This window comes from Pediococcus parvulus, assembly GCF_007990205.1.
GTDB classification, from domain to species: domain Bacteria; phylum Bacillota; class Bacilli; order Lactobacillales; family Lactobacillaceae; genus Pediococcus; species Pediococcus parvulus.
The window spans coordinates 1-41,375 of the sequence record NZ_BJWE01000013.1; the positions used below are offsets into that span (position 1 = coordinate 1).

Consider the following 41,375-nt stretch of genomic DNA (forward strand, 5'->3'; position numbering starts at 1 on the left):
CCTAAAATAATATTGATTTGCATTGAAAAGATAGAAACGCTATTCTAATGTGGATTGGTATTATTTTTTATGTATCAAAATACGTTAAATGATGAGGTTATTTCGTGCAAATTCAAATTAAACCAGGAGTCACTTTAACAGTGATTCCTGTTTCACAGTTCAAAAATACGCAAGTTTCCGTTCATTTTTTAGAAAACGCATCAAAAAAAGAAACAAGCTATCGGTCATTATTAGCCAATATTTTAGAAACAAGTTCGCAAAAATATAGAAATCAAATTTTAGTTTCACAAAAATTGTCGCAGTTATATGGCGCAGGTTTTGGCACCAGTTTGATGCGTAAACAAAATGTGCATGATCTTATGTTTTCACTCGCGTTACCCAATGATCACTATTTGGCTAGCTCCGAACATGTGCTGGATCAAGGACTGGCCTTTTTACAAGAGATGATTTTTAATCCACTGACAGAAAATCGTCAGTTTTATGGGCAAACTTACCAACGTCAGCAAAGAAATTTAGTGGCTTACATTAATGCTTTAAAAGATGATAAGCAATCATATGCGGCATTGCAACTGCAACAATTATATTTTGGGGCGGAGGATATTCAGAGTGTGCCAACATTTGGAGATGCAAAACAAATTGCTGAAATTCCAAATCAGGCTCTTTTTGAGTATTATCAAAAAGTATTAGCCCAGGATCGAGTAGAAATTTTTGTGGTTGGCGATGTGGTTGCCACTCAAGTTCAAGAAATCATTCAAAAGTGGCCTTTAAGTGAACGTACCAATAATCATACTGACATTACACGGTTAAATTTAGCAAGAAAAGAAATTCAGCAAAAAACTGAAGAACAAATGATTGTACAATCAAAATTAGATTTGGCGTATCAATTTCCAACGAATTTTCGGGATGAAACTTACTATGCTGGGATTGTTTTCAACGCTCTTTTTGGCGGGTCACCGCTGTCCAAATTATTTTTAAATGTGCGTGAAAAGGCTAGTTTGGCCTACTATGCAACAAGCAATGTGGATGTTTTTAATGGTCTAATGGTGGTGCAAACTGGGATTAATGCACAAGATAAGGATCGTGTCTTAACCATTATCGATCAGCAATTAAAGGACATTCAAAATAATGATTTTTCAGATGATCATCTCGCCCAGATTAAAACGGGATTAATCTCAAATTATATTGGGTCCTTAGATGCTGAAAGATCATACACGAGCCGCGCACTGACTAATCGATTAGTTGGTAGCCAGACAACGACTAACGAATGGGTTAAAGCAATTCAAAATGTTTCACGTTTGGAAATCGTTACGGTGGCCAATCAAGTTCAGTTACAAGCCATTTATTTTTTGAGTTCGGGGGCCAAAAAACATGCATAAACGACTATATCAACAATTTAACGAAACATTATATTCAGAAACTTTAACAAACGGGTTACAAGTTAATATTTTGCCAAAAAAAGATTTCCACAAAACTTATGCTACTTTTTCAACCAATTTTGGTTCGATCGATCGGACTTTTATTCCGCAAGGACAAAGAGAGTATGTGGCTCAGCCGGCCGGGATTGCCCATTTCTTAGAACATAAAATGTTTGATAAAAAAGGATATGATGCTTTTGATTTGTTTGGTGAATACGGTGCAGATTCTAATGCTTTTACCAGTTTTACTAAGACCAGCTATTTATTTTCTGCCACCCAAAATATTCACGAAAATATAGATATTCTTCTTGATTTTGTTCAAGAACCTTATTTCACAGAGGCATCTGTTGAAAAAGAAAAAGGCATTATTGGACAAGAAATTCAAATGTATAATGATGATCCTGATTGGAAACTCTATATGGGTATTTTAGGAAATTTATATCCCCATCATCCCGTGCATTTGGATATTGCGGGCACTGTTAATTCAATTTCCCAAATTACTGCCGATGACTTGTATGCGGCCTACAATACTTTTTATAATCCAGCCAATATGGACCTCTTTGTGGTTGGTAATGTTGACCCGGATAAGACGCTAGGCTGGATTAAAGAAAATCAAAATAAAAAGAATTTCGAAAAGTTTACTGAACCCCAAGTAAAATTACCTAATCAAGAAGCCGATTTTGACGATATAATAAAACATCAGGTTGTGAGCATGGATATTAATCGGCCAAAAAGTGTTGTGGGACTAAAAGGGTTAGATGATGTTCCGGTGGGACGAGCAGGATTAGCCTATCGTTTGAAAGCTAATTTATTGCTCTACTTATTGTTTGGTGAATCTTCTGAGCAATATCTGAAACTGTATGATCAGGGTGTGATTGATGATACGTTTTCATATGACTTTGATATGGAACGGTCTTTCCATTATGCAAGCTTTAGTGGTGATACTGATCAACCAGAAAAGTTCCAGGAGGCGATTAAAGCCGTTTTGAGCCATACCGAACAGATACTACCTCAACTGGGATCTCAATTTCAACTGGCCAAAAAAGAAATGATGGGTCGCTTACTACAGAGGATGGATTCGGTAGAAGCAATTGCCAACAGTTATGAGGCCCAATTTGATCAAGCAACTGTATTTGATCAGGCGGCAATTTATGAAACGATGACTTTAGATGATTTGCTGTTGCTTTCCCATAACTTTCTTGACTTAAAAGGCTTTAGCACCTTTCAAATTCAACCATCGAAAGGGACTCAATTATGAAGCATGCATTAATTCTTGGCGCATCAGGTGATATTGGTAGTGCGATTGCTAAACAATTGGCTGCAAAGGGGTGGTCACTATATTTACACTACAATCAAAATAAAGTCGTTGTTCAGCAACTAATTCACCAGTTTATTAAGGCATACCCTCATCAAGAATTTTTTGGCGTTGCGTTTGATATGCAGACAAAAGAAAACTTGCCTGTTTTTTTGCAATCTATTTTTGAACTAGATGCTTTGATTTTTGCACAGGGCACCACCGACTATCATCTATTAACTGAAACTTCGGTGGAAGACCTTCAGAAAATGTGGATGATGCAAGTTGCGTTACCTATTGAAATGATAAAAGCTTTCCAATCTAAATTAGCCCATTCAAATAACGGCAGAATTATTTTTATCGGTTCCGTTTATGGTGGCTTCGGAAGCGCAATGGAAGTTGCATACAGCACGGTGAAGGGAGCTCAAACAGCTTTTGCTAATGCCTATGCAAAAGAAGTTGGAACTCTGGGTATCACAGTTAATGTTGTGGCTCCGGGTGCTGTAGATACCCAAATGAATCGTGTTTTTTCTAAAGAGGATCATCAAAAGATTGCAGCTGAGATTCCTGTTGGCAGATTTGCTAAAGCTGATGAAATTGCTTATTGGGCAGTTCAGTTGGCAGACGACCAGGCTGGCTATATGACGGGTCAAACAATTTATGTTGATGGTGGCTGGTTAAAATAATTTGTGATACCGGAAAACGATTCTTAATATGCTATACTAGTAGCGGACTAATTTAATAGTGGGTGAAAAGCGATGAGTGAAAGACAAAATAAGGAGATTGGTAAGCAACTCCAAGATGCACGATTAGATCAAGGCTTAACGATCGATTATATTCAAGAAAAAACAAAAATTCAAAAGCGATATTTAATGGCAATTGAAGCGGGACAAATGAATGATTTGCCCGGTGACTACTATGTAAAATCGTTTGTGAGTCAATATGCGGCGGTGGTTGGTCTAGATGCTCATAAGCTATTAGCAGGTGGTTTGCAAGCATCTAAAGAAGCTGAAACACGTGCCAAAAGCTTTGCAACCGGTCCGTTACCTTCTAGAACAACGCAACATAAACAAGTGGAAAAAGAAAGTGAATTTTCTAGACGATATGGTAAGTACATGGCATATGTGCCAACCGTTGTGGTCGTTGTGATTGTGGTTGTTGTTCTTGGCACTATTTGGGGAATGAGCCACGCAAATAATTCTAGTCAGCCCCATTTAAATAGCAGTAGAGTTAGTGTGACGAATGAGGCAAGTAGTACAAAGAAGAAAAAAGATTCCAGTTCAAGCGAATCTTCAAGCTCCTCTTCCAAGGCTGAATCACAAAAGATTAGTCAAGTTGGCAGTTCAACTACAGAATACACCCTTAAAAATGCACCTAAAAGTGGTTCCAAGTTAACCTTCAAGGCAGGCACAAGTAATGCTTGGATTTCAGTATCAAGTGATGGGACACAGAGCTGGTCTTCCACCTTACAAACAGGAACTTCACATACTGAAAAGATTGCTAAAGGAGTATCAAAAGTGACTATCACAATGGGAAATGCACCTCAAACAACGATTACTGTAAATGGTAAGAGTTTTGATTTTAACCCTCAAAAAGATACGACCCAAACAAAGACAATCACTTTAACTATTGATGACTAATTAGGAGGGAAATCCTTGAACTTACCAAATAAATTAACGGTATTCCGCATTATTTTGATTCCAATTTTTATTATTATTATGGTCATTCCTTATACGTGGGGAACGGTGACCTGGTTAGGCACCTCGATTGCTGTCACTAAAGTTTTGGCAGCAATTATCTTTGCTATCGCTTCCCTTACGGATTTGGCGGATGGAAAAATTGCCCGTCATAATCATTTAGTGACCAATTTTGGTAAATTTGCTGATCCACTGGCCGATAAAATGTTAGTTATGTCGGCTTTCATTATTTTGGTTTCATTAGGCAAGGCCCCAGCTTGGGTCATTGCAATTATTGTTTGTCGTGAACTGGCAGTTACAGGATTACGGTTACTAATTGTGGAGAACAATGGTCAGGTTATGGCGGCGGCAATGCCTGGAAAAATAAAGACAACATCACAGATGCTAGCCATTATTTTATTAATTTTAAACAATGTATTGTTTGCAGCTATCCATATTCCAATGGCTGCCATCATGTTATATATTTGCCTGTTCTTTACAATTTATTCAGGAATTGATTATTTTGTTCAAAATAGGGATGTTTTTGCAGATGGATTTAAGTAGGAAAGCGAAGTGAGTTTGGTTCTTATACTAACCAAGCTCTTTTTTAATTTAAAAAAATATTTTGAAAGAAAAGCGTATTTGAAAGTGGGAGGTAAACTTTGAAAGCAGAATTAATTGCAGTTGGAACAGAAATTTTACTTGGTGAAATTACGGACACAAATACACCATTTATAGCACGTGAGTTGGCGAATCTTGGCATTGATGTGTATTTTCAATCCACAGTTGGCGATAATCCTGAACGGTTAAAAGAAACGCTAAAACTGGCTGCCAGACGAAGTGATTTAATTATTCTGTCAGGTGGCTTGGGACCTACAGAAGATGATCTTACCAAACAAACAGTTGCTAAGTTTTTGAATCGTGAACTGATTTTTGACAAATCTGCGATGACAAAAATTGAACAGTACTTTGCTGAAACAAAACGAACAATGACAGAAAACAATCGTTTACAGGCGATGTATCTCAAGGGGGCACTACCATTAAGTAATCGAACCGGTTTTGCGGTCGGTATTTTTGATCAAGAAAAAACGGGACCAGACTTTTTATTGTTGCCAGGTCCACCAAGTGAGTTAGAGCCCATGGTATCGGAACAAGTCATCCCGCTCCTTAAAGAAACATACCTTAGTGACCATGTTCTCCGATCACGAATGTTGCGATTCTTTGGTATCGGTGAATCTCAGTTAACAACTCAGTTAGCAAATCTAATCGCAACTCAATCCAATCCCACAATTGCCCCCTATGCAAAGCAAAATGAAGTGACTTTACGTTTAACTGCTTGGTCTAAAACGAATTCTGAGGCTCAGCAGGCTCTTGATGAATGTGAGAAACAGATTCAAGCACAGGTTGGTGAGTATTTTTATGGATATGGGGAGCATAACTCTTTAGCCCAAGTTTTGGCAACCAAATTAAGTTCAATGAACCAAAATATTGCGATCGTTGAAGGCTACACTGGTGGTTTATTTTTATCAACTCTTAATGCGGTCAAGGCCGATCACAACATAGTGAGTGGTGGAATTGTACTTGGTACTAACGAACGTCAAATCCAACAATTTGTTGATATAAAAGGCGATTTTAAATCACGAGTGGTCACGGAACAATTGGCTACTCAAGTCAAGCATGAAACTGGCAGTGATCTTGGCATCGCAATTTCGCAGCCACATATCGAATCGACATCAACTGATGACCACAAGGGTAACGTTTGGATAGTGATTGTTGATCGCACCAACACGATAACAACAAAAAGGTATGAATTTTCAACAATTCGTCCGTTCGTTAAACAAAGAGTTGTGATGAGCGCTTTGCAAGCCATTAATAAAATTTTAAAATAATGCGAACTTTTGTTCGTTTTTGCTTGCTTTTTTAGAAAATAATCAGTATCATTATGACTGTTAGATATTCCCGTTAAGGAGGAAACAATTTGGCTGATGAACAACGAAAAGCAGCTTTAAATGCTGCATTAAAAAAAATTGAGAAAAATTTTGGAAAAGGTTCCATTATGCGAATGGGTGATGCTGCCCAAACTCAAATTTCAACGATTTCTACTGGATCCTTAGCACTAGATGATGCATTGGGTGTTGGTGGTTATCCGCGTGGACGAATCGTAGAAGTTTATGGACCTGAAAGCTCTGGTAAAACTACGGTTGCGCTTCACGCTGTTGCTCAAGTTCAAAAAGAAGGCGGCACAGCAGCTTATATTGATGCAGAAAATGCATTAGACCCTGTCTATGCAGAACACCTAGGGGTTAACATTGATGATTTATTGCTATCTCAACCAGATACTGGTGAAGAAGGTTTGGAAATTACAGATGCATTAGTTTCTAGTGGTGCAGTTGATTTAGTGGTTGTTGACTCAGTTGCGGCTTTGGTTCCTCGTGCCGAAATTGAAGGCGAGATGGGGGATGCCCACGTTGGATTGCAGGCGCGTTTGATGTCACAAGCATTACGTAAACTATCCGGATCAATTAATAAAACCAAAACGATTGCAATTTTTATTAATCAAATTCGGGAAAAAGTTGGAGTTATGTTTGGTAATCCTGAAACAACACCTGGTGGTCGTGCATTGAAGTTTTATGCAACTATTCGATTAGAAGTACGACGGGCGGAACAGATTAAGGATGGTACCGATATTATTGGGAACCGTGTTCGAATTAAAGTAGTCAAGAACAAGGTAGCACCACCATTTAAACGTGCAGAAGTTGATATTATGTATGGACATGGTATTTCTCAGACTGGTGAAATTATTGATATGGCTGTCGAGAAAGACATTGTTAATAAGAGTGGTTCTTGGTATTCATACGGTGATGAACGCATTGGTCAGGGCCGTGAGAATGCAAAGCAATATTTGGAAGACAATCCAGAAAAACGCGAAGAAATTTACAAGAAGGTTCGTGCAGCCTACAATATGGATCCAGAAGCAGAGGCTGTAAAGGATAAGGATAAAGAAAAAAAGGATCCTTCCGAGTTGGATTTGGAAGTTTCAGATAAAAAATAGAGATGATGGCTGGAAAGATAACTTTTCCGGCTATTTTTCTGTCCACTGTTATGACACAGAAAAAGATAAGGAGAAATTAGTTTTAAAAAATGCGGTTAATGAATGGTCTAGCACTAAAAGTGTGCGTTATTCTAAATTGTGTGTGGAATTTAAACATTTTTTTTGCCTTTTCAACTTAAAAATTTCTTAAATTTCAATAAACTCTCTAGCAATATGAAAATATAAATTTTGAGATAGCTTGATTAAACAGTATTGAGAATGCTAAACTAGGTATTGTGTGAATAATCAAAATAACATCATAAAAATCGGTTAGAAATTAACCAACTATTGATGATTCGGAGGTGGAAACATGCCTGTTTTCAATATAATCCTCGCAATCATCGCTATTGTTGTTGGCTATATCATTGGGTATTACGCGCATAAACTCATTCAGGAGAAAAATGTACGTGATGCTAAAGATACAGCTAGTGGTATTTTAGAAAATGCTAAGAAACAAGCGGCAACCGAAAAAAGGGAAGCTCTTTTAGAGGCTAAAGACGAAAGTCATCGCTACCGAACTCAAGTAGAAAACGAGCTTAAGCAAAGAAGAGCTGAGGCTCAAAAGCAAGAAGAACGTTTGCTACAACGAGAAGAAGCATTGGACCACAAAGATAATGCTTTCGAAAAACGTGAAGATAGTTTAGAACGCAAAGAAGAAAAGTTAAGTTCTGAACAAAAACGGATTGACGAACAACAACAAGAGGCATCCTCATTAGTTACAAAACGAACGGAAGAATTAGAACGAGTTGCGGCTATGTCGCAAGAAGACGCACAGACTTTGATTTTGAACGAGGTTCGGGATGGTTTGGCAGATGAACGTGCTAAAATGATTCGCGAAAGTGAAGAAAAAGCACAAGTTGATGCCAATAAAGTTGCTAAGGATTTAATTGCCCAAGCAATTGAACGAAGTGCTGCAGATGTGGCTACGGAGTCAACAGTGACCGTTGTGAACTTACCGAGTGACGACATGAAGGGTCGAATTATTGGCCGTGAAGGAAGAAATATTCGAACCTTGGAAACACTGACTGGTATTGATTTAATTATCGATGATACACCAGAGGCAGTTGTTCTAAGTGGATTTGATCCGATTCGTCGTGAAATTGCCAAAATGGCATTAGAGCGATTGATACAAGACGGTCGAATCCATCCGGCTCGCATTGAAGAAATGGTTGAAAAGGCTCGCAAGGACATGGATGATAAGATCCGTGAAGTTGGTGAGCAAACTATTTTTGATCTTGGAATTCATTCCATGAATCCTGAATTGATTAAATTAGTCGGTAGATTGAAGTTCAGAACAAGTTATGGGCAGAATGTTTTGGATCATTCCGTTGAGGTTGCTAAATTAACTGGTATATTAGCGGCTGAATTAGGTGAGGATGTTACGTTAGCTAAACGCGCAGGATTATTACACGATATTGGTAAAGCGGTTGATCATGAGGTTGAGGGTTCTCATGTGGCAATCGGTGTTGAATTTGCAAAGAAGTATAAAGAGAGCCCAGTAGTTATCAACGCAATTGCTTCTCATCATGGTGATGTGGGAGCAGAATACGTAACTTCAGTATTGGTTGCAGCTGCAGATTCTATTTCCGCAGCACGACCAGGTGCACGAAGTGATTCTCTTGAGAATTATATTCATCGACTTGAAAAATTGGAAAATCTGGCTAATAGTTTTAAAGGGGTCAAGAAGAGTTATGCAATTCAAGCAGGTCGAGAGATTCGCGTGATTGTAAAGCCTTCTAAGGTTTCTGACTTACAAGCAACTACTTTGACACATGATATTCGCAGTGCCATTGAAAAACAGCTAGAATATTCAGGAAAAGTTAAGGTCACCGTAATTCGAGAAGTACGCGCAGTGAACTATGCAAAATAAATTTAATTTTAAAAAGTTTGGAACGCAAAAGTTTCCAGACTTTTTTGTTTTCGTTTTCAAAAATTAATCACCTGAACTTGCGAGAATGAGAAAAGTCCGTTTTGAAGAGTAGGAACTCTAAAATTAAAATGTTAAAATGGAACATAAAGTTTTCTAATTTAAATGTGAAATGATCGTGAAGTAGAAAGTAGGAGAGAGTTTGCCACAAAAAACTAGTGATACGCCAATGATGCAACAATATATGGCGATTAAAAAAGATTATCCGGATGCCTTTCTGTTTTACAGGATTGGCGATTTTTATGAACTCTTCTATGATGATGCGATTAAAGGGGCCCAAATTTTGGAACTCACGCTGACTTCGAGAAGTCATAATGCTACTGATCCCATTCCGATGTGTGGAATGCCACACCATGCTGTTCAAAATTACGTGGATATTTTAATTGAAAAGGGCTATAAGGTTGCTATTTGCGAGCAGATGGAAGATCCTCGTTTAGCAAAAGGTATGGTCAAGCGAGAAGTGATTCAATTGATCACACCTGGAACAGTTACGGACTCCAATGTGAACGAAGCCAAATCCAATAACTATTTGACCGCTCTGACCACTGATGATACCAAACTGTTTGGTTTTGCTTATACTGATTTATCGACGGGTGAATTAAAAACAAGTCATTTGGATTCCCTCGAAGCAGTTATAAATGAAGTGGTAAATCTGCAATCTAAAGAAATTGTGGTAGACCAGTCAATTGATGAACGTATTCAAGATTCATTTAAAAAACTGAATATTATGGTATCGCATCAAAATAAAATTGAAGTTAAAGCTGAACTTAGTTATTTGACGCAAAGTCTGACTGAAAAGCTTGAGAAAAGTACCGTTGAAACGTTGCTCACGTATATTACAGTGACGCAGAAGCGGAGTCTGGCGCATTTACAAAAGGCGGTCGCCTATGAGCCTTCTTATTATTTGAGAATGGATCACTATTCTAAATATAATTTGGAATTGACCCGTTCAATTCGTTCCGGTAAAAAACAAGGTACGCTTTTATGGCTACTGGATGAAACACGAACGGCGATGGGAGGTAGGCTTTTAAAGCAGTGGCTTGATCGACCTTTGATTCAAAAAAAGCAAATTGAGGATCGTCAAATCAAAGTGGCTGAATTGTTAGACCATTATTTTGAAAGAAGCAACCTTCAAGATGAATTGGTTAAGGTCTATGATTTAGAACGACTTGCTGGTCGGGTGGCGTTTGGCAGTGTTAATGGTCGGGATTTAATTCAGTTGAAGACGTCGTTGCGACAAATCCCTAAAATTCAACATGTATTATCCGACTTAGATGACAAAGTATTTGGAGAAATGCTTGCTAAATTAGATCCAGTGGATGACATTGCCGATTTGATTGAACGCTCAATTGTGGACGAACCGCCCATTTCAGTTACTGAAGGCAACGTCATTAAAGATGGTTATAACGCGCAATTGGACAAGTATCGAGATGCCATGACCAATGGTAAAAAGTGGATGGCTGAATTAGAAGCTTCCGAACGAAAAGCCACAGGAATCCGAAATCTGAAAGTCGGGTATAACAAGGTATTCGGCTATTATATTGAAATCACAAAGACTAATTTAGGTAACGTTCCAGAGGGGCGCTATGAACGCAAACAGACTTTAACAAATGCCGAACGGTTTATCACCCCAGCGCTAAAAGAAAAAGAAAGTCTAATTCTAGAAGCAGAAGACAAATCAACAACGCTTGAATATGAATTGTTTACCAAAATTCGTGAACAAATTAAACAAGTGATTGACCGGCTACAAAAATTGGCCAAACAGGTTGCCACATTGGATGTGCTCCAGAGTTTTGCGGTGGTTAGTGAAAACTATCACTTTATTAAACCAACCTTAACCAAAAACCATAGTATTGATATTGTTGGCGGTCGGCATCCTGTTGTTGAAAAAGTAATGGGTCGGCAAAGTTATGTGCCTAATGATGTTAAAATGGCAGACAATGTTGATATTTTATTGATTACAGGACCAAATATGTCCGGGAAAAGTACGTATATGCGTCAATTAGCTTTGACAGTTGTTTTAGCACAAATGGGATGTTTTGTTCCAGCAGAAACAGCGACGTTACCAATTTTCGATCAAATCTTTACGCGAATCGGGGCTGCTGATGACTTAATTGCGGGTCAAAGTACCTTTATGGTGGAAATGCAAGAGGCTAATCGAGCCATCCAAAACGCAACTCCACAGAGTTTGATTTTGTTTGATGAAATTGGCCGTGGAACAGCGACCTATGATGGAATGGCGTTGGCACAGGCTATTATTGAATTTGTGCATAATCATGTGCATGCTAAAACACTTTTTTCAACGCATTATCATGAACTAACCGTTTTGGATCAGACTTTAACCAAGCTCAAAAATGTCCATGTTGGCGCTGTTGAAAAGGACGGGGACTTAGTTTTTTTGCATAAAATGGAAGACGGTCCTGCCGACAAGTCTTACGGAATCCATGTGGCTAAACTGGCAGGGATGCCTGAGGAATTGTTAGGACGCGCCGATAAGATTTTGAAACGCTTAGAGATTAAAAATAAAGATACGGATCAAACACTTGTTAATGCAGAAATTAAGTCAAAAAAAGTAGAAGAACCTGCAGAAGATGTTCAAGAAAAGCAGAATCATAAGACTAGTGAAGTCGATGAACAGTTAGCATTATTTCAAACGGAACCAGCTGATCCGCAAGGTGAGGAAGTTCTCGCCCAAATTCGAAATTCTAATTTGATGTCTATGACACCAATGGATGTAATGAACCAGTTATATAAATGGCAAAAGAAATTAGGTAACAAATAGAAAGCTGAGATAAAATGGCAAAAATTCATGAACTTTCTGATGTTCTTGCTGATCAAATCGCCGCTGGAGAGGTAGTTGAACGTCCTGCTTCAGTAGTTAAAGAATTAGTTGAAAATGCAATTGATGCAAACAGTACCCAGATCGATATACTTGTAGAGCAAGCTGGATTAAAATCAATTGAAATTGTGGATAATGGGGATGGCATTGCATCTGATGACGTGTCGATGGCGTTTGAACGACATGCTACCAGTAAAATTAGTACCCGTGAGGATCTATTCAAAGTGCGTTCACTCGGATTTCGGGGCGAAGCCTTACCTAGTATCGCTTCAGTTGCTGATGTCATTTTACAGACGTCAACCGGGCACGATACTGGTACCCAGATTCATATTAAAGGTGGCAAGCTCGTTGATAAGACATTGTCGGCATTGAGGAAAGGAACTGATATTAGTGTTCAGGACTTGTTTTTCAATACACCGGCGCGCTTGAAGTATATGAAGTCTCCTCAAACTGAGCTTGCAAACATTACTGATATCGTGAATCGTTTAGCGTTAAGTTATCCACAAATCGCTTTTACCTTAAACCATGATGGTCGAGAATTATTACGGACATCAGGGCGGGGTAATTTACAGCAAGTCATTGCCGGAATTTATGGTGTCCAAAATGCCCGCAAAATGGTGAAATTTAGTGCGGAAGATGTGGACTTTGAGATTTCAGGGTATACAAGTTTGCCTGAGTTTACACGGGCCTCTCGGCAATATATATCCGTGCTGATTAACGGGCGCTATGTGAAAAATTTTCAGGTAAATAAAGCAATAATTGAGGGTTACGGATCTAAATTGATGGTTGGCAGGTATCCAGTTGCTGTGTTAAACATTAAAATGGATCCATTGTTGGTTGATGTGAATGTGCATCCAGCAAAACAAGAAGTACGGATTAGTGAAGAAAAGCAGCTCCAAAAACTAATCTCCAAAACGATCTATGGTGTGCTTGCAAAGGAAAATTTGATTCCTTCAGCAGTTCAAAATTTAAAAACCAAACAAAAAATTAACACGGATCAGTTGCAGTTTAATTTGAACGAAGCATCGGTAAGCTATATAGACAATTCTAAACCTGCTTTAAATTCTGATAATTTAAAACAAGCTCAATCGAGTTCAAGTGACAAATTATTTACTGCGCTTCCTGAAAATGGAAAAAAACCAATTGTGATAAAACACGAGACGGAATTGCATACACCATCTTTGCAACAGTTTCAAAAAAAATATGGCGAAGAACCACAACCATTGCCATTCGGACAGCCTAAAAATGCAGATAAAAGCGACCCAACGATGGGAATGGATAAACCACAAAAAGAAGCTAAGCGGTTTCCGGCACTTCGATACGTGGGACAAATGCACGGCACATTTTTATTTGCTGAATCTGAGGACGGACTTTATATTTTGGATCAGCATGCTGCCCAGGAACGTATCAATTATGAATACTATCGTCAACAAATTGGAGAAGTTTCGGACGATGCGCAAAACTTACTGGTGCCGATTGTTTTAGATTATTCCACAAGTGACATGTTGAGAATTCAACAAAAAGAAGATGTGCTTGCTAGTTGTGGCATCCATTTGGAATCATTTGGGCCAAATAGTTTTGTTGTCCATCAACATCCAACGTGGTTTAAAGAAGGACAGGAAGAAGATACTATCCGAGAAATGATTGATTATGTTCTTAATGACAGTCGGATGACAGTTGCCAAGTTTCGTGAGAAAACAGCTATCATGATGAGCTGTAAACGAGCAATTAAAGCAAATCACCATTTAGATGATCAACAAGCTCGCCAATTATTGAAAGATTTATCAAAGGCTGAAAATCCATTTAATTGCCCGCACGGTCGCCCAGTTTTAGTACATTTTTCCAATGAAGATATGAAAAAAATGTTTAAACGCATTCAAGATCCACATCAACCATTAGAAGAACAAGAATAAAGTTGATTTATGGTACAATGATTAAAAAGCAAACATATGTTTAGTTTGGATAATGGGGAGAATTTGAATGTATGAATATTTGATTGGCTATGTGACTGAAGTGACACCTGAATTTGTGGTTTTGGAAGTTCAAGGCGTTGGATATAAACTTTTTGTTGGCAACCCTTATCGTTATGAAGTTAGTCACGAAAAACAAGTGAAAATCTATGTGCATGAAGCCGTTTCGGATACAGGAATTAGCCTTTATGGTTTATTTGACGCAGAAGATAAAGAACTTTTTGAAAAATTATTGTTAGTGAAGGGCATTGGTCCTAAAAGCGCCTTAGCGATTTTGGCAAATGAAGATCATTCTGGATTAGTTGCTGCAATTAATAATGATGATGTGGCCTATCTTAAGAAGTTTCCTAAGATCGGACCTAAAGCAGCACAACAAATTATTTTAGATTTAAAGGGCAAGATGACATTAAATTCAGTCGATCCTGTGCAAACTGTAGCTAAGCCTATTGGTAATCATCAATTGGCAGATGCGTTAGATGCGTTGACGGCTTTAGGATATGCAACAAGAGATATTGCAAAAATTAAACCTGATTTAGAAGCAGATCCAGCGATGACAACGGATCAATATTTAAGTAGTGGACTTAAGTTACTGATGAAAAAATAATGGAGGAAGGTGAATTGGATGAGTGATGCAGATGACGACCGTCTTGTTTCTGGAGAAAATGAGAATTCAGAAGAAGCCTCAATTGAAAAATCGTTACGTCCAGCAACTTTAGATCAGTATATTGGTCAAGACCGAATCAAACATGAATTATCAGTTTACATCCAGGCCACTAAACAACGTGAAGAGTCGCTTGACCATGTGTTGCTATATGGACCACCCGGTTTAGGGAAAACGACACTTGCTATGGTCATCGCCAACGAAATGGCTGTACACATTCGAACGACAAGTGGTCCGGCAATTGAAAAACCCGGAGATCTAGTGGCATTACTGAACGAATTACAGCCTGGTGATATTTTATTTATTGATGAAATTCATCGGTTACCCAAGATTGTTGAAGAAATGCTGTATTCTGCAATGGAAGATTTTTTTGTCGATATTGTGGTGGGCCAGGGTCCAACGGCTCATCCAATTCATTTTCCATTGCCACCGTTTACGTTAATTGGGGCAACTACGCGTGCTGGGTTGTTGTCGGCACCTTTGCGTGATCGGTTTGGTATTGTTGCTCACATGAATTACTACACAGTAGAGGATTTAACTGAAATTGTGAAACGCTCTGCTGACATTTTTAACACTAAAATTACGGACCAAGGTTCACATGAAATTGCGAGTCGTTCACGAGGGACGCCAAGAATTGCGAATCGCCTTTTGAAACGAGTGCGAGATTTTATGGAAGTTTCTGATAAAACGGCAATTGATGAGCAAATTGTCACGAAATCGTTGCAGTTTTTGCGAGTAGACGAAGAAGGCCTTGATGAAATTGACAATAAGATATTAAAAACAATGATTGACTTTTATCATGGCGGTCCAGTTGGCCTTGGCACCATTGCAGCAAACATTGGTGAAGAAGCGGATACAATTGCCGAAATGTATGAACCTTATCTTATGCAAATTGGTTATTTGAATCGGACGCCGCGTGGTCGTGTAGTGACAGAAAAGGGTTATGCACACTTGGGAATAGCTCAAAATAAAACTAATTAAGGAGAATCACCATGACATTAACAGTTGATGATTTTGATTATAATTTACCACACGAATTAATTGCCCAAACGCCAATTAAGGAGCGGGATGAGTCGCGCTTATTAGTGTTAGACCACAAAACAGGTATCTTAGAAGATAAACATTTTTATGATATTTTAGATCAACTACATGCTGGGGATGCTGTTGTCATGAATGATTCGCGGGTGATGCCTGCACGAATTTATGGTATAAAGCCAGAGACAGGTGCCCACATGGAAGTGTTGCTTCTACACAATGATGTAGGAGACCAGTGGGAAACTTTGGTTAAACCGGCTAAACGCGCTAAAGTTGGTACAATTATTGAATTTGGTGATGGGTTGCTGAAGGCAACGGTAGTAAAAGAGCTGGAACATGGTGGCCGTGAAATTGAATTTCATTATGATGGTATTTTTATGGAGATTTTGGAAAAGCTTGGAGAAACACCATTGCCACCTTATATTAAGGAAAAACTAGATGATCCAGAGCGTTATCAAACCGTTTATGCACGTGAAAGTGGTAGTGCCGCAGCACCAACTGCTGGCTTACATTGGACCAAAGAATTACTCAAAAAAGTTGAGGATAAAGGGGTTAAATTAGTTTATTTAACCTTACACGTTGGGTTGGGAACTTTTCGTCCGGTTGATGAAGCTAACATTGAAGATCACAAAATGCATAGTGAATTTTATCGGTTGAGTGAAGAGTCAGCTGCAACTTTAAATGAAGTCCGTAAAAATGGAGGTCGAATTGTTGCGACAGGGACAACTTCGATTCGAACTTTAGAAACAATTGGAACCAAATTTAATGGCGAGATTAAAGCAGATAGTGGCTGGACAGACATTTTTATAAAACCTGGGTACAAGTGGCAAGTTGTGGATGCCTTCATCACAAATTTTCATTTGCCAAAATCTACATTAGTTATGTTAGTGGCGGCCTTTACAGGTCGTGACATGATTTTAAATGCTTATCAACACGCCATTGAAGAAAAATATCGGTTCTTTAGTTTCGGGGATGCGATGTTTATCAAATAAAGAGAAGAATGGAGAATTTCTGTGGAACCTGCAATTAAGTATCATTTGATAAAAACTGAGAAACATACTGGCGCGCGGTTAGGCGAAATTGAGACCCCCCATGGGACTTTTCCGACGCCGATTTTTATGCCAGTCGGCACACAGGCGACAGTTAAGGCCATGTCTCCAGAAGAATTGGAAGACATCGGTGCTGATATTATTCTTTCTAATACCTACCATCTTTGGGTGCGTCCTGGTGAAGATATTGTCAAAGAAGCTGGTGGCCTGCATAAGTTTATGAATTGGAAAAAAGGAATTTTAACAGATTCTGGTGGTTTCCAAGTGTTTTCATTAGCTAAACTGCGTGATATCTCTGAAGAAGGGGTGCATTTTCGGAATGAAATTAGTGGCGCAAAAATGTTTTTAAGTCCCGAAAAAGCGATTCAAATCGAGAATGATTTGGGACCAGACATTATGATGAGTTTTGATGAATGTCCGCCATTTTTTGAAAGTTACGAGTATGTTAAACATTCAGTTGAAAGAACGAGTCGGTGGGCAGAACGGGGCTTGAAAGCTCACCAGAATCCGGATTGGCAAGCGTTGTTCGGAATTGTGCAGGGAGCTGGATTTAAGGCTTTGCGTGAACAAAGTGCCAAAGATCTCGTTAGTTTAGATTTCCCTGGTTATTCAATTGGTGGATTATCAGTTGGAGAATCAAAAGATGAAATGAACCGAGTTTTAGAGTTCACGACGCCAATGCTTCCAGAAAACAAACCACGTTACCTCATGGGCGTCGGTTCACCGGATTCACTGATTGATGGTGTAATGCGGGGGATTGACATGTTTGATTGTGTTTTGCCAACGCGAATTGCGCGAAACGGAACCTGCATGACATCGCACGGGCGCTTGGTTGTGAAGAACGCGAAGTATGCGCGTGACTTTACACCAATTGATGATAATTGCCAATGTTATACTTGTCGCAATTTTACTAGAGCATATGTCCGTCATTTGATGAAAACAGAAGAAACATTTGGCTTGCGATTAACTAGTATTCATAATACGTATTTTTTAGTTCATCTGATGAAACAAGTCCGTCAGGCTATTCAGGATGATAATTTATTGGAATTTAAAGAAGCGTTTTTTGAAGAATATGGGTATAATCAAGCGCATCCAAAGAATTTCTAAAATTACTGGAACTAAAGGGTATTTTTTGATACAGTTAGGATAAAGAAAATGAGGTGTTTATATTGTTATTAGGAGCAAATTCAGGTTTTAGTGGTATGGGAAGCATTATTTTCATTGTTTTAATTTTTGGATTAATGTATTTCATGATGATTCGGCCACAAAAGAAGCAACAACAAAAGCATCAAGAAATGATGAGTAAACTTCAAGTTGGCGATAAAGTTGTGACAATTGGTCGTTTACATGGTGTTGTGGATAAGGTTGATACTGATGCTAAAACGGTGACATTAGATTGTGACGGTATTTACTTAGTATTTGATCGTACTGCAATTATGCGTGTCGACCATGTTGAAGCTGTTCAACCAGCAGCAACTGCAGATACAGATGTTGCTTCAGCAACAGATGACAAAACTGCTGATGTTGAAAAGCCAAAGGAACCAACTGATGATTCAGTTAAAGATGACTCAGATAAATAATTAGATATTTTATAAAAATTTGAAACTTTTTTAGTTTCAAATTTTTTTTGGAGTTTTATAAGTTGTGTATTTTGTACAAAAGTTTCATAATTAAAAAGAATAGATATTGTGAAAGTGGGGCAAATAGAATGACACAGCAAGCGTTATTTATTATTTTTGGAGGAACAGGCGATTTAGCGTATCGAAAATTGTATCCTTCATTATTTCGTTTGTATGAAAAAGGGTATTTAAAAGACAATTTCGCTGTTATTGGAACGGCTCGACGGCCATGGACGGATGATCACTACCATGAAGTTGTGATGAATGCTGTCGCAGATGATGGTCATGAGTCAGATCGGACGAACAGTGAATTGGCCCGAAAATTTGCCAGTCATTTTTATTATCAATCACACAATGTGAATGATACAGGGCATTATGTGGCTTTGAGAAATTTGGCCGATAAGTTAGATGAAAAATATGATTTACAAGGAAATAGAATTTATTATTTGGCAATGGCACCTCGGTTCTTTGGGACAATTGCTGCACATCTTAAGTCCGAAAAGCTAATAACTGATCATGGTTATAATCGCCTAATCATTGAAAAGCCCTTTGGCCGAGATCTTAAAACGGCAAAAGAGCTTAATGACGATATTTCAGCGGCGTTTTCTGAGGATCAGATTTACCGAATTGATCACTATTTAGGAAAAGAAGCCATTCAAAGTATTGCTGCGCTTCGTTTTGGTAATCAAATCGTTTCATCACTTTGGAATAAAGAACATATCGATAATATTCAAATTACTTTAGCTGAATCCTTAGGAGTTGAAGAACGGACTGGCTATTATGAAACGGCCGGAGCGTTACGGGATATGGTGCAAAATCATATTTTGCAAATTATTTCTTTGTTAACGATGCAAAAACCAAGTAAATACACAGCTTCTGAATTACGTGATCGAAAAGTAGAGGCACTTCAAAATATCAAGGTTTATTCGAAAGAAGAGGCTTTGCAAAACTTTGTCCGAGGGCAATATGGTGAGGATGCGGATCACACACAATCAGATTATCGCCATGAAGAGGGTACTGATGAACAGTCACAAATCGAAACCTTTGTTTCCGGGAAACTAGAAACAGAAAATAAGACTTTAGCTGGTGTACCAATTTATGTTCGAACTGGGAAACGGCTCGCACGTAAATCGACACAAATCAATGTGGTATTTAAAAATGTGGATACCAATATTTTTGACTCAACAGATGCGGATAGCAATTTGCTAGATCAAAACGTTTTGACGCTGTATATTGAACCGGATCAAGGGTATCGGCTTGATTTGAATGTCAAAGATGGTGGGCAAACGTATGGTATTATGCCAATTCATCTTGACTATCATAAAACAGCAGCTGAAAAGGCTAAGATTCCAGAGGCTTATGAGAAACTGATCCATGATGCACTTGATGGCAATCGGACCAACTTTGCGCACTGGCATGAAGTTGCACAGGCTTGGCGAATTGTGGATGTCATCCGTGAAGCATGGGATAGTGAAAAAGCAGATTTTCCAAATTATGTAAGTGGGTCAATGGGACCTCAAGCTTCGCAAGATTTGTTGAAACGTGATCACAGAAATTGGATTTTTGATGCGACAAACTAATCTTAGATTGTTTATATTTTCTGAATATTATTTCTAAAACCTGAAGAAAAGGCAGGTGCTTCCGCTTAGCTACGATTAACAAACGATCCAAAGTACGGATCGTTCGGTAGTTTAGCTATGCGAAGCAGCTGCCTTTTTTGTACTCTCTTTTTATAACTTGATTTCAAACGTACGTTCGGATACACTGAATTTGGGTGATAGAAATGGATACAAATATTGACAGGGTTCCAATTCATGTGGATACCTCTAGAAAAATCATTCATGTAGATATGGATGCTTTTTATGCTTCGATTGAGGAACGAGAAAATTCCAAATTACGAAAAAAACCACTCGTGATTGCACGAGATCCACGACAGACTGGTGGAAAGGGCGTTGTGGCCACGGCTAACTACCTTGCTCGCCAATCAGGTGTCCATTCGGCAATGAGTGCACAGAAGGCGTTAGAGCTCTGCCCTGAGGCTGTATTTAAAACACCAGATTTCACTTTATATCGTGCAGTTTCCGATCAAATTCATGAAATCTTTGGAGAATATACAGAAAAAATTGAACCAGTTGCGTTTGATGAAGCTTATTTGGATGTGACGGATAATAAAAAGCAAATTGAAAGTGCAGTAGAAGTGGCGCATCAAATTCAAAGCGAAATTTACGCAAAAACCCATTTAACCTGTTCTACTGGAATTTCTTACAATAAATTTTTAGCGAAATTAGCTTCAGAATATCAAAAACCAATTGGAGTTGCAGTGGTATTATCAGAAGATGTCCGTGAATTTTTGGATAAACTGCCAATTGAAAAGTTTCGTGGCGTTGGGAAGAAGACAGTTCCCAAGATGCATGATATTCAGATTTTTAAAGGGCGCGATCTTTATAAAAAAAGTGAAATGGAGTTAATTCATCATTTTGGTCGTTTTGGAGATGTTTTGTATCATCATGTGCGGGGGGCTGATGATCGACCTGTTGAGTATCAACGAGAGCGGAAATCAATTGGAAAAGAAAGCACCTATAACCCCAATTTAGTATCTGATTCGGAAGTGGAAGAGGCTTTGAAAGATTTGGCCCAAAAGGTTGCTGAAACTATGAAACAAAAGCAAAAGCATGGCAAAACTTTAGTCTTAAAAGTACGTTTTTCTGATTTCGAGACCATTACGAAGCGCCAAACACTTACTGAGTTTTTAGATAATAGCCAAGAAACCTATCTTTTCTATGCGCAACAACTATTTGATGAGTTCGGAGAAAGTCAACGGGGAGTCCGTCTTTTGGGAATTACGCTTACAAATTTAGCAAGTATTAATTTCGAAAACATGTCGCTTCCTTTATTTAGGCAAGATTAGATTCTTGTTTTGTATTTGATTGAAAAACCTAGTATACTGGGATGAAGTGAAAACTCGCGATCCTTTTAAAATTAGTTTGAAACAGAAAGAAGAAATTATGACACTGCAGCAAGAAATCTTTGAACAAATTAAAAAACACCAACGAATTATTATTCATCGCCACCAACGGCCAGATCCTGATGCAATTGGCTCTCAAATTGGTTTGGCAGAAATTATTCATGCCTCTTTCCCGATGAAAACTGTTTTGTCAGTCGGCAAACAAATTAGTGGTTTGTCTTGGATTGGTGAAATGGATGTTGCTGATGATGATGATTACGATGATGCCCTAGTCATTGTGACCGATACCGCTAATCCGCCCCGGGTGGACGATAATCGTTACACAAATGGACAAGAGTTAATCAAAATTGATCATCATCCAAATGATGATCCATATGGTGATTTAATCTGGGTAGTGCCAAACGCTTCTAGTAGTGCTGAGATGGTTTATGATTTTTATCATCAATTTAAAAAGGAACTCACATTAACACCAAAGGCAGCCAGAGCGCTGTATGCTGGAATTGTTGCTGATACTGGTCGATTCTTATATTCAGCGACAACACCGCATACATTGCGGGTTGCAGCTTCATTAATGGCAACTGGTTTTGATGTGACCGCAGTTAACCAAAAATTGGATAGTATTGCGTTACCAGTTGCAAAACTATCAGCTTATGTGTATGAAAATTTAGAAATTACCGATGCGGGAGCAGCCACTGTTTGTTTAACCGCTGAAGTGTTAGATAAGTTTGATTTAAAGGATGCAGGAACTGCTGGTGTTGTGCCGATTCCTGGAAAAATTGATTCCGTTGTTTGCTGGGCAATCTTTGTGATTCAACGCGACGGAACTTATCGAGTTCGCCTACGGTCAAAGGGACCAACAATTAATGAACTTGCTAAAAAACATGATGGTGGCGGTCATGCTTTGGCAAGTGGGGCAAAAGCAAAAGATTTGGATGAAGTCGCAGTCATAAAAAAAGAATTGGCTGAGATTGCCACTGCCTATCAGAAGAGCCAGAAGGAGTAATTAATGAAAAACGGTTTTACAGAGTTTAATTTGCAACCATTTTTGATCACTGCACTAAAAGAAATTAATTTTATTCAGCCAACCCCGGTTCAAGAAAAATTAATTCCGGTGATTGAGGCTGGGAAAAGTGTGATTGGCCAATCGCAAACGGGTAGTGGAAAAACACATACCTTTTTACTACCGATTTTGAATAACATTGACCCGAATAAGCAGCAAGTTCAAGTCGTCATTACGACACCAAGCCGTGAGCTGGCCTACCAGATTCATACAGCGGCGCGCCAATTAGTTCAGTTCTCAGATAATGAAATTGAAATTGGTAATTATGTGGGTGGAACTGATAAAAAACGGCAAATCGAAAAATTGAAGCGACGTCAACCACAAGTTGTGATTGGAACCCCAGGACGTGTTTGGGACTTGATTAGTAGCCAAGCTTTGGACGTCCATCTGGCGGCTCAGTTTGTTGTGGATGAAGCTGATATGACGCTTGATATGGGTTTCTTAAATGAAGTGGACAAGATTGCGGCAAGTTTGCCAAAAAAACTACAAATGATGGTTTTTTCCGCAACAATTCCGCATTCGTTAAACATCTTTTTGAAAAAATATATGGTGAATCCTGTTATCGAAGAGATTCCTGTGCAGAGTATTATTAGCCCGACTATTGAAAATTGGTTGATTTCAACCAAAAGTAAGGGTAAAAATAGTGTGATTCATCGATTATTGACCATTGGCGAACCTTATTTAGTTTTGATTTTTTGTAATACTAAAGAACGGGTTGATGAGCTAACTTATTACCTGAAGAATCAGGGCCTAAAAGTTGCCAAGGTTCATGGTGGGGTCCCGCCTCGTGAACGGAAACGGGTTATGAAAGAAATTCATAACCTTGACTTTCAATTTGTCGTTGCTACCGATTTAGCAGCACGAGGGATTGATATTGAGGGTGTTTCGATGGTCATTAACGACGGTATTCCAGATGATTTAGATTTCTTTATTCATCGTGTTGGGCGAACTGGCCGGAATGGCATGTCTGGAATTGCAATCACCTTATATGAACCTGGCGAAGAAGCTAAAGTTTCTGAAATCGAAAAATTGGGTGTTAAGTTCCAGCCTAAAGCTATTAAAAATGGTGAGGTTGTGGATTCTTATGATCGGAATCGCCGAACTACGCGGGTAAAGGATCATCATAAGTTGGATCCAACTATGGTAGGAATGGTTAAGAAGAGTAAGCGTAAAGTTAAGCCAGGATATAAACGTCGAATTAAGAAGGCTATTGAGATTCAAGATCAGCGTGATCGAAGAGTGGCCAAGCATCAAGAATTTCTTAGAACTAAGCGGCAAAAGATCAAGCAGAATCGGGCAAAACGAAATCCCGGTGAGCATTGACAATCAGCTATTTTCTGCAATATAATGGTTTTTGGCTAAGGACATATTAAAGCTAATAAATTTTCAGAAACGTTTTGGTTAATGAGAAAAACGAATTTATGGTTTTAAGGCTACCTTACAAATGATAAGTATTTCGCGACTCTGCGTTAAAGAGTTTAAGAGGTAAACGATTAAGATCGTTGCAAGTAAAGTGGTACCGCGCTAAGGCGTCTTTACTAGCAACGGTCTTTTTATGCGATTAGAAAGGGAAAAGTTATGGAAAACAAATCAAGTAGTGAAATTAGACAGATGTTTTTGGACTTCTTTCAGTCAAAAGGTCATATCATTGAACCCAGTGCATCTTTAGTACCGCACGATGATCCAACTTTATTGTGGATTAATTCTGGAGTTGCCACAATGAAAAAGTATTTTGATGGTAGTGTCGTTCCAGAGGTTCCCCGGTTAACGAGTTCGCAGAAAAGTATCAGAACTAATGATATTGAAAACGTGGGTCATACTGCGCGGCACCACACCTTGTTTGAAATGTTAGGGAATTTCTCAGTGGGTGATTATTTTAAAGAAGAAGCGATTACCTGGGCTTGGGAACTACTAACAAGTCCTAAGTGGTTCGCAATGGATCCTGAAAAGTTATTTATTACTGTTTATCCAAAAGATACTGATGCGAAGAAGTATTGGGAATCTGTTGGGGTTCCAGCAGATCATATTATTGCCGTTGAAGATAATTTTTGGGATATTGGCGAGGGCCCTAGTGGTCCAGATTCTGAAATCTTTTATGATCGTGGTGAATCCTTCAATAATTTAGCCGATGATGATCCTGAAAATTATCCTGGTGGCGAAAATGAGCGCTATCTAGAGATTTGGAACATTGTCTTTTCACAGTTTAACCACAAGCCTGATGGTTCATATGAACCTCTTCCCCATAAAAACATTGATACGGGAATGGGGCTTGAACGGGTGGTTTCTATTTTCCAAAACGCACCGACTAACTTTGAAACCGATCTATTTTTACCATTAATTCGAAAAACAGAAACTTTCAGCGGTAAAACATACAATGATGATAAAGAACAGGATGTAGCATTTAAAGTTATTGCCGATCACGCTCGTGCCATTACATTTGCAATCGGGGATGGGGCGCTACCTTCAAACGAAGGGCGGGGTTATGTTATTCGACGCTTGATTCGAAGAGCTGTGATGTACGGACAAAAGTTAGGTATTGAAAAGAGTTTCTTGTATAAATTAGTTCCGGTCGTCGGCGAGATTATGAAATCTTATTACCCAGAAGTTCTTGAACAAAAAGACTACATTGCCAAAGTTGTGGAATCTGAGGAAAGTCGATTCAATGAGACTCTAAATGATGGGGTTCATCTTTTAGATCAGATCATTGCTAAAACAAAGGCAGCCAATGAAACTAAAATTTCAGGTGCTAATGCGTTTAAGTTGTTTGATACCTATGGCTTCCCATTGGACTTAACCATGGAATATGCTCACGATGAGGGCTTAGAGGTCGATCAAGATGGTTTCAAGACAGAAATGCAACAACAAAAGCAACGAGCTCGTGCCGCTCGTGGTAACCGGGTATCAATGGGTGTTCAATCTGATCTTTTGACCAATATTAAAACGCCAAGTCGTTATGTTGGTTATTCAGAATTGAATGTTGAACACAGTGTTTTAAAAGATATTATTCAAAACGAAAAGATTGTCAGTGCCGCTGAAAAGGGTGAAGCTCAACTTATTTTTGATATTACACCATTTTATGCGGAAATGGGTGGTCAAGTGGCCGATAAGGGAACCATTACGGATGAGCATGGCAATGTGGTTGCTGAAGTTAAAGATGTGCAACATGCACCCAATGGCCAAAATCTCCATACAGTTAAAGTGTTGCGGCCATTAGAAACTGAAAAAACTTATGCTTTAAAGGTCGATCCTCATTTTCACAGTAAGGTTGAAAAAAATCATACGGCTACTCATTTGTTGGATCAAGCTTTAAGAGATGTATTTGGCTCGCATACAAAGCAAGCGGGCTCATTAGTTGAACCAGATTACCTTCGATTTGATTTTACCCATTTTGGTCAGGTAACATCAGCTGATTTGCAAAAAGTTGAAGGTATTGTTAATCAAAAGATTTTTGCCGAGATTCCAGTTAAAACTGTTGAAACTGATATTGAATCTGCTAAAAAGCTCGGTGCCATCGCCTTATTTAGTGAAAAGTATGGTAAAAAGGTTCGTGTGGTTAGTGTTGGTGATTACTCAGTTGAATTTTGTGGTGGCGATCATGTGAAGAACACCAATGAATTAGGTCTGTTTAAGATCGTTTCTGAATCCGGCGTGGGTGCCGGTGTCCGCCGAATAGAGGCCGTTACCTCTGCTGAGGCTTACGAGTATTTGGTTAGCCATGACAAGCTTCTACGAGAAACTGCTCAAAAGGTTAAGGCAATTCAAGTCAAAGATACGCCAAACAAGGTGGCTCAACTTCAGGATAGTTTGAAAGCAATGACACAAAAAGTTGAAAATCTTGAAACAAAAATGGCTAAACAAGCAGCAGCAAATGTGTTTGACAATGTTAAACAAGCCGGTCAGTATTCAGTAATTGCTGATGTCATCAAAGTTTCTGGAATGGCACAGCTTCGTGATTTAGCGGATGATTGGAAGCAACGTGCAATTTCAGATGTTTTGATTTTGGGAACAACTGTTGGTGAAAAGGCTAACTTGTTGGTTGCTGTTTCTGATGAAAAAGTTAAGGCTGGGTTAAAAGCCGGTGATCTGATTAAAGCCATTGCCAAACAAATCAATGGTGGTGGTGGCGGTCGTCCCAACTTAGCACAGGCCGGTGGTAGTAATCCTGCTGGACTCAAACAGGCCTTGGTGGATGGCATTGACTGGCTAGCAGAAAAATAAGGAATGTTGCGAGTTGACTAAAGCAGTGTTACGAGTTGATTACATTAGACTTCTATGTTTGTACTTTTTTAAGTGATCGGGTAGAATTATCTTGATGACAGTACAGGAGGTGCTTTCGATGAGTAAATTGGATAAGACAATGTTTTTTGATTTTAGCAATGATGCTCCTAAGGATCTACATGAAACCTTAAAGACGGTTTATGATGCTTTGGAGGAGAAGGGATATAATCCGATTGACCAAATTGTCGGATACTTACTCTCGGGAGACCCAGCCTATATTCCTAGATTAAACGATGCTCGTAACTTGATTCGCAAGCATGAGCGTGATGAGATTATCGAAGAGTTGGTTCGTAACTATCTTTCGAAAGATAATAATAATTTGGACAAATCTGGACAATCGGCAGGTCATATTAAATGAGATTAATGGGTTTAGATGTTGGTTCCAGAACAGTTGGGGTGGCAGTCAGTGATGAATTAGGCTGGACGGCCCAAGGTGTTGAAATTGTCAAAATTAATGAAGATCAAAAAGAGTTTGGTTTAGATCGAATTAGTGAATTGGTTAAGCAATACGATGTGACTGGCTTTGTGGTTGGTTTGCCAAAGAATATGAATAATACTTCTGGTCCTCGGGTAGATGCCGCCAAGGCTTACGGTCAACTTATGATTGAAACCTTTGATTTACCTGTAGATTATCAGGACGAAAGATTAACTACAGTAGAAGCACAGAGAATGTTAATTGAACAGGCTGATACATCGCGAAAAAAGCGAAAAAAAGTTATTGATAAATTGGCGGCTAGCTTGATTCTAGAAAACTATTTGGATCGACATGGCAAACTACTAAATAATTTAAAGTGAGGTTTCCTAATGAGCGAAGAGGAACAACAAATTACACTCGTTGACGAACACGGAAATGAAGAGCTTTACAACGTTTTATTTACATTTGATTCTGAAGATTATGGTAAGTCATATATGTTTTTGTATCCTTCTGATGCAGAAAATGATGAGCAGGTTGATATTCAGGCTTACTCATATACACCGGATGCTGATGGTAATGCGGATGCAGGACAATTAACTGAAATTGAATCAGACGATGAATGGAAGATGGTCGAGGAAGTGTTGAACACTTTCTTAGGCGATAACGACGAAGAATAGATTTCCATTTAAGCGTAGTAAAAACGATCAAATCTGAGTTGAGAATATTCAGATTTGATCGTTTTTGTTTGATCAAACATAACCGAGGACTGTTTAATATCCAAGCTTGATAAAATGCGCTAAAATACGGATAAATAACTAAAAGGATAATAAAATGAATAAGAAGATTTTTGAAACATTAGAGTATGAAAAAGTAAAAGATAAACTAAAGCCGTACCTAGCTTCACAAAGTGGTCGGCAAGAACTAGATAATTTAGGACCAATGGTAGACGGTGACCAAATTCAATTGGCACTGACAGAAACCTTAGATGGTGCAGATGCTTATCGATTGAAGGGTGGCATTCCAATCGCTAAGCTTGATAATATTGGTCCACAAATGAAACGACTTGAAATTGGCGCTACGTTAAGCGGATTGGAATTATCTCAAATTACTAAAATGCTCCGCACGACACAGGACATCATTAGTTTTTTCCAAAAAGTACGTGAAGAAAAAATTGATTTTAGGACCTTGTATGAAACTGTCGCTAAATTACAAGCTTTGCCAGAGATTTCCAAGCGATTAATTAAGTCGATTGAGGGAGACGGCCATATTACCAATGAAGCCTCAGACAAGTTATTTGGCATTCGAAGCCGGATTTCCACCACAGAGAGTTCTATTCGAGCAAAGATGGATGGTTATACCCGTGGAAAAGATTCTAAATATTTAAGTGATTCAATTATTACGATGCGGGATGGCCGTTATGTGATTCCAGTTATGGCACAGTATCGCAGTCATTTTGGTGGTGTGGTTCATGATCAAAGTGCTTCTGGGCAAACAATGTATATTGAACCGGCGGCAGTAATGGATCTAAATAATCAGTTGCGCCAAAATCAAGTGGAAGAAAAAACTGAAGAAGAAAGAATTTTAACGGAACTTTCTGAACTGTTGGCGCCTTACCGAGAAGAACTGTTGAATAATGCGGCAGTTTTAGGTCATTTAGATTTTATTAATGCGAAAGCACGATACGCTGCAGAGATTAAGGGAACAGAACCTTCAATTTCGCTAGAAAATCATGTGCATTTTCGCCAGGCACGACATCCGTTAATTGATCCTAAGAAAATGGTTGCCAATGATATTAATTTGGGTGACGACTATAAAGCCTTGATTATCACCGGGCCTAATACTGGTGGGAAGACAATCACTTTGAAAACGTTTGGGTTACTACAATTAATGGCCCAATCAGGGTTATTTATTCCCGTTGCAGAGAATAGTCAGATGGGAATTTTCGATGAAATTTTTGCTGATATTGGTGATGAACAATCTATTGAACAGAACTTAAGTACTTTCTCATCACATATGGATAATATTGTGAAAATTTTAGCCCAGATTGATGATCGGAGTTTGGTCCTGTTTGATGAGCTTGGTGGCGGGACGGATCCTAAAGAAGGGGCCGCATTGGCGATTGCAATTTTAGATCGAGTTGGCAGTGCCGGTAGCTACGTGATGGCTACGACTCACTATCCAGAATTGAAGGCTTATGGTTATAATCGGCCAGAGACGATGAATGCTAGCATGGAATTTGATACGGAGTCTCTAAAACCGACATATAAACTATTGGTTGGAATTCCAGGAAGCAGTAATGCGTTTGATATTGCCACGCGCTTGGGGATTGAACCAGGTGTGATTATGCAGGCGCGGTCGTTAATGGACCAGGATAGTCAAGACTTAAGTGCTATGATTAAAGACCTATCTGAACGTCAAAAGGAAGCAGCCGATCGGGCAGATAAGCTGAAGGTCGAAGTGGATGAAGCCGAAAACTTGCATAAAGATTTAACGAATGAGTATCAAAAATTAGTGAATTCCAAAGATCAGTATTTGGAAAAAGCTAAACAACAGGCTAATGAATTAGTTGATAATGCGGAAGAAAAAGCAGATAAAATTATCAAAAGACTTCGAAAAATGGAGATGCAAGGTGGCGCTGGAATTAAAGAAAATCAGTTAATTGATTCTAAGAGTGGTTTAAATGCTTTGCATCAAGCACCAAGTTTGAAGAAAAACAGGGTACTACAACGGGTTAAAGCTAAACAAGAGTTAAAAGTAAACGATGATGTCATGGTTACGAGCTATGGTCAACGAGGTTCATTGTTACGGCAGATGGATAAAAAGCATTGGGAAGTCCAAATGGGAATCCTAAAGATGAAAGTACCAACTGACGAGCTGGAGAAGGTTGCTCCTGATAAAAATGAATCTGCTGGGAGACGAACTACAATTAGACGGACCAGTTCGGCAGTCAAAACAACTTTAGATTTGCGCGGTAAACGTTATGAAGAAGCAATGACTGAGGTAGATCGATATATTGACTCTGCTTTATTGGCGGGTTATCCAATGGTGACAATTGTTCATGGAAAAGGGACAGGTGCGCTTCGAAAGGGGATTACACAGTATCTTCAAGGTAATCGGCAAGTTAAACATTTTGAATATGCAGCACCGAATGCTGGAGGAAACGGCGCCACGGTCGTTCATTTCAAATAACTGATTTTTTGTAAGCAAAATTTTTGGTGTTTAATCTAATCTTTGATAAACTATTGATAGTAAATTAGAAAGAGGGCTAATTGAGATGGTAGAAGCAATTACAGATGATAACTTTAATGACAAAACCAGCGAAGGTGTCACATTAACTGATTTTTGGGCAACATGGTGTGGTCCTTGTCGGATGCAGTCTCCTGTTGTTGAACAACTCGAGGGTGAAATGAATGATCAAGTTACATTCACCAAAATGGATGTGGATGCTAATCCAAAGACAGCACAAAACTTTGGCATTATGAGTATTCCAACTTTAATGGTCAAAAAAGATGGCGCCGTTGTTGATACGTTGGTTGGTTACCACTCAAAAGAACAAATCCAAAAGGTTTTAGCACAGTACGCATAATTGAAGTATGAGAGAAAAAAAGATCAAAACGACTTTTTCAGGAGTCGTTTTGATCTTTTTTTTTAAGCCTTTTTTAAGCTAAGTAAAGAATTAGTTAACAGTTGCGTTAATAGATTGTTACAGGAGGATTAAGTGATTATACTGAAACATATTTACAGGTCCAGTAATTCATGAGATACTGTGAAAGGAAAAACGTGTATTCAGGGGGGATAACGTGAAAAATTTTTTTAAAACAATATGGCAGCGGGAATGGGTGAAATTTCTGGGGCAGATGTTTTTTTATTTTGTCGTTTTTTTAATTCTTGTTTACCTATATGGTTACAGTGGTATTCAGGGGGGCACATTTATCTACAATGAGTTTTAAGTTACGGGGGGATTAACATGAAAATTACCAATGTGATTCAAGTAATTGATCAGGTAGCTCAAACAGCACCGGATCGCGTCGCTTATGATTATTTGGGAGAAACGCATACATACCAAGAGCTGAAGAGTTATTCGGATGCGTTGGCAAATCAAATCGCTCAAATGAAATTAGAACCACAGGCACCAATCATGGTTTATGGCGAACAGACTTTTGAAATGATTGCTAGTTTTTTAGGATGTGTTAAAAGTGGGCATGCCTATATTCCAATTGACGAACACTCACCAAATGATCGGTTGACTATGATTCAAGAAATTGCGAAGCCAGCAGCTTGTATTGCAATTGAACAGCTGCCAATTGAAATTAATAAAATTCCGGTAATTAGATCAGAAAAACTAGCTCAAATATTTAGAAGAACCGAATTAAAAGAAACTTGGACGCCTGTTGTCGGTAATCAAAACTTTTACATTATTTTTACATCTGGGACGACAGGAAAACCAAAAGGGGTCCAAATTAGTCATCAAAATCTGCTTAGTTTTGTAAACTGGATGTTAAGTGATTTCAACTTACAAAATAAACCTGCTTTTTTGGCTCAAGCGCCTTACTCATTTGATTTGTCGGTGATGAGTTTATATCCAACACTTGTCAGTGGCGGTACTCTTAAAGTATTACCTAAGAAGATCACAGATGATTTTAAACGGCTTTTCAGTTATTTACCAAAAATGAAGTTGAATGTATGGGTATCCACGCCATCATTTGTAGATATTTGTTTATTGGAACCTTCGTTTGATGCCAAACATTTACCTGATTTAAGCCACTTTTTGTTTTGCGGTGAGGAACTTACGCATAAAACAGCCGCACAGTTAAATCAACGTTTCCCAGAGGCTCGCGTCTTTAATACGTATGGGCCCACAGAAACAACCGTGGCAGTTACAGCAGTCCAAATTACGCCAAAGATTTTGACCAATTATGACCGGTTACCAATTGGTCAAGCCAAGGTAGATACGAAAATTGAAATTATGAGTTCCAATGGAAAAGTTTTACCAAACGGTGAAGAAGGGGAAATTGTGATTTCTGGTCCGGGAGTTTCTAAGGGATATTTGAATAATCCGCGTAAAACAGTTAATGCCTTTCACTGTGAAGGAAATTTGAACACCTATCATTCTGGTGATCTGGGAAAAAAGGATAAGTCAGGAATGATTCGTTATCTGGGACGCTTAGATTTTCAAATCAAACTCCATGGCTATCGGATCGAACTAGAGGAAGTCAACCATTTCTTGAACGCACAAAAGTTAATCAAACAAGCAGTGGTAGTTCCAAAATATGATTTAAATCATAAAGTTTCACAACTGGTGGCCTATGTGACTCTTCAGAAAAAAAGCCTTGAAGAAACAAACATGGCCCTGACCATGGCAATTAAAAAGGATCTTCAAAAAACGATGATGCCTTACATGGTGCCAAATCGATTTGTTTTCAAAGACAAATTACCGCTGACGGCGAACGGTAAAGTTGACATCAAATCCATTATGAGTGAGGTTAATTCTTAATGTTATCATTTACACCATATGAAAACCCCATGTATTTTGGTATTTTAGGTCTTGCGCTGTTGCCGATTGTGATTGGAATTTTATGCGGAAAAAGATTTCACTGGTATGAGACACTGATTTCTGTTTTCTTTTTGGTTCTGACTTTTGGTGGTCCAAAAATTACACAGGGATTGGCCTTAATTACGTATTTAGTTTATGAAGTGTTGTTAGTATGGGTATATACCAGTTATCGCAAGAAAAACAATCAAACGTGGATATTTGTGGCGACTGTTATTTTGGCAATCATCCCGCTTGTGATTGTCAAATTAACTCCGGCAATTCAAGAAGGCAAACAAGCCATTATTGGTTTCTTAGGAATAAGTTATTTAACTTTTAAAGCAGTTCAGACAATTATGGAGTCTCGTGATGGTGTTTTGAAAGACTTTAGTCCCTGGTTTTTCTTACAATTCTTGGTTTTCTTTCCAACAATCTCATCAGGTCCCATTGATCGTTACCGGAGATTTAAGCGGGATTATGATCATGTGCCAAAACAAGAGAAATATTTCCAGTTACTACAAAAAGGGTTACACAATATATTTATGGGATTTGTATACAAATATATGTTGGCTTATGTTTTTGGCACAATGTGGTTGCCAAAATTGGAGCACTACGCTCTGATGGCGCATGGCTTATCCTGGTCACTAGTTGGTGTCATGTATGTATACAGCATGTATCTTTTCTTTGATTTTGCGGGTTATAGTTTATTTGCAATTGGAACCAGCTATTTTATGGGAATTGAAACACCAATTAATTTTAATGCACCATTCAAATCGCATAATATCAAGGAATTTTGGAATCGATGGCACATGACCCTATCTTTCTGGTTCCGAGATTACATTTATATGCGTTTGGTTTTCTTTTTCATGAAACACAAAGTTTTTAAAAGCCCTAAAACAACGGCTAATGTCACCTATATTATCAATATGACGATTATGGGTTTCTGGCATGGGGTGACGTGGTATTACATTACTTATGGCATTTTACACGGGGTCGCGCTCGTTGTGAACGATTGGTGGCTTAGATATAAGAAGGGTCATCCGGGGAAAATACCGCATAATAAATTTACGGAAGTTTTTGCAACTTTCGTCACATTTAATTTTGTATGTTTTACATTTTTACTGTTTTCAGGTTTTTTGAATACAATGTTGATAGCGAAGTAAATTAGTTTTAAAGGGGAGTAAATAAAATGGATACAAAAGAAACAGTTTTAAACGTTTTACAAGATTTAACAGGCACAGATTTGAGCGGGGATTTAGATAATAATTTGTTTGATTCGGGATTGCTAGATTCAATGGGTACCGTTCAGTTACTTTTACAATTACAAAGTGAGCTAGGAATTGAAGTAGCAGTGTCTGAGTTTGAGCGTAGTGAATGGGATACGCCCAATAAAATTATTGCGAATGCTGAGGAAATGCAGAACTAGTGGCAAAAAAACTTTTTCTGATATTTGGTCCGGTTCTTTTGGCTGCATTATTGTTGATTGCACTATTGTTTTCCCCATTTAAAATGAATCATATGTCAACTAAAACTGAAGATAAAGCGGCAGTTGCTTTGTCTCCAAATGTGCTTAAAGGCCAAATAATTAAAGAATCAGCCCTATCACACAAACAATTTGTGCCATTCTTTGGATCCTCAGAATTTTCCAGATTCGACATGGCGCATCCGTCTGTATTGGCTACAAAGTATCAACGAAGGTACACTCCGTTTTTGATGGGTGGGCCTGGAACTCAGTCACTTACTCATTATTTTCAGATGCAATTAGTTACGTCACAATTAAAGAATCGTAAGGCCGTTTTTGTGATTTCACCACAGTGGTTTGTCAAAAAGGGCGCCCGCAAAGATGCTTTCGGATTTTACTATTCACCGATGCAATCGGCAACTTGGCTCTTGAGCCGAAAAGCTAGCAGTGCCGAAGATCGCTATGCTGCCAAACGATTGCTGAATATGCCCTCTGGAAAAGCCAATCACACCATTATGATGGCGCTAAAGCGTGTTGCTGATGGCAAACAAATTACGAAACACGAACGAACTTATTTAGTTTATGAGATGAGATTGTTGCAACATGAAGATCAACTTTTTTCTGATTTGAAAATGAAAAATAATCAGGGTAAAATTGATCGGATTGCAAAGCAGTTACCTGATCATTATCAATTAAAAGATTTAGATCAGTTAGCTGTTGCGCAAGGAAAGCAGAATACGACAAATAATCGATTTGACATCTATAATCAGTTTTATGTTCGGCGATTACACGACAAGGCAAAGAAATTTAAGAATTTTGAACAAAATTGGAGTTATGTGCAATCGCCTGAGTTTAGCGATTTCGAACTAGTTTTGAATCAATTCGCTTCTTTAAACATGAATGTTGAGTTTATTATTCCACCCGTTAATCAAAAGTGGAGTGCATACACTGGGTTATCGCAAACAATGCTCAAGGAATTTGATCGAAAAATTCGATATCAACTGCAATCACAAGGGTTCAACAATATTTGTGATTTAAGTGATAAAGGAAATGTGCCGTATTTTATGCAAGATACCATCCATTTAGGTTGGCGTGGTTGGTTGGCTGCTGACCAGTCAATTGATCCGTTCTTGACAAAAAAGCAAAAAGCACCTCATTACCAAATGAATAGTAAGTTCTATTCAACGGCATGGCAACATCAAATAAGTATAAAAAAATAATTGTTTTTATGGCAGGAGACTATTAGAAAAGCAAGGCAACTAATCTAGTTGCTTTGCTTTTTTAGATGAGGAAACTTGCTTTTCAGTTTTTAAAAAGAGATAATATAGTTTCAGATTACGTGAAGAGGATGAAAAGAAATGGATAATCGTGCAATCGGATTTATGGATTCTGGTGTGGGTGGTTTGACTGTTGTGCGTGAAGCACTTCGACAGTTGCCTCTTGAATCTGTCTACTTTATTGGGGATCAGGCCAGGCTCCCATATGGCCCGCGTTCAAGCCATGAAGTACGGCATTTTTCTGAGCAAATGGCTGCATTTTTGATGAAAAAGAATATCAAAATGTTAGTTATTGCTTGTAATACGGCAACTTCAGCGGCTCTAGAAGACTTGAAAGAAAAGTTTCCCATTCCAGTTATTGGAGTAATTTCACCGGGAAGTCGGGCCGCCTTAAAAGTATCGCGCAATCGTCGTATTGGTGTCATTGGGACAGAAGGCACGATTAAAAGTGGGGCATATGAACGAGCAATTTTATCTAAGGATAATTCGGTTGAAGTTTTCAGTTTAGCTTGTCCTAAATTTGTACCTTTAGTTGAAAGTAACGAATATGATTCATCAATTGCCAAAAAAGTTGTGGCAGAAACTTTACAGTATTTCGACAATAAGGATGTGGATACCCTTGTTTTGGGATGTACACACTATCCACTACTGAGGCCTATTATCCAAGATGTGATGGGTCCTCAGGTTCGACTGATTGATTCGGGTGCTGAAACAATTGGCACCGTATCTGCATTATTGGATTATTTTGATATCGCAAAAGATTCAGCAGGTGATCAGATTGAAGATCACTACTATACAACGGCATCGCCAAAAAGTTTCAATCAGATTGCTAGTCAGTGGTTGGAGATTAATGTTAAAGCTGATAAAACAGAAATTGACCGGTTAAGTTTGGAGGACAAGTAATGGCTCAGAAAGAACAAATTATTATTGCAACTAATAATGCTGGGAAACTGTGTGAGTTTCAAAAATTATTTGCTCCAAAACATATTAAGGTCACTTCGTTAAAGGACTATCCACAACTCGGAAAAATTGCGGAAACTGGGATGACTTTTGAAGAAAATGCGACTTTAAAGGCTTCTGCAGTTTCTAAACAGACCAATATACCAGTTTTGGCAGATGATTCTGGATTAGAAGTGGACGCTTTGAATGGCCGTCCAGGAATCTTTTCCGCACGTTATGCGGGCGATCACGACGACGCGGCAAATAATGCTAAATTGTTAAGTGAGTTAGCTGGGATTCCGTTAGAAAAAAGGACGGCAACTTTTTATACGACATTAGTGTTGATGAAACCTGATGAAAGTAAGTTAGTGGTTAATGGGGAACTTAGAGGCCAAATCTTGGCTGTTCCGCGTGGCAATAATGGATTTGGATATGATCCGTTATTTTGGGTACCAGAAAAACAAAAATCTTTGGCCGAAATGACCTCAGAAGAGAAAAACGAAATTAGCCATCGGGGACGAGCTAGTCAAAAACTCCTCAAAGTTTTTGATGAATGGTGGTAAACGAGGAGCAAAATAAATAAGAGTCGGGGAAAAGTTCGTTTTCTCAGGCTCTTATTCAGTTACAAACTTTATTATTTTTTAGTTTGTAATAGTTGGTTATTAATAATCCTTAGTTTGTTCTCAGTCAAGATTGTTAGATAATTTTGGAGAAAAGTTCTTTGAATTTGATCAACAGTGCCGTTTTCGACATACATTTTAACGCGTAAACCGATGTTGCCATTTACATCTTGGATCGGACTAGTTACAGTAGGATCAGTGGTGACTTCATTTAGTTTGTTGGCCAATTCAGAAGTTGTTTTTGTGACAAGATCTTTGGCAGAGGCTAAATCGGTCAAACTTTCAAAGGCCAAAAAAATGGAAACCACTTGATCATTGCGAGAATGGTTGGCAATGGCCGTGATGGACCGGTTGGGGATGTAGTTTGTTGTCCCATCGTCAGAAAGGACTTGAGTGGACCGCAAACCTATTTCAGTTACTTTTCCATTGATATTTTGAATGGTAACTTGATCACCAACATCTAATTGGCCATCAAGAAGAATGAATAGGCCGTTCACAATGTCACTTACCAATCCTTGTGCACCAAGACCAACAGCGATACTGATGATTCCTGCTCCAGCAACTAGTGTACCTACCGGAACACCAATAATTGAAAGTAGGGCGTAGAGATAAAAGAATAAAACGACATAATGGAAAATGTTAACTACCAATGCCAGTAAGGTTACAGCTCGACTTGGAATGGCGTCGTTTAAATGGTGATACTTATGCAAACCGTTGGTCAACAGCCGTTTACCAATAAAGTTGACCAGCCAAAAGAAAATAGAAATTAGGATAATTTCAAGAATGTGGTTGATTAACGATTCGGCAAGTTTTTGCCAATTAAACGCCGTAAAGTAGTTTTGAAAAGCCTTAATTAGGGAACTGGGCGAATTAGTAACGCCAATTAGAAAGTGAATGATGCTCATCTCCTTGTATATTGATTTTAACAGACTAGGTTTTCTTTGTAATCAGTTTCATAAAAAATATTTTACTTCTTTTTTAATTGCAGTGCTTAATCTCTAATGATATGCTTAAGACAATTAAATTAACAGGAGGATAAATTATGACAGGTGGCGGAATCGCAGCAATCATTGCAGCAGTAGCTTTACTGATTTTAGTACTATTTATCGGGCTTGTATTGGTACGAGGATCAAAAACTTTGGTGGAAATCAATCGAAGTCTTGCCGTAGTAACTAAGGATGTTGATTTACTTTCTAAAGAAGCTGAAGATATTATGGCAAACGCCAACGATTTATTGGAAGATGTAAATGGCAAAGTAGCCACTATTGATCCAGTATTTCAAGCGATGGCTGATTTAGGCCAGAGTACTTCAGACTTAAATGAAGCAACCCGTAATTTGACTACCAAACTTACAAGTCCAGGTAAAAAAGCAGGAACTGTTTCGACTGCGTTGAAGGCTGGTAAGGGTGCAGTTCATATGTATCGTGAACATAAAAATAAACAAACGAAAGACTAGGAGGATTTTATAATGGCAAAAGGTAAATTTTTATTAGGCGCGTTAATTGGTGGCGCGGCCGCTGTGTATGGCACATTAAAATTAACAGGCACAACCAAAGAAGAATTAATTCAAGCAGCACAAAATAAAGTCAATCGATTTAGAGAACAAAATGATTTAGAGGGTGCTGATTGGGAAGACGAGTTGAAAGACCGTGTTTTTGATTCAGCGGTTGAACTGAAAAATAAGGTTCTTGAAGGAAAAGACGAGTTTTTAGGTGCTGCTCAGGACAGTTTTCAAGCATCTACTGATGAATTAAAAGATGAATTAGATGAAGAAAATGACGTCTTTGTTGATGGCACAGATAGTTACGATGAACCAACTGAAGTTTTTATGCCACATACACATGATGAAAAACCAAAAGTTGACTAACTTCGGATAATCAAAAAGGCCTCCTGCAAATTGCAGGAGACCTTATTTTTTTACAATTAGCCAACATAAGTGAGTTCTTTTGAAGTATGGGTAAATGGTTCACAACCATTTTTTGTAATGTGTACACAATCCTCAATACGAACACCAGCAACGCCGGGAATATAAATACCGGGTTCAATTGAAAAACACATTCCTTCTTCAAGAGACATCTTATTGCCCTCCATGATTGAAGGAAATTCGTGTTCACCCATTCCCATTCCATGACCAAGGCGATGAATAAAGTAATCTCCATAGCCGGCTTTTGTGATGATGTCACGGGCAATCTTATCTAAATCTTCTGCAATCATACCAGGTTTAGCCTGAGATTGAGCAGTTAACTGAGCATCTAAACAAACTTTATAAATATCCAAAGCCTTATCACTTGGTTGACCGACAGCAACTGTTCTTGAGGAGTCGCTGATGTAGCCTTGGTGAATGGTACCTAAATCAAATAGAACAAGTTCGTTATTTTTAATTTTATTCATGCCTGTTGCACCGTGAGGTTCGGCTGCATGAGCGCCAGCCTGGATGAGGGTATCAAAACTCATTTGCATGACGCCTTTTTTCTTAAGCACGTATTCTAATTCTGCGGCAATTTCAGCTTCGGTTCGTCCGGCTTGGACGGCTTCAAAGCCAATTTTGAAAGCCAGGTCTGCTTCGCGACCAGCGGCATCAAGTTTTTCAATTTCATCGGCCGTCTTAATTAACCGTAATTTTTGAATAAAAGGAGTTAAGTCTTTTTCGAAATTAGCAAATAAAAACTGATTTTTAATGGCGTTATAATGATCAATGGTTAAATTGTTTTTTTCAATTGCCCACTGAACAGGGTGGTTGACACGTTTCTTAATTTGAGTGGCAATCATCTCAAACGGCTGTTCATGGTCTAAATAGCCATAAACTGGAAACTCCCATCCTGTATCGTGAATTGCTTCAACTTCTAGTGCGGGAGCAAATAAAAAGGGATCTTTGTTTGCAAAAACAAATAATCCAAGAATTCGTTCGACTGGGTCACTGGCAAAACCAGTAAGGTATTCGATTGATTTGGGGTCACTAATATAAGCTACGTCAACTTCATTTTTGCTGACCCATTTACGGACTTTATCCAACTGTGTCATGTAATCGTCTTCTTTCTTTTTAGTTGTGAACATTATATCATATCGGTTTAGTCTTGAAATATAACTAAAAAAGAGGTATATTTTTCATGAAAGCGTTTTCCACACTTGCACAGTTAAGCGTTTTTTGATACCGTTAACAATGCAGTGAAAATTTATGAAAACGTATAGTAACGCATAAAAGGAGACCTGAGTTAAAAATGGAAAAACAAACTGTAACGATTTATGATGTTGCGCGTGAAGCAGGAGTTTCAATGGCGACTGTATCGCGAGTAGTGAATGGCAACCAAAATGTAAAGCCTGCTACAAGACAGCGGGTTAATGATGTGATTGACAAATTGGATTATCGACCAAATGCCGTTGCTCGAGGACTAGCAAGCAAAAAATCAACCACAATTGGTGTTATCATCCCCGATGTAACGAATGCCTATTTTGCTTCTTTAGCACGTGGAATTGATGATGTGGCTTCTATGTATAAATATAATATTATCATGGAAAACTCCGATGAAAATGATCAAAAGGAAATGGCAGTACTAAATACATTGCTTGCTAAACAAGTAGATGGCATTATTTTCATGGGTAATCGGGTTACTGACAAACTTAGGGAAGAATTTTCTCATTCAAGAACACCGATTGTTTTTGCAGGATCTGTTGATGATGAAGAAAGTGTACCTTCTGTAAGTATTGATTACATCGAATCAACTGCTGAAGCAATATCAAAATTGATTAAAGAAGGTAACAAAAAAGTCGCGTTTATCAGTGGTTCGTTAAGTGAACCAATTAATGGAAAATATCGTTTGGCAGGATACAAGCAAGCTTTGAAAGAAGCTGGCATTAAGTTTGATGAGAAATTAATTTTTGAAACTGACTATAGTTATGAATCAGGAATTAAATTAGCTAGCCAACTTAAGGACACAGATATTACAGCTGCTTTTGCTGGTGATGACCGTTTGGCAGCAGGGGTTTTAAATGGTTTAACTGACCAGGGGGTTAAAGTGCCAGATCAATTTGCGTTGATCACAAGTAACGATACTCAAGTTGCGCAGTTAGTTCGTCCACAATTAACTTCTATTACTCAACCGCTTTATGATATTGGTGCAGTTTCAATGCGGTTATTGACAAAGTTGATGAACAAAGAAGAAATTGAAGAACCAACCATTACGTTACCTTATGGCTTGGATAGTCGCGAAACGACAAAAAAATAATTTTGAATTTTGAACATTTCTAAACAAAAT

37 protein-coding genes are annotated in these 41,375 nt (G+C 38.5%); 35 read left to right on the plus strand and 2 right to left on the minus strand.

Features of this window, described 5'->3' with window-relative positions:
* The first annotated feature begins 104 nt into the window (after positions 1-104).
* From yfmF to PPA04_RS04315, 32 genes are all read left to right on the plus strand, one after another.
* Positions 105-1,376 carry an EF-P 5-aminopentanol modification-associated protein YfmF gene (gene yfmF, locus PPA04_RS04160; protein WP_057783747.1) on the plus strand — a complete coding sequence of 424 codons (1,272 nt, stop codon included), beginning with the start codon at positions 105-107 and terminating at the stop codon, positions 1,374-1,376.
* Positions 1,369-2,673: an EF-P 5-aminopentanol modification-associated protein YfmH gene (gene yfmH, locus PPA04_RS04165; protein ID WP_057783745.1), complete on the plus strand. Its 1,305-nt coding sequence runs from the start codon at positions 1,369-1,371 to the stop codon at positions 2,671-2,673. Before yfmF ends, yfmH begins: the two co-directional genes overlap by 8 nt.
* Entirely contained in the window at positions 2,670-3,395 is a 726-nt protein-coding gene (ymfI, locus tag PPA04_RS04170) for an elongation factor P 5-aminopentanone reductase (RefSeq protein WP_057783743.1), read from the plus strand. The genes yfmH and ymfI overlap by 4 nt, the downstream gene beginning before the upstream one ends.
* Positions 3,396-3,467: 72 nt before the next feature.
* Positions 3,468-4,349: a helix-turn-helix domain-containing protein gene (locus PPA04_RS04175; RefSeq protein WP_057783740.1), complete on the plus strand. Its 882-nt coding sequence runs from the start codon at positions 3,468-3,470 to the stop codon at positions 4,347-4,349.
* A gap of 15 nt (positions 4,350-4,364) precedes the next feature.
* Positions 4,365-4,949, plus strand: a complete 585-nt coding sequence (pgsA, locus tag PPA04_RS04180; protein WP_057783738.1) for a CDP-diacylglycerol--glycerol-3-phosphate 3-phosphatidyltransferase — start codon at positions 4,365-4,367, stop codon at positions 4,947-4,949.
* Positions 4,950-5,047: 98 nt separating this feature from the next.
* Positions 5,048-6,274 (plus strand): competence/damage-inducible protein A, encoded by a 1,227-nt coding sequence (locus tag PPA04_RS04185; protein ID WP_057783736.1) that lies wholly within the window; start codon positions 5,048-5,050, stop codon positions 6,272-6,274.
* An 89-nt stretch (positions 6,275-6,363) separates the two neighbouring features.
* The gene (gene recA / locus PPA04_RS04190) at positions 6,364-7,437 is read left to right on the plus strand and encodes a recombinase RecA (RefSeq protein WP_057783733.1); all 1,074 of its coding nucleotides are present in this window, start codon (positions 6,364-6,366) and stop codon (positions 7,435-7,437) included.
* 349 nt (positions 7,438-7,786) lie between these two features.
* Positions 7,787-9,346, plus strand: a complete 1,560-nt coding sequence (gene rny, locus PPA04_RS04195) for a ribonuclease Y (protein WP_057783731.1) — start codon at positions 7,787-7,789, stop codon at positions 9,344-9,346.
* Positions 9,347-9,545: 199 nt separating this feature from the next.
* A complete protein-coding gene (gene mutS / locus PPA04_RS04200; RefSeq protein ID WP_057783729.1) occupies positions 9,546-12,185 on the plus strand; it encodes a DNA mismatch repair protein MutS in 2,640 nt (879 codons plus the stop codon).
* 14 nt (positions 12,186-12,199) lie between these two features.
* A complete protein-coding gene (gene mutL / locus PPA04_RS04205; protein ID WP_057783727.1) occupies positions 12,200-14,155 on the plus strand; it encodes a DNA mismatch repair endonuclease MutL in 1,956 nt (651 codons plus the stop codon).
* 67 nt (positions 14,156-14,222) lie between these two features.
* The gene (gene ruvA, locus PPA04_RS04210; RefSeq protein WP_057783725.1) at positions 14,223-14,816 is read left to right on the plus strand and encodes a Holliday junction branch migration protein RuvA; all 594 of its coding nucleotides are present in this window, start codon (positions 14,223-14,225) and stop codon (positions 14,814-14,816) included.
* 18 nt (positions 14,817-14,834) lie between these two features.
* Positions 14,835-15,854, plus strand: a complete 1,020-nt coding sequence (gene ruvB / locus PPA04_RS04215; protein ID WP_057783723.1) for a Holliday junction branch migration DNA helicase RuvB — start codon at positions 14,835-14,837, stop codon at positions 15,852-15,854.
* Between the two features lie 11 nt (positions 15,855-15,865).
* Positions 15,866-16,900, plus strand: a complete 1,035-nt coding sequence (gene queA, locus PPA04_RS04220; RefSeq protein WP_057783721.1) for a tRNA preQ1(34) S-adenosylmethionine ribosyltransferase-isomerase QueA — start codon at positions 15,866-15,868, stop codon at positions 16,898-16,900.
* 21 nt (positions 16,901-16,921) lie between these two features.
* Complete coding sequence (gene tgt / locus PPA04_RS04225) at positions 16,922-18,064, plus strand: tRNA guanosine(34) transglycosylase Tgt (protein WP_057783719.1); 1,143 nt, start codon at positions 16,922-16,924, stop codon at positions 18,062-18,064.
* A 95-nt stretch (positions 18,065-18,159) separates the two neighbouring features.
* Positions 18,160-18,537 (plus strand): preprotein translocase subunit YajC, encoded by a 378-nt coding sequence (gene yajC / locus PPA04_RS04230; protein WP_186806948.1) that lies wholly within the window; start codon positions 18,160-18,162, stop codon positions 18,535-18,537.
* A 128-nt stretch (positions 18,538-18,665) separates the two neighbouring features.
* Positions 18,666-20,156: a glucose-6-phosphate dehydrogenase gene (zwf, locus tag PPA04_RS04235; protein WP_057783717.1), complete on the plus strand. Its 1,491-nt coding sequence runs from the start codon at positions 18,666-18,668 to the stop codon at positions 20,154-20,156.
* 203 nt (positions 20,157-20,359) lie between these two features.
* On the plus strand, positions 20,360-21,484 hold the full coding sequence (gene dinB, locus PPA04_RS04240; RefSeq protein WP_057783715.1) for a DNA polymerase IV: 1,125 nt from the start codon (positions 20,360-20,362) through the stop codon (positions 21,482-21,484).
* A gap of 97 nt (positions 21,485-21,581) precedes the next feature.
* Entirely contained in the window at positions 21,582-22,544 is a 963-nt protein-coding gene (locus PPA04_RS04245; RefSeq protein WP_057783749.1) for a DHH family phosphoesterase, read from the plus strand.
* Positions 22,545-22,547: 3 nt separating this feature from the next.
* Positions 22,548-23,924, plus strand: coding sequence for a DEAD/DEAH box helicase (locus PPA04_RS04250; protein ID WP_057783713.1), 1,377 nt, complete (start codon positions 22,548-22,550; stop codon positions 23,922-23,924).
* A gap of 255 nt (positions 23,925-24,179) precedes the next feature.
* Positions 24,180-26,819: an alanine--tRNA ligase gene (gene alaS, locus PPA04_RS04255; RefSeq protein WP_057783711.1), complete on the plus strand. Its 2,640-nt coding sequence runs from the start codon at positions 24,180-24,182 to the stop codon at positions 26,817-26,819.
* 118 nt (positions 26,820-26,937) lie between these two features.
* Positions 26,938-27,237 carry an IreB family regulatory phosphoprotein gene (locus PPA04_RS04260; protein ID WP_057783710.1) on the plus strand — a complete coding sequence of 100 codons (300 nt, stop codon included), beginning with the start codon at positions 26,938-26,940 and terminating at the stop codon, positions 27,235-27,237.
* Entirely contained in the window at positions 27,234-27,674 is a 441-nt protein-coding gene (gene ruvX / locus PPA04_RS04265) for a Holliday junction resolvase RuvX (protein ID WP_057783708.1), read from the plus strand. Before PPA04_RS04260 ends, ruvX begins: the two co-directional genes overlap by 4 nt.
* 9 nt (positions 27,675-27,683) lie before the next feature.
* On the plus strand, positions 27,684-27,971 hold the full coding sequence (locus PPA04_RS04270) for a DUF1292 domain-containing protein (RefSeq protein WP_057783706.1): 288 nt from the start codon (positions 27,684-27,686) through the stop codon (positions 27,969-27,971).
* A 154-nt stretch (positions 27,972-28,125) separates the two neighbouring features.
* Positions 28,126-30,483: an endonuclease MutS2 gene (locus PPA04_RS04275; RefSeq protein ID WP_057783704.1), complete on the plus strand. Its 2,358-nt coding sequence runs from the start codon at positions 28,126-28,128 to the stop codon at positions 30,481-30,483.
* An 85-nt stretch (positions 30,484-30,568) separates the two neighbouring features.
* The gene (gene trxA, locus PPA04_RS04280; RefSeq protein ID WP_057783702.1) at positions 30,569-30,880 is read left to right on the plus strand and encodes a thioredoxin; all 312 of its coding nucleotides are present in this window, start codon (positions 30,569-30,571) and stop codon (positions 30,878-30,880) included.
* Positions 30,881-31,094: 214 nt separating this feature from the next.
* Entirely contained in the window at positions 31,095-31,244 is a 150-nt protein-coding gene (locus PPA04_RS04285) for a teichoic acid D-Ala incorporation-associated protein DltX (protein WP_057783699.1), read from the plus strand.
* A gap of 17 nt (positions 31,245-31,261) precedes the next feature.
* A complete protein-coding gene (gene dltA, locus PPA04_RS04290; RefSeq protein ID WP_057783697.1) occupies positions 31,262-32,788 on the plus strand; it encodes a D-alanine--poly(phosphoribitol) ligase subunit DltA in 1,527 nt (508 codons plus the stop codon).
* Positions 32,788-33,987, plus strand: a complete 1,200-nt coding sequence (dltB, locus tag PPA04_RS04295; RefSeq protein ID WP_057783694.1) for a D-alanyl-lipoteichoic acid biosynthesis protein DltB — start codon at positions 32,788-32,790, stop codon at positions 33,985-33,987. The genes dltA and dltB overlap by 1 nt, the downstream gene beginning before the upstream one ends.
* A 26-nt stretch (positions 33,988-34,013) precedes the next feature.
* Positions 34,014-34,250 (plus strand): D-alanine--poly(phosphoribitol) ligase subunit DltC, encoded by a 237-nt coding sequence (gene dltC / locus PPA04_RS04300; protein WP_057783692.1) that lies wholly within the window; start codon positions 34,014-34,016, stop codon positions 34,248-34,250.
* Positions 34,250-35,506 carry a D-alanyl-lipoteichoic acid biosynthesis protein DltD gene (dltD, locus tag PPA04_RS04305; protein ID WP_057783690.1) on the plus strand — a complete coding sequence of 419 codons (1,257 nt, stop codon included), beginning with the start codon at positions 34,250-34,252 and terminating at the stop codon, positions 35,504-35,506. Before dltC ends, dltD begins: the two co-directional genes overlap by 1 nt.
* Positions 35,507-35,644: 138 nt before the next feature.
* The gene (racE, locus tag PPA04_RS04310; protein ID WP_057783688.1) at positions 35,645-36,466 is read left to right on the plus strand and encodes a glutamate racemase; all 822 of its coding nucleotides are present in this window, start codon (positions 35,645-35,647) and stop codon (positions 36,464-36,466) included.
* Entirely contained in the window at positions 36,466-37,065 is a 600-nt protein-coding gene (locus PPA04_RS04315; RefSeq protein ID WP_057783686.1) for an XTP/dITP diphosphatase, read from the plus strand. The genes racE and PPA04_RS04315 overlap by 1 nt, the downstream gene beginning before the upstream one ends.
* Positions 37,066-37,136: 71 nt before the next feature.
* Here PPA04_RS04315 and PPA04_RS04320 read toward each other — a convergent pair whose 3' ends face one another.
* Complete coding sequence (locus PPA04_RS04320) at positions 37,137-38,027, minus strand: mechanosensitive ion channel family protein (RefSeq protein WP_057783684.1); 891 nt, start codon at positions 38,025-38,027, stop codon at positions 37,137-37,139.
* Between the two features lie 137 nt (positions 38,028-38,164).
* On the opposite strand from PPA04_RS04320, the gene PPA04_RS04325 reads away from it, so the two are divergent.
* The gene (locus PPA04_RS04325; protein WP_057783683.1) at positions 38,165-38,578 is read left to right on the plus strand and encodes a DUF948 domain-containing protein; all 414 of its coding nucleotides are present in this window, start codon (positions 38,165-38,167) and stop codon (positions 38,576-38,578) included.
* Positions 38,579-38,590: 12 nt separating this feature from the next.
* On the plus strand, positions 38,591-38,989 hold the full coding sequence (locus PPA04_RS04330; protein ID WP_057783681.1) for a hypothetical protein: 399 nt from the start codon (positions 38,591-38,593) through the stop codon (positions 38,987-38,989).
* A gap of 56 nt (positions 38,990-39,045) precedes the next feature.
* Here the strand turns inward: PPA04_RS04330 and PPA04_RS04335 are convergent, their stop codons facing one another.
* Positions 39,046-40,143 (minus strand): M24 family metallopeptidase, encoded by a 1,098-nt coding sequence (locus tag PPA04_RS04335; RefSeq protein ID WP_057783680.1) that lies wholly within the window; start codon positions 40,141-40,143, stop codon positions 39,046-39,048.
* A gap of 197 nt (positions 40,144-40,340) precedes the next feature.
* On the opposite strand from PPA04_RS04335, the gene ccpA reads away from it, so the two are divergent.
* Positions 40,341-41,345 carry a catabolite control protein A gene (ccpA, locus tag PPA04_RS04340; RefSeq protein WP_057783678.1) on the plus strand — a complete coding sequence of 335 codons (1,005 nt, stop codon included), beginning with the start codon at positions 40,341-40,343 and terminating at the stop codon, positions 41,343-41,345.
* Positions 41,346-41,375 lie beyond the last annotated feature (30 nt).

Bases quoted from the DNA above. Each gene is read 5' to 3' on its own strand.
- yfmH (WP_057783745.1), top strand. From the start codon at position 1,369: ATGCATAAACGACTATATCAACAATTTAACGAAACATTATATTCAGAA.
- ymfI (WP_057783743.1), top strand. From the start codon at position 2,670: ATGAAGCATGCATTAATTCTTGGCGCATCAGGTGATATTGGTAGTGCG.
- PPA04_RS04175 (WP_057783740.1), top strand. From the start codon at position 3,468: ATGAGTGAAAGACAAAATAAGGAGATTGGTAAGCAACTCCAAGATGCA.
- rny (WP_057783731.1), top strand. From the start codon at position 7,787: ATGCCTGTTTTCAATATAATCCTCGCAATCATCGCTATTGTTGTTGGC.
- mutL (WP_057783727.1), top strand. From the start codon at position 12,200: ATGGCAAAAATTCATGAACTTTCTGATGTTCTTGCTGATCAAATCGCC.
- ruvA (WP_057783725.1), top strand. From the start codon at position 14,223: ATGTATGAATATTTGATTGGCTATGTGACTGAAGTGACACCTGAATTT.
- ruvB (WP_057783723.1), top strand. From the start codon at position 14,835: ATGAGTGATGCAGATGACGACCGTCTTGTTTCTGGAGAAAATGAGAAT.
- queA (WP_057783721.1), top strand. From the start codon at position 15,866: ATGACATTAACAGTTGATGATTTTGATTATAATTTACCACACGAATTA.
- yajC (WP_186806948.1), top strand. From the start codon at position 18,160: ATGGGAAGCATTATTTTCATTGTTTTAATTTTTGGATTAATGTATTTC.
- zwf (WP_057783717.1), top strand. From the start codon at position 18,666: ATGACACAGCAAGCGTTATTTATTATTTTTGGAGGAACAGGCGATTTA.
- dinB (WP_057783715.1), top strand. From the start codon at position 20,360: ATGGATACAAATATTGACAGGGTTCCAATTCATGTGGATACCTCTAGA.
- PPA04_RS04245 (WP_057783749.1), top strand. From the start codon at position 21,582: ATGACACTGCAGCAAGAAATCTTTGAACAAATTAAAAAACACCAACGA.
- PPA04_RS04250 (WP_057783713.1), top strand. From the start codon at position 22,548: ATGAAAAACGGTTTTACAGAGTTTAATTTGCAACCATTTTTGATCACT.
- alaS (WP_057783711.1), top strand. From the start codon at position 24,180: ATGGAAAACAAATCAAGTAGTGAAATTAGACAGATGTTTTTGGACTTC.
- PPA04_RS04260 (WP_057783710.1), top strand. From the start codon at position 26,938: ATGAGTAAATTGGATAAGACAATGTTTTTTGATTTTAGCAATGATGCT.
- ruvX (WP_057783708.1), top strand. From the start codon at position 27,234: ATGAGATTAATGGGTTTAGATGTTGGTTCCAGAACAGTTGGGGTGGCA.
- PPA04_RS04270 (WP_057783706.1), top strand. From the start codon at position 27,684: ATGAGCGAAGAGGAACAACAAATTACACTCGTTGACGAACACGGAAAT.
- PPA04_RS04275 (WP_057783704.1), top strand. From the start codon at position 28,126: ATGAATAAGAAGATTTTTGAAACATTAGAGTATGAAAAAGTAAAAGAT.
- trxA (WP_057783702.1), top strand. From the start codon at position 30,569: ATGGTAGAAGCAATTACAGATGATAACTTTAATGACAAAACCAGCGAA.
- dltA (WP_057783697.1), top strand. From the start codon at position 31,262: ATGAAAATTACCAATGTGATTCAAGTAATTGATCAGGTAGCTCAAACA.
- dltB (WP_057783694.1), top strand. From the start codon at position 32,788: ATGTTATCATTTACACCATATGAAAACCCCATGTATTTTGGTATTTTA.
- dltC (WP_057783692.1), top strand. From the start codon at position 34,014: ATGGATACAAAAGAAACAGTTTTAAACGTTTTACAAGATTTAACAGGC.
- racE (WP_057783688.1), top strand. From the start codon at position 35,645: ATGGATAATCGTGCAATCGGATTTATGGATTCTGGTGTGGGTGGTTTG.
- PPA04_RS04315 (WP_057783686.1), top strand. From the start codon at position 36,466: ATGGCTCAGAAAGAACAAATTATTATTGCAACTAATAATGCTGGGAAA.
- PPA04_RS04320 (WP_057783684.1), bottom strand. From the start codon at position 38,027: ATGAGCATCATTCACTTTCTAATTGGCGTTACTAATTCGCCCAGTTCC.
- PPA04_RS04325 (WP_057783683.1), top strand. From the start codon at position 38,165: ATGACAGGTGGCGGAATCGCAGCAATCATTGCAGCAGTAGCTTTACTG.
- PPA04_RS04330 (WP_057783681.1), top strand. From the start codon at position 38,591: ATGGCAAAAGGTAAATTTTTATTAGGCGCGTTAATTGGTGGCGCGGCC.
- PPA04_RS04335 (WP_057783680.1), bottom strand. From the start codon at position 40,143: ATGACACAGTTGGATAAAGTCCGTAAATGGGTCAGCAAAAATGAAGTT.
- ccpA (WP_057783678.1), top strand. From the start codon at position 40,341: ATGGAAAAACAAACTGTAACGATTTATGATGTTGCGCGTGAAGCAGGA.